Source organism: Streptomyces sp. NPDC059080 (genome assembly GCF_042739975.1).
GTDB lineage: Bacteria > Actinomycetota > Actinomycetes > Streptomycetales > Streptomycetaceae > Streptomyces > Streptomyces benahoarensis.
This window is the reverse complement of the sequence record NZ_JBHYGX010000046.1, coordinates 1-47,541: the sequence shown is the minus strand read 5'-3', so window position 1 is coordinate 47,541 and position 47,541 is coordinate 1. Positions and strand designations below refer to the sequence as shown.

Genomic DNA, 47,541 nt, shown 5'->3' with positions numbered 1-47,541 from the left:
CCACCCCCGCAACTACCTGGCCTTTCTCGGCCTCGCCGCAGCCCTGTGCTGCTACAAGCGATTCACCCGCCTCACCACATAGGACACGGTCTTAGGCTCAAGGACGAGCCCCCTGACAACTCCCCTGCGGGACCAAGCCAAGGCCAGCGAAGGCGGCCGCGAAGACATGACACGCCATCAAAATGAGCGTCAGGAGAGCGTCGAGTGCGCCGCGCTCCTCCACCACGGTGGGCACGGATCCGTGCCCACCGGCTCCGCAGCTCTTGGAAAAGCCCAGGCCAGAGCCTTTCGAGCGCGATGCGGTGAGCTACACGTCATCCGCCGGGGAAGAACAGGTCGAGCAACTCACCGGAACCGCGAACCCGCAGCTCACAGCCCCTTCCCGCCTTCTCCAGGATCGCCACGCACTCCACGTGGTGGGGCATCGAAAAAGTGTCGGCCTGGACGGCTGTACCCGAAACAGCAGGTCAGGCGTCGTTCTGCCACTCGGCCAGGGTGGCGTAGGGGGCTCGGAGCGTCAAATGAGCGTCACGGCAGCGAAGTGGCGACACTGGGGCGATCGCTGCGAAGTCTTACACCGCCGCCATAACGGCCGTGGTCGGTAACAGCCTGATGCACCCGTACGGAGGACCATTGCACGCCAGGCGCCTGTGGCGCCCCTAGGTTGGCCTTCCCGTCCACGGACCGTCGAGGAGCCGACGTGGTGAAGTACGCGTTGACGGAGCCGCAGGTCGACTTGCTCCGCGAGATCGCGGCAGCTTCCAGTGCAATGCCCATCCCACCTGCCCGGACCCAGACGTCCTGGGCCTTGGAACAACGGGACCTGATCAAGCGGACCTGGCGCGGGAGCGGACACGTCGCCGTAGTCACTGCGGACGGCCGCTACTACCTCAAGCACGGCAAGCATCCCCGACAGGTCCAGGCCGAGAAGGAACGGCTGAAGGGCGATGCCGCCCAGGCCGCACGGGCTCCAGCCGGCGGAGCCGAACTGATCTCTCGTCTGCAGTCGGCCTCGGGGAAAATCACGGTTCCCGATCCTGCCACGCAAACCCGGGGTCGATGGCGGGCGGCGTACTACGACGCGCTCCACCATGGGCACGTGCCCACAGGGCACAAGCTGCGGTGGAACGGCCGACAGCGCGGCGACTGTGTCTTCACGCTGATTGACGAGGAGGCTGAGAAGGCAGCCCAGCCTCCTCCCGTTCCGGCCATCGATGTGCCGGAGACCCTCGATCGCCCTCATCATCTCGTTCGTGCGACGCGCACGGCTCTCGGCCGATCCCAAAGGGTGGTCGACACCCGGGGCAAGCCGGAAGTCATCCCGCTGTACCTGTCGCGTCCACTCGCCGACCGGGCCCTGCGGATCATGCACGCACTGTTGACGGAAGCGGAAAGCCGCGGCTACACGGTCGAGGCCCAGAGCGACCTGAAACACGGTGAAGCCGTGCACACAGTCGCGATCGTGATCCGGTGCCGGGCCTTTCCCCTCGCTCTCACAGAGCGGACGACCAAGGTCCCGCACGAGCCGACTCCACAGGAGCTCCGTCAGCAGGAGCGCAATCCCTGGACGCGCCTGCCCAAATACGACGAAAAATTCAACGGCCGCCTCACTCTCGGCGCCCCCTCCGGGAGCTGGTACCAGCACTCGTACTCCTACAGCGACGGTGCCCGGTGGACATTGGAATCACGACTGGGACATCTACTGCGGGATCTCGAGCGCATTGCGGCGGAAGCCGACCGCCGGGAGCAGGAGAAGGAGCTGCGTGAAGCCGAACAGCGGCGCCGCTGGTACGCGGCCGTCGCGCGGGCTCGCGAGCAGCAGATCGAGCAGCACCGGGCGACAGTTCTTAACGGGCAGATCCGGGCCTGGCGGCAGGCCGACGAGATCCGCGCCTTCTGCCAGGCAGCCCGCGCCCGAGCCGGCGAGGCACCGGTTGCGGCGGACGAGGCGGGCTGGCTGGAATGGGCTGAGGCGTACGCGGTGCAACTCGACCCCCTACAGGAACCCTTGCGCACTCCTGTGGATCCGCCGACCGGGCGGGAGGTGCTGCGCGAGCTTGCGAAGGTCGATGCCTACGCCTACCCGTGGCCGTTCGACGCCGACGGCCGCTGGACACTTCCCGACGACCGGCCAACTGACCCGCGTACGTGACACGATCCTGTCCACCGGCAGACGACTTCGCCCTGTCCGTGGAGGACAGGGCGAAGGAACGTTCATGCGACGATGGTGAGCGGAATTTCCATGCGTTCCCAGGCTCCGAGGACGGCCTTGTGTGTGTCCGGCTGGAGGTGGGCGTAGCGCTGGGTGGTCTGGAAGCTCTCGTGGCCGAGGAGGTGTTGGACCTCGTAGAGCGAGACCCCCCTCTGGACCAGCCACGAAGCGCAGGTGTGGCGCATAGAGTGCGGCGGGTAGTGCGGGACGAGCTGCAACTCGCCGTCGTCACCGAAATGGTAGGCAGCCTCGACAGCAGGCCACCAGGTCTGCCGACGCCAGTTGCTATCGGCGAGGAGGCGCCCGGAGCGGCCCTTGGTGATGGTCGTGAAAGACCACTGCGTCGCGGTCGAGCCGGTGGATGTGGCGTTCGAGGGCCTCCAGGACGTGGGGCGGGAGCGGGACCTCCCGGCGGCTCTTGGAACTCTTGGGGTACTCCTTGATGCCACTCTTGGTATTGACCTCCACCACGAAAAGGCGGGAGCGGCGCGTGTCGATGCGGTGGCGGTGAAGGCCGGAGAGCTCTCCCCAGCGCAGTCCGGTGTAGAAGCCGAGCAGGCACATCGTTCGCCAGACAGGGGCGAGTCCGTCGAGGATGCTCTGCGCCTGGTCGGGCGTGAACCACTGCGGCGGTTCGATCGCGATGGGCGGCAGATCGATGCTGCGGCAGGGGCTGACCGCGATCACATCGTCGTCGACCGCTGCGCGCATGATGGACGACGTCAGGTTGTAGGCCCGCTTGATCGCGGAGGGGCCTGTGCCCTTCTCGACCAGGGAGCGGATCCAGCTCTGGACGTCCATGCGGGTGATGGCCCGCATTTGCCAGTCTGCCCAGTAGGGCATGACGTGGTTCTTGATGCTCGACGCGTCGCCTCGCAGGGTGTGGGGTTCGACGATGCGGGCGTTCCACCATCGGTCGTGCCACTCCTGGAACGCGATTTCGCCGGCCCGCGGGTCGCGCAGGCCTCCGCGGGCGAACTGGGTCTCCAGGTCGATGCCCCAGGCCCGCGCCTGGGCCTTGAGGGGGAAGGACTCGCTGAACCGGTCTCCGGCCCGGTTGCGGACGGTCGCCTGCCACTTGCCGGACTTCAATTTGCGCAGGTACGCGGTACTACTCCTTCGTTCGGGAACGGTGAGGGCGGGACTGGCGGCGAGAGATCACCGGCGGGTGCGAGGGGAAGGAACCAGCCTGCTGGCGATGAACTCCTCCAGCCCGGCAGCGGGGACACGGACGCGGGATCGTTCCGTTCCGGTGCGCAGGTCGACGACGGGGAGGTCTCCGGCGGCGATGAAGCGGTAGATGGTGCGACGGTCAACGTCCAGGGCAGCGGCGACAGCGGGAATGGACAGCAAATGGGCAGGCATGCGCGAGTCCTCGGAAACAGAGGCGGAAAGGCCAAGCAGGCGAATTGATTCAGCCGGGCTGTCGGTGGTCCACGGCGCAGGTCAACCAGCCCTGTCAGGGCAGTGGGACCAAATCGCTGAGGGGCCGGCCATGTGACACGGCCGCGTGAGGCGTGGACCACCGACGTTCGGGAAGTATGCGGCGGTGCTCGCGCGCTCGGATCATGAGTCGGAGCGCGGGACGGGAAGCTACCGCTCGGGAATGTCGGGAAGGCGCAGGATCTCTTCCAGGTGGTCCCAGTCGATCTCGACGTCTTCCAGCCGGAAGCGGTGCGGGTACCGCAGCGCAATCCAGCTCGCGCTCACACCGGCCCACTCGGCGACACCCCACGCCGGTACGCCCGCGTCGAGCCAGCGGTCCAGGCAGGAGTCACGCAGGCTGGAGACCTGCTCCCCCAAGCCTGCTTGAACCTCGTCCGGGCTCAACACCGCTTGGCGAGCCTGCCTCCACGCCCTCATGTACTCGGAGGACGCCAACGGCCCACCCTGCTCAGCCGGGAACAACAGATCCTCAGCTTCCAAGTCCGCCTCGTCGATCCAGCGCCTCAGCACACCCACGAGGTCCGGAGAGATAGGAACCCTCCGGCCCTCGCCGGCACGGACCAGCACCTCCCCGAGCTCCCCGTCCGGGAGCATCACGTCGTGCAACCGAATCAAGGCTGCTTCGCCCGGCGAAAGCGCGGTGCCCGCCATAGAGGCGAGGAAAGGGAAAACGGCCCCCGAGGATTCCTGCTGGATCCACTCCAGAAGGGCGCGGACATAGTCCGCAGAGAGCAAGGACGATTCGTCTATTGCATGCTTCGACAAGCTAAATGACTCCTCACATGAGACATCAGGGCGCGTCGGCGGCCCCTGATAATTCAATGGTCCGGAGAATCGGCGGTTTGGCTAACCGCCGATCGTCGGCTATGTTGCGCCCGCGACGCACCTCTCGCGGACCCGGTTGATGCACAGAGAGCAGGTTTTACTTTCCGAAGACCGCTCTAGGTTTACTTCCTTCGCCGAGTTAATCCAGTCCGTACAGGACTCAATGTGTCCGCCGTCGGCGAATCGGCACGAAACACCCAGAACTGGACATCGGCAGCCAAGAAACACGAGAACAGAGCAGGCGCCTTCTAAGCGCCTGATCTATCGCGCACAGGCGCCCGCAGGGCCGATCATCCGGTGAGAGAACTCAAGGCTATTCAGCAATGAGAACGAGGGAAACTCGCTGCGGATACCCAATGCCACACCATCTCGCGTGCTGATGCCGTTATCCAGCAGCCCGGACTGCGGGGCTTTTGTTTCGGCGGACGCTTCGCAGGATGCACGATGGTCCGGTTGTACGCGCCAAGTTGACCTCTCCATTGCCGGGCAGTCGGCTGAATACACCTGCGGTCTACAAATAGGGGAGCCGAAAACTTCCCGTTTACATGCAGAGCTAGAATCGAAACCGCTCTGCAGTGGACCTCGCAGGCCGCTTCCAACCACGCGCGGCGTGAGACAACGATCTGTCGCTCGGAGGTGCGAAGAGGCTGGTTACTGGCAGACCGGCTACAGAGGCGTCGACCTCATCGGGAGCTGCCCCAGAGCTGAGACCTTCCCTCTGGAGGCAACTGCCACCAACCGGCTTAATTGTCAGAGGGGTTAGCTACGATGGTTGCTGTTGTCGAGACCTCGGAAGGCAGGGTGCATCGATGCAGGGAGTCAGCTATCACGGCGGGACGGCCGCGAACCTATAGGGGCGCCTGGCCGGCGCTCTCCTATGGCGACGCCCGCTGGGCGGCGACGTCGTGACCCCGATCCGACGGTGGGTTGACACCTGCCCTGGCTCTGTGACGGCGCTCTCTCGAAGTTCCGGAGGGCCCCCTTGACTGCATCCGCTTCTACCTGCGACCACCGCATCTACCACGTTGTCGTCGTCGCTCTGACCTCCATGGTCACTGGGCTCGCCATCGGGATCGGCTCCGCCGCTCTCGGGCAGGCTCCGTTCACCGCTGCCGCGTCCGGTGCGGCTGCCCTGGCATTCACTTTTGGTGCAGGCATGAGCGTGGTTACGCACGTAAGCAGGCACCGGTAGCAAGACCCTCGCGCGGGGCGGCCCATCGCGGCCGCCCCAGGAGCGCTCGGCCTGAACGGTCCGGGTGCCATGGCGCTGCCGGGTCGACCTTGCCGTCTACCTGTCACCGCGAACTGCGGCCTGCAAAGCCGTAGCGCTGCCGTGTGACGCCATGCTCGCCATGAAGCGGGATTCGGAGCGCCACGCGACGTACCCCTGGGCCAATCGGCCAGGCCGTAAGTCCTTTGTCATAACCAATTCGCCCCACTCTGGTTGTCAGTTCCGCCCACTAGAATCGGGCCCGAGGGTCGAGCCTGGCTTCCTGAACGAGTCGACAAGAAGGCAGCAGGCAAAAGCACCCGCAAGCAGACAGAGACGGGGACGGGGAGCCGCATGCTGGATGGCCGGTGGACGACGGTCACCGAGTCCGGGTACGAGCACGAGCGCCGAGGTCTTGAGGCGATCCGCAAGCGCTTTCCGGACGAGGAGCCGTGGCGGGCCTGGTCGAACTTCTCGTTCACCGCGAACAGCGGGCACGTCCGCGAAGTGGACCTTCTGGTGGTCGCGCCAGCCGGAGTCTTTCTGGTTGAGCTGAAGGACTGGCACGGCTCGGTCCACGGCGGTGGCAACGACTGGGTGCAGACCACGCCCAACGGGACCACCCGTCGGCACGGCAATCCGCTGCATCTGTCGAACCAGAAGGCCAAGGAGCTGGCGGGCCTGGTCAACGGGGTCGCCGGCCGTCCAGGGGACCGGTCGCGGATCTGGGTCGGTGAAGCGGTCTGCTTCACCGACGACCGGCTGCAGGTACAGCTTCCGGCAGCCGACATGAACGGCGTCTTCACCGTCAAGAAGCTGGTGGAGATGCTGGCCGTGCCGCCCGGCGACGGTCGTCGCCGGGTCACGGCCGAGACGTCCCGCCGAATTGACGCGGCCCTGAAACAGCTTCGCATCACGCCGATCCGCCGCCAGCACGAGGTGGGCTCGTATCTGCTGGACGCGAAGGCGTTCGACTCCGGTCCAACCTGGGCCGACTACCTGGGCCGGCACTCCCAGCTACAGGACCTGGCGCGGGTGCGGGTCTTCCTCAGCGAGCGCGGGGCCTCCGACGAGGAGCGGCGCTCGGTGGAGCGGGCCGCCGCCCGTGAGGCCGCAATTCTCAGCCGGTTCAAACACCCGGGCGCCGTACAGCTGAAGACCTATCTACCTTCGGGTCATCCGGCTGGGCCGGCGATTCTCTTCGACTACCACCCGGAGACCCTGCGCCTGGACGACTATCTGGTGCAGCACGGAGAGCGCCTCGACCTGCAGGGCCGACTCGCACTGGTGCGGCAGGTGGCGGAGACGGTGCGTTCCGCCCACTCGCGGCGGATCCATCACCGGACGCTGTCCGCACACTCGGTGCATGTGATTCCGCGTGACCGCGGTCCACGTGGGCGGGAGCTCGGCGAGGAGCAGCGTTGGCTGCGGCCGTGGCCGCAGATCGCGGACTGGCAGATCGCCACCGGGCAGAGCGTGAGTCGTGGCCGGCCGCTGACTCTGGCTCCGACGAATGTGTCGGGCGTCCATGTCTCGGGCCAGGCCGATCCGTATCTGGCACCGGAGCTGAGGATCCCGAAGGCCGATCCGGTACGGCTCGATGTGTACGGCCTCGGTGTGCTCACGTATCTGCTGGTCACCGGGCAGGCACCGGGTGCGAGCCAGAGCGAGGTCATGGCGCGCCTGGAAGGCGGCGAGACTCTGCGTCCGAGCGCGCTGGTCGACGGACTGCATCCGGATGTCGACGATCTGGTGGAGGCTTCCACCGCATACGAGCCGGGACGGCGGCTGTCCACCGTCGACGACTTCCTGGAAATGCTGGAGTACGTCGAGCAGGCGTTCGTCGAGGAGATCGCGGACAGCTCGGATGCTGCGGCCAGCGCAGGTGGGGATGGGAACGGCGGGTCGGCTGCGAGCGACGGCGAGGAGCAGGCCAAACCGGAGAAGGATCCGCTGGAGGCAGTGGCCGGGGATGTGCTGGGCAGCCGCTGGGAGGTCGTTCGCCGACTCGGTACGGGCTCGACTTCGCGGGCGTTCTTGGTGCGGGACCTGGAGGGCGAGCCGCGGCGGAGCGGTGCCCTGCCGGTGGCAGTGCTGAAGGTCGCACTGAGTGAGGCCAAGCATACGGTCCTGGACCGCGAGGCAGACGTCCTGGGCCGTATCCACCGAGACTCCAGCATCATCGCGCTGTACGAGCGGGAGCCGCTCACGCTGGCCGGGCGGCGAGTTCTGGTCCTGGACTACGTCGGCGACAGCCGGGAGTTGAAGGACCAGGACGCGAGCGCCGACAAGGGGCCGCGCCGCCGTGAGGACACCGTGGCCCGCCAGCTGCGGGACAACGGCCGCCTGGGCATGGACCAGTTGGAGGCGTACGGGAAGTACCTGTTCGGCGCGGTAGAGCACCTGGAGGCCGAGGGCATCTGGCACCGGGACCTGAAGCCGGACAACATCGCGATCCGCATCCGCCCCAACGGCACCCGCCAGCTGGTGCTGATCGACTTCTCACTGGCCGGATATCCCGCAAAGGAAATCGAGGCGGGCACCGAGGGCTACCTCGACCCCTTCGTCGGGATCATCACACGCGGCTCGTACGACGGGCATGCCGAGCGGTACGCGCTGGCCGTGACGCTGCACGAGATGGCGGCGAACGAATTGCCCCGCTGGGGCGACGGTTCGGTCACCCCGCGACAGACGGATGCGAAGGAGTGGCCGTTTCCGCAGCTCGCAGCCGACGCCTTCGAACCGGCCGTTCGCGACGGACTGGTGGCGTTCTTCCGCAAGGCTCTGGCCCGGGACGTGAAGGACCGCTTCTCGGACCTCAAGCCGATGGAACGTGCCTGGCAGCGCATCTTCCTGGATGCACAGCGCACGACGGCGCCAAGCTCCGGGCACAGTGAGAAGCCGAGTCGCGGTGCGAAGGGCGGTGCCCACGCGGTCGCCCAGCCTGCGACGGAGCCTCGGATCGGGCGGGAGGACGACGACGTCTCCGCCGAGCAGGTCCGCGACCAGCAGGCAGAGCGCGCCGACCGGAAGACGCCACTGTCGGTGGCCGGTCTGACGGTCTCCGCACAGTCGCAGCTGTTCGCGATGGGGCTCAACAACGTCGGGGACGTCCTGGAGTACTCGGCCAAGAAGTTCCTCACCGCACCGGGCATGGGCTCGCGCACCCGCGAGGAGATCCAACGCCGGCAGAAGGAGTGGAACGTCCGGCTCGGCAAGGCCGCACCCTCACCGCTGAGCGCAGCAGCCCTCAAGGCTGCAAACCAGGAGCGCACCGCCCTGGAACGGGCAGCCGCCGACGCAATCGCCGCGGCCGGTGTGGACGTCACTGCCCCGCAGGTGCTGAGCGGCCTGAGCCTGGACGCGCTCGCCGCTCGTCTGGTGCCGAGGCCGTCCGGTGGCAACGCCCGTTCCAACGCCAAGGAGCGCGAAGCCGTACGCCTGCTCCTTCGCCTGCCCGACGACGAGGGGCGACTGCCCGACGGCCTCGCGTGGGTGCGCCAGCGGGACGTCGCCGAAGCCGTGGGCCTGACCGCAGGCCGTATCCCGCAGATCGTGAAGAAGGCACGCGAGCGCTGGTACGAGGATGCCGCCCTCGGGCTGCTGCGCGATGAGCTGGTGGAGCTGCTCGCCGAGCGCGGCCGGGTCGCTCCGGTGATCGAACTTGCCGATGCACTGATCGTCCGGCGCGGCACCCAGCACGTGGAGCGGCGCGACCGGCGTGCGCTCGCGCTCTCTCTGTTGCGGGCGTTGGTGGAGCGCGAGAGCCGGGCGCTGGTGGAGCGCGAAAGTGGGGACGACGAGTCCCCGCAGCTCTTCCGCTACTTCCACGCTCGGATGCCCAAGGGCGCCGACCCGGTGATCGGCCTGCTCGCCCTGGACGTCCGGGAGGGCGTGGACGGCCCGGACACCCCATCACTGCCCGCCCTGCAGGAGTACGCGCTGAACCTGGGCGCACGTGCCGACCGGCTCGCGGCGCTCGAGTCCCTGCCGACGGCGAGTACGGTCCTCACCGAACTGGACGCGGTGCGCCGGCCGCTGGGCAGCCTGGGCTGGGATGAGCGGCGCACCGCCGAGATCGCGGTCGCCGCCTCGACCCGAGCCGCGCTCACCCCGCGCCTGGAAATCTACCCGCGCGACCTGGACCTGGTACGCGCGCTGAGGATCACCCAGGCCGGTGTGGTCGCCGTGCAGCCCGGCGTCGAGGAAAACCGCCTTCCGGGCCTGACCGTGGACGCCCTGCACAAGCGGGTCGCGACCCGCTTCCCCGACCTGGGTACGGATCCACTGGTGCCGCGGAAGCTGCCCACGGGAAGCGCCCTGGTCCGCGCTCTCAAGGAGGCCGGCTTCGAGCTGAAGCTGGCCACCCGCTACGACAAGGTCCTGCGTCTCGTCCCTGACCGCCGGTCCGGGGACGCCACCGCCGGATTGACTTCGGCGAGTTGGGGCGCCTCAGCAGCACGTCGCTCCGCACCCACCCAGTACGACGCGGACGCGGCCGTCGCCGCCGCCGTCAAAGCCAACCAGCGGCTTACACACTCGGCGCGACAGGACGGCTTCCGGGTCCTCACCGTGCCACAGCGACGGGCCGAGGACGCGGTGCGCTGGCTGACCGGTGAGCCGTTCGGCGCTCGGCCGGTATCCCTGACTGGGCTGTTCGTGGACGAACTGCGCAGCGTGGTCGGCGAGGCTGCCCGTCCCACCTGGGAGACCGTCCTCAAGGCGGACGCCGCCGAACCGGGCAGTCGGCCCCATCAGCAGCTGCGCATCCGCACCGACAAGGCGTGGGGGCGGATCGAGCCGCGGCTGCGGGAGCGGCTGGCGGAGGCGCGCGGTCCGCTGCTGCTCACCGACACCGCGGTCCTGGCTCGGTACGACGCGCTGGACCTACTGGGGCGGCTCACGGAGGAGGCACGGCAGGGCGGCAACCCGCTGTGGCTTCTCGTCGCACAGTCCGATCCGGCACGGGCGCCGCGGTTGGCCGGGCAGAGTGTTCCGTACCAGGCGGGGTTCGACGAGTGGATCGTCGTGCCGGATGCCTGGGTCGCCCGCAAGCACCTCGCACTTGACGCCTGACCCTCGTCCCCTGATCTTCTTCCGCTCTCTCCCACTCTCCACAGGAGCCGTACGTGATCGACCGCAAGAGCCTCCTCGCCGACCTGCAGAAGCAGGTCAAGGCGGCAGAGACCGACCTCGAGCAGCAGGTCAAAGCTGTCCCCGAGGTCGGGACGCGGCTGCGCGGCGAGTACGACCAGGCCCGAAAGCTGGGCCGCACGGCGGCGACGTGGAACGCCTGGCTCGGTGAGCGGATCACGCAGGTCGCGGTGGCGTGGGTGCTCGGCACGGTGTTCGTCCGCTTCAGCGAGGACAACCGGCTGATCGCCGAGCCGTACATCACGGCGCCGGATGTGGCGGGGCGGGAGACCGCGCAGGCACGGTACGAGGAATATCTGGAGAAGGATTCCGACCCTACGTATCGAGGGTGGCTGGAGACGGCGTTCGCCGAGTTGGGGGCTGGGCAGGCGGGGCGACTGCTCTTCGATCAGGAGCACAACCCGCTGTACCAGATTCCACTTTCGCACGACGGCGCTGGCGGGGGTGCGGTCGGCGAGGACGATGAGTCCAGTGGAGGCGGCGGCCCGGTGCTCGTGCACGACTTCAGCGATCCGCTGAGCGAAGACGGCGCCAAGGGGTGGGATACCCGGTTCCTCGGCGATCTTTACCAGGACCTGAGCGAGGCGGCCCGCAAGACGTACGCGCTGCTGCAGACGCCGGAGTTCGTGGAGGAGTTCATCCTCGATCGGACTATGACCCCGGCAGTGCGGGAGTTCGGCTTCGAAGAACTGAAGATGATCGACCCGACATGCGGGTCGGGCCACTTCGTGCTCGGGGCGTTCCGGCGGCTGGTGCGGATGTGGACGTCGCAGCGACCCGAAGTCGGCCTGTACGAACGGGTGCGGGCGGCGTTGGAGTCTGTACATGGGGTAGACCTCAACCCGTTCGCGATCGCGGTTGCCCGCTTCCGGCTGCTGGTCGCGGCAATGGCTTCGAGCGACATGCGGACGTTCGCAGAGGCGCAGAAGTACGAGTGGCCGATCCAGCTCGCGGTGGGCGACTCGCTGCTGCTGACGGAGCACCGGCAGGAGGGGCTCTTCGGCGACGAGCAGCTGAGCCTTAGCGACAGTCTGGAATCGGCGGACGCCGAAGACCCGTACTACGCGCTGAGCACGGAGGACGTGTTCGAGTACCCGCAGATCCTGAACCGGGGCCGCTACCACGTGGTGGTAGGGAATCCTCCGTACATCACAGTCAAGGACAAAACACTCAACGAGCTGTATCGCAAGCTGTACGACGCGTGCGCGGGTACGTACGCGCTTTCTGTCCCATTCGCGCAGCGCTTTTTCGAGCTTGCGGTTCGGGGCGAAGAGAAGTCCGGGCTCGGCTACGGCGTGGTCGGCCAGATCACGGCGAACTCGTTCATGAAGAGGGAGTTCGGGACGAAGCTGATCGAGAGTTTCTTCCGGGATCAGGTCGAACTGACAGAGGTCATCGACACGTCGGGGGCATACATCCCGGGGCATGGGACGCCGACGGTCATCCTCGTCGGCCGCCCGCTGGATTACACGGGCGCTCGCCGGGCCACCATCCGCACGGTCCGGAGCGTTCAGGGGGAACCAGCCGCTCCGGAGAAGGCGGAGGATGGACTCGTCTGGCGGGCTATCACTCAACAGACCGACTCCCCGGACTCCGAGAGCGACTGGATCAGCGTTCGCGACACGCAACGTGACGACCTGTCAAAGCATCCATGGAGTCTCACAGGAGGTGCCGCACCAGACATCCTGAAGATCGTAGACAGTACGGGAAAGCGGCTTCGAACTGCGTCACAAGAACTCGGCCTGTCTATCGTTACTGGCGAGGACAACGCCTTTGGTTCGGTGAACACTGCTGCCGCCCACCAACGAGGTGCAAGGCCCACCGCTGTCGCCAACGGCGATGAGGTACGGGATTGGGGACTCACCGGCGCGACCTGGCTCACCAGCCCGTATGACCAGGACATGAAGCTCCTCGACGGCGCAGAGAGCGAGGACTTGCTGCGCTTCATGTGGCCACTGCGTCACGTACTGGAACTTCGCAAGCGCTTCAGTATCACGATGCTAGACAGGGGAATTCCTTGGATTTCATGGCGTGAGGTTTACGGCTCCCGCGTCAAGGCGCAAAAGTTGATCGTTTACGCAAAAGTTGCGACGCATAATCACTTCTACCTCCAGAACGGCCGGCTCCCCGTGAAGGACTCGGCGCAGGTGATCAAGCTCCGTGAGGACGCCACAGCGGAGGAGCATCTGGCGCTGCTTGGCTTGCTCAATAGCTCCACGGCCGGGTTCTGGCTCAAGATGGTGAGCCACGATAAGGGTAGCCAGTCAGGCACCGGCGGGTTCATGCATGACGAGTGGGAACGCTTTTACGAGTTCACCGGCACCAAGCTTCAGGAATTCCCTCTCCCTGCCGAATTCCCTACTGCCCTCGCCACCGAGCTCGACGCCCTCGCGCAGCAGCTCTCGGACACAACGCCCGTTGCCCTCTCGGCCAAGACCGCCCCCACCGCCGCCGCGCTCCGCAAAGCCCAGGACCGCTACAACGCCACCCGCGGCCGCATGATCGCACTGCAGGAGGAACTGGATTGGCAGGTGTACTCCCTCTACGACCTGCACCCCGAGAGCCTGCGTCTGCCCGACGTGACCGATGCCCCCGAACTCGCCCTCGGCGAGCGGGCCTTCGAGATCGTGCTCGCGCGCCGGGTGGCAGCTGGCGAGGTCAATGAGGTGTGGTTCAAGCGGCACGGCTCCACCCCCATCACCGAGATCCCCTCCCACTGGCCCGCCGAGTACCAGGCACTTGTGCAGAAACGCATCAACGTCATCGAGTCGAACCGGGCTATCGGCATGGTGGAGCGCTCTGAGTACAAGCGGCGCTGGGCCACCGAGGGCTGGAACTCGATGCGCCAAAAGGCTCTGAAGTCCTGGCTTCTCGACCGGATCGAGGACCGCACCCACTGGTTCGACGTCAACGGCAACCCCACCGTCACTACACTCGCCCGCCTCGCCGAAAGCCTGTCCGCCGACGAGGACTTCACCTCCGTCGCCGAGCTGTACGCGCCCCGCCAGGACCTCTCGAAGACCGTGCGCGAGCTGCTCGCCGAGGAGCACGTGCCCTTCATCCCCACCCTCCGCTATAAGCCGGCCGGGTTGAAGAAGCGCGCCGACTGGGAACACATCTGGGACCTCCAGCGCGAAGAGGACGCCGCAGTCGACGAGCCCGCCAAGCGTAAGGTCCGCGAGCGGACGCCCGTACCGCCGAAGTACACCTCCGCCGACTTCCTGAAGCCGAGCTACTGGCGTGCACGCGGCAAGCTCGACGTGCCCAAGGAGCGGTTCGTGTCATACGGAACGGTCAACGCGCAGTCGCCGGAGCTGTACGGGTGGGCCGGCTGGGATCACCTGGAGCAAGCTCTCGCGCTCGCCTCGTACATCCAGCAGGCTGGGCTCGGCGAGGACGAACTCGTGTCGTATCTGGCCGGGTTGCTGGAACTGCAGCCGTGGCTGGAGCAGTGGTACGGCGAGTACGACCCGGAGTTCGGGGCGTCGCCGGCCGCGGAGATCCTGGCGTTCCGGCAGTCGAAGCAGGGCGAGCTCGGGCTGACGGACGACGCGCTGCGGGCCTGGCGCCCGGCAGCCGCGACACGCGGACGCGGTGCGAAGAAGGCCGCAGCCCCGAAGAAGCGCGCCAGCGCGAAGGCCGCCAGCCAGACGTCCGACACGGACACCATCACCGACGCAACAACCGCTGCCGCCACCGGCACCGAGTCCGACTGAGCAGGGCGAGGAGAAGCAGACACACCATGGCGTTCATGAGCAAGAACAACTCTCGTCCCGAGGGCCGACCGCTGCTGCGGGAGTTGATCGACATCCCGGAGTCGGTGTCCACCTCCGACTTCGTACTGAAGCTGAACGAGGCGGTCACCCCTGAGGGGGCCGAGGCCGCCCTCAAGGATTACGTCGTCACCGACCGGCTGCTCGCCAACTTCGACGAGGCCCTCGACCTGATCAAGTCGGCACTGGACAGCCACTCGTCCAAGGCGGCCTATCTGCACGGTTCGTTCGGTTCCGGTAAGTCGCACTTCATGGCTGTGCTGTACGCGCTGCTGTCGCGGAACCAGGCCGCTCGGGCCCGCGCGGATCTCGACCCGGTACGGACCCGGCACTCCTGGCTGGACGCGGACGATCGCAAGTTCCTGCTGGTGCCGTACCACATGCTGGGCTCCAAGTCCCTGGAGCAGCGCGTGCTCGGCAAGTACGTGGAGCACGTACGCAAGCTGCACCCTCGCTGCCCGTTGCCGCAGGTCTATCTGACCGACGGGCTCTTCGAGGACTTCGCCGAGCAGCGCCGGCGGAACGGCGACGAGCGGGTGATCGAGCAGCTCGCCGACGCCGGGGGTGGCCAGGAGGACGAGTGGGGCGACTCCTTCGCCTGGACGACCGAGCTCCTCAATGAGGCGGTCGCCGCGCAGGAGGAGCACGACAACACCAAGAGTCTCGACCTGGAGAGCCCCTCCACGCCGCAGGAGTTGAGGGCCCGCCTTGTGCAGGACCTCACCCAGACTCTGTTCCCCTCCTTCGCGCGCAACGCCTCCGAGGACGCCGACGGGTTCGTCTCGCTGGACAAGGGGCTCGGCATCATCGCCGCGCACGCCAAGGAACTCAACTATGACGGCCTCGTCCTGTTCATGGACGAGTTGATCCTGTGGCTTGCCTCCCGTATCCACGACCAGAAGTTTGTCTCCCGCGAAGCCGACAAGATCACGAACTTTGTGGAGGGCGCCGACGAGCGGCGCGCCATCCCGGTGGTGTCGTTCATCGCCCGCCAGCGCGACCTGCGCGAGCTGGTCGGCGAGGAGATGTCGGGGGCCGCCGAGGCCGCCGTGCAGGACACCTTGAAGTTCAGTGGCGGGCGCTTCGACAAGGTGGTGCTCGAGGACCGGAACCTGCCGCAGATCGCGCAGGCCCGGCTGCTCAAGCCCACCACCGACGAGGCCGAGGCGAAGGTGGAGGCAGCGTTCACCGAGGCCAAGAAGCTCGGCCCGGATGTCTGGGACACCCTGCTCGGTCACGACAAGTCGACCACGGGCGCAGATGAGACCGCTTTTCGGCGGACGTATCCGTTCCCGCCGGCGTTCATGGACACCCTGGTGCACATCTCCGGCGCGTTGCAGCGCTCCCGCACCGGTCTGAAGCTGATGAGCCAGCTGCTGGTCGATCACCGCGACGACTGGCGGCTCGGGCAGCTCGTGCCGCTCGGTGACCTGTACCCGGCGATCGCGGGAGGCGGCGACAAGGCGTTCAGCGGGGAGACCAGTGTTCACTTCGAGGCTGCCGAGAAGCTGTACCGGGACAAGCTGCGCCCGTACCTGCTGAAGGCCAATCAGGTCACCGAGGACCAGGTCGAGGCGTATCGCCGTCATCCCGAAACCCTCAACGATCCCGAACTCACCGCCCGCTGCCGTGACTTCACCGGAGACAGTCGGCTGTTGCAGACGCTGCTGCTGTCCGCGCTGGCGCCGAGTGTCCCCGCTCTCGCCGACCTCACACTCGCGCGGCTGCATGCCCTCAACCACGGTTCCATCACCACCCGTATCGCGGGTACCGAGGTCGGCCGTCTTGAGCACAAGGCCAAGGAATGGGCGGTGAACTTCCCGGAGATAAAGGTCACCAGTACCGGGCCGGGCGCGGTGGTGCGCCTGGAGCTCACCGGTGTCGACCTCGACGCCGTCCTCGCCAACGCCCAGGTCCACAACAACCAGGGCAACCGCCGTACCAAAATGCGCGCCCTGCTCAAGGACGCGCTCGGCGTCAGCGACGGGCCCGGCGGCTTCGATGCTTACGACGTGCTCGGCCTGGTGTGGAAGGGGACCGAGCGGCAGGTCGAGGTAGTCTTCGGGAACGTCGCCGATCCTGACTCCCTGCCCGAGACCACTCTGCGTCCCAGTCAGGACGACGCCTGGCGCCTCGTCGTCGACTTCCCTTACGACGAGGGCGAGTTCGGCCCGATGGATGACTTGCAGCGGCTACGCGCCCTGCGGGAGAAGCCGGGCGGTGACTCGCGGACCCTTGCCTGGCTTCCTACTCATCTGACGGATGCCTCCCGCGCCGACTTCGAGCGTCTCGTCGTCATCGACAAGGCCCTCGCGGACGAAGCCCGCTTCGACGCCGAGTACGCGCGGAGCCTCAACGCGGACGACAAGGAGCGCGCCAAGGGCATGCTCCAGTCGCAACTCCTCGTCCTCACTGAGCGGGTCAACCTGTCCCTGCGGCAGGCGTACGGGCTCGCGCAGAAGCAGGAAGGGGTGGTCGACCTCAGCTTCGAGAACCATCTGGTCGCCCAGCAGGACGTACCCGATCTGCGGCCCCCGCTCGGCGCGCCGTTGGAGTCCGCCGCCCGCGACCTGGTCGGCAAGCTGCTTGCCCAGCAGTACCCCGCGCATCCCAATCTGGACCCCGAGGGCACAGGCAGGCCCGTGAAGCCTGCCGAGATCAAGACCGTCTTCGAGTACGTACGCAAGGCCGCCGAGGACCGTGACGGGCAAGTCGAGGTCGAGGCCAAGGACCGCAAGGTCATGGCGCGGATCGCGGGCGGGCTCGGGCTCGGCGCCATGCGGGAGGCGTACTACCGGCAGTCCACCGCCTGGCCCGACCACTTCAACGCCCAGGCCCGCCGGGACGGCGTCGCCGAGCCGACCCTGGTCAAGCTGTCCGACTGGAGTGAGCTGCCCGATCGGCGTGGACTGCCAGAGCCGCTGCAGCGGTTGGTTGCCGCCGCATATGCGGAGATGACCGACCGAGTGTGGGTGCGTGGCGGAGTGCCCATCGAACCCGCGCCCGCACCACACGAGCTGAAGCGGGACTACGCCCTGCGCGAGCAGCAGCTGCCCAGCGAGAGCGACTGGGACGAGGCACGCAAGCGCTTCGAGCCGATGCTCGGGAAGCGGGCGCCGCAGTTGCGGCGCGGGCGGATCGTCAACCAGTTCGCCGGGCAGATAAGGCAGGCTGCCGCCGCACTCGCGCAGGACACCGGACGGCTCGTCGGGGAGCTGGAGAAGCATCGCGACTTCCTGCGGCTCAGCGACGACTCGCCCCGGCTCGTTCTCGCCCGGCGTGCGCAGGAGTTGGTCAAGGCGGTGACTGAGGCCGGGATCGATGCGAAGTCCGTGGTGGACCGGCTCGCCCGCTTCGACCTCGGCGACTTCACCGCACATCGCTTCGGCATGTCGCTGATGAGTTCCGGGAAGGTCGCCAGCGCTCTGCAGAACACCGTCTGGGACCAGTTGAGCCTGGCCGATACCCTCGGGGTGGACGGTGCGGCGGTCCTAGAGCGGGTGCGGGACGCGGCCGCCGGCGATCCCGGTGACTACCCGGATCTGCCGGGAGTGTTGACCGCCGCCGGCCGGGAGGTGCTGTCCCTGCTGAGGTCCCGGCGGACCGCGGCCGAGCAGCCCCAGCCGCCCGTCGAACTGCCGCCCAGCTCCGAGAGCGTGGATCTGAACACCGGTTCAGCCCACCCGCAGGTACTGCCGGAGCCAGGGCCGGGGCCTCGTACTCCATCGCGATCCGCAGCCCGCTCCGGTGGCGGGCGTACCACCGCCGCCCGAGCCGCCGCCGAACTGCAGGCGGAGATCGCGGCGCTCGCGGCCGAGAACCCGAACGCCACCGTCGAGGTCGTCTGGAAGGTCGTCGACTGATGTCCGACACGGTCACCACAGCCCCTGCGGCCGTCGGCCCCGCCCGGCTGTCCGCAGGAACCGTCCGTCAGTACGTCGCCGCCCGCAGCCGGCTCGGCGACGGCACGGCCCGCGTACTGCTGTTGCGGGCCGCTCCCTCTTGGGACGCGCCCGCGGTGCAGCGAACTGCCGGCGGACTGCAGGCACGGGTGACCGTGGGTCCCTCGGTGCTCGCCGTACACGAGCAGATCCTGGGTCACCTTGACGCGCCGGAACCCGTCGATCCCAAGGTCCTGATTGTCCTCACCGATCGCGAGGACACCGACCTCGACCCCGGGCTGCTCGCCCGCGTTTACGGCGGCAGGATCCGGTCTGTCGACAACTGGGAAGTCGTACAGGAAGCGTTCGACGCGCGCGGCCTCGACGGGCGGCTGCGCGGCGAGAAGTGGGCGGCCGAAGCACTCCTCGACGCTGCGGCAACCCGGGGCTGGCCCTCGCTCGGTCGGGGCCTGCTCTCCCGCGACGAGGCCCTCACCCGGCTGGCCCGGCGGCGCCTGAGGATCGGCCGCCATGACACGAATCCGCTTGGCCGTCCGGCCGCACACGACGACGGGGACCGCATCGATCCGGTCGCACTGTTCCAGTGGACTCTCAACCCCGGCGGCCCGGATCTGCTGCGCGACCTGCGCGGCCCGGAAAGGGCCGGTCTGGCACGCTTCCTCTCGGAACCCGAACAGGGCGGGTCCGCCGGCCGGATCGTCACCGCCCTGGTGGACGCCGAACACGGGGCGGACGCAGCGGCGTACGCGGTGGTGTGCGCTGCGCTGTGGGGGCACGCGGAAGCCGACCACGACCTGTACCGGGCGCGCGGGCGGGCCGAGCGGTGGCTCGGCGAGGCACCACCTGCCCAGGGTGACGATCTCGACAGGCTTCTGACCTCCTTCGGTCAGAGCGGCGAGGCGTACGTCCGCAGCCTGGTCGACCGGGGAGAGCACCGGCTCGCCGACCCCGTCCTGACTCGGGCCGCCCAGCTCGTCACGCAATTCGGGGCACAGGCTGCCGCTTCGGCCAGCCCTCTGCTCGAATCCGGACTCGACACACGCTTCACCACCGCGGGCCACGCACTCTCCGACGGAGATGCAGAGAAGGTCACAGTCGCCATCACCGCACTGGTCGAGCATGCACTCGCCGCGGACGGCACCAACCGGGCCCGTATCGAGCGGGTACGGATGGCTGCACGGTTGCGGCGGTGGCTCACGGCCGAGCCCGGATCCGAGATCGCCTCGGTGGCCGACGGCACCGCCCGTCAGATCCGCGAACTCGGCTGGGTGGACCGAGCCTTGGAACACCTGGAGGCGGGCGGCGACGCAGACGCTGCACTCTCTGATGCGTACAGCCGGATCGGCACCCAGGTGCGCGAGCGGCGCAAGGAACTGGACCGAACCTTCTCCGAGCGGCTCGCGGTGTGGACCGCCGATGGCACCGATCCCCGCTCCATGCTCACCGTGGAGAGCTTGCTCAGTCGCGTGGTCACGCCTGTCGTCGAGAGTCCAGGCCGGCGGGTCCTGCTGCTCCTCATCGACGGCATGAGTGCAGCGATCGCCGCCGAGCTCGGCGAAGAACTGCGTGACCAGTGGGCCGAGTTCGACCCCCACACCGAAGCGACCGGCCTACCGGTCCGGCGCGCGGTGGCTGCCGCGCTGCCCACCCTGACCACCATCTCTCGCACCTCGCTGTTCGCGGGCACCCTGATGAAGGGCGACCAGAATGACGAGAAGCGGCTCTTCCCTCTCCATTCCTGCTGGAACGGGGCCCCGGCTGCCGTATTCCACAAGGACGACCTGCGCGGCCCCGACACCGGCTCGCCCTTCTCAACCGCTCTCTCCGAGGCGCTGTCCGACGAGCGCACCCACGTCGCGGTCGTCCTCAACACCGTGGACGACCGGCTCGGCAAGGAGCAGAAGCTCGGCGACGGCGCATGGGCGGCGAAGGAGATCGGCGGCCTGGAGCCGCTGCTGCGCGCCGCCCGTGCGAACGATATGACCGTGCTCATCACCTCGGACCACGGCCATGTCGTGGAGCGGCGCGGCAGCAAGCTCGATGCGGCCAGCGGCACCGTCGGCTCGGCACGCCATCGCACCCCTGGCGGACCTGTGGCACCCGCCGAGATCGAGCTGTCCGGGCCCCGAGTCGTCTGGCCGGAACCAGGAGCGCGAATCGTCGCCCTGCGCGACCACGACGCCCGGTACACCGCGCTAAAGGCGGGCTATCACGGCGGAGCGACACTCGCCGAGTTCACCATCCCGCTGCTCGCCCTGCTGCCGTTCGGCGCCGAGCCGCCCGCAGGTTGGCGCGAGCTGGGCGACCCTGCGCCCGTGTGGTGGGAGGAGGGCACCGAGGCCGCAGACGAAGTGGAGGCGGAAGCCGCTTCCACCCATGACACTGCCATAGTGCGCCCGCAGCGTAAGCAGTCCAAGAAGTCCGCCCTGCCTGTGCCCGAGGGTGTCATCGGCCTCTTCGGCGAAGAGGAGGTGGCGCCCCCGGCACCGCAGGCACCTACTGAGCCCTCGCAGCGGACGACTACCGATCCGGCGAAGGAGACGGCGACTGCACCCGCCCCGGCAGCGGACCCCGCCACCGCGCTGGTGGAGCGACTCATGTCCACCGAGCTGTACCAGGCGCAGCTGGGCCTGCTCGCCCGTCCGCCGCGCGACAAGACGCTCCTCCCGAAGGCGCTCACCGCACTCGTCGAGGCGGGCACCCTGTCGATGACCGCCCTCGCCGAGCGCGCCGGCCAGCCAGCCACCCGCGCCCCCGGCTTCGCCGCGACGCTCGCCCAGCTCCTCAATTACGATGGGGCCCAGATCCTGGAGATCCTCCCCGACAACCGCACCTTGCGCCTACACCGGGCCCAGCTGGTCGAGCAGTTCGGCCTGTGAACCGGCACCGCCGACCCAGCCACTCGTCGAACCGACGGGACCGTGTCATGCCGGATGGGAGACTGTTCGGGTGAACGGGTTTGGATCTTCAGCCTCCGGTGCCGCCGCCCCTGTGGGGGCCGTACGCCGACGCGCAGTGGTGGATGCGCTGCGGCGCGGCGCCGTCCCCGAGAGCGGACTCGACCTGCTCGCCACCGGACTCGGCCGGTTCGAGCAGGCCGTCGACGAGGAGCTGGACGCGGTCGCTGCCGGCGGCTCGGTGTTCAAGGCCGTACGCGGTGAGTACGGCTCCGGCAAGACCTTCTTCACTCGGTGGCTCGGCGAGCGCGCCAAGCGGCGCACCTTTGCCGTGGCCGAGGTGCAGGTGTCGGAGACCGAGACACCCCTGCACAAGCTCGAGACCGTCTACCGGCGTCTCACCGAACGCCTGAGCACCGCGAGCTTCCCGCCCAGCGCCCTGCGTCCGGTCGCCGATGCCTGGTTCTACGCGCTGGAAGAGGACGCCCTCGCGGACGGCTCGGGCGAGGAGAAGCTGCCGCAGGCGGTGGACCGGCTCCTCACCGCCCGTCTGGCCGAGGTGTCCCGGCATGCACCCGCTTTCGCCACCGCTCTGCGCGGATACAAGCAGTCCCTGGACGCCGGCGACGAGGCCACTGCCGCCGCGGTGATGGCTTGGCTCGGCGGCCAACCGCACGTCGCAGCAGCCGCCCGGCGCAGCGCAGGTGTACGCGGCGACCTCGACCACTTCGGCGCCTTCGGATTCTTGCAGGGCCTGCTCACCGTGCTCCGGGACGCCGGACACGCGGGACTCATCCTCGTACTGGACGAGGTGGAAACCCTGCAAAGGGTCCGCTCCGATGCCCGCGACAAGGCACTGAACGCCCTGCGTCAGCTCATCGACGAGGTCCACTCCGGCCGCTTCCCCGGCCTGTATCTCGTCATCACCGGCACCCCCGCTTTCTACGACGGTCAGCAGGGCGTGCAGCGGCTCGCCCCGCTAGCCCAGCGCCTCGCCACGGACTTCACCACCGACCCGCGCTTCGACAATCCGCGGGCCGTCCAGATCCGCTTGCCGGGATTCACCGAGGAATCGCTGGTTGGACTCGGCTCCACCATCCGTGACCTGTATGCCGAAGGCTCCCAGTCCCCCGATCGCATCAAGCAGCTCGCCGATGACGCGTACCTCACCGACCTGGCTCGAGCTGTAGGCGGGGCCCTTGGTGGGAAGGTCGGAGTCGCACCGCGGCTGTACCTGAAGAAGCTGGTCGGGGACGTACTCGACCGGATCGACCAGTTCGACGACTTCGACCCTCGCACGCACTACAAGCTGACCGTGGCAAGCGGTGACCTCAGCGCCACCGAGCGGAACTTCGCCGCGCCGGCACCGGCCGCCTCGGCGGACGATCTCGACCTGGACCTCTGACGGCCGACTCGCCGAAGCCCCGTCCCCCGGAGTCCCGAACTCTGACGACCATCGCAGGAGTCACCGACGTGCAGGAGCATTCCAGCGGTACCGACCCGGTGGACCGCCTCGACCCGGTGGTGCTGCACCACATCGTCAACACGCTTAGCTGGCCCGATCTGCGCCCCCTGCAGAAGGCTGCCGTAGGCCCGCTGATGGATGGCGAAGACGCGATCCTGCTCGCGCCGACCGCCGGCGGGAAAACCGAAGCCGCCACGTTCCCCCTGCTCTCCGCCATGCGGGAGAAGCGTTGGACCGGCACCTCCGTGCTCTACCTCGCCCCGCTCAAGGCGCTCCTGAACAACCTGGTGCACCGGGTCGACAGCTACGCCCAGTGGCTGGGACGCCGAGCCGCCCTCTGGCATGGCGACACCCCCGAGTCCGTACGCCGCCGCATCCGCACCGACTCCCCCGACTTCCTGCTCACCACGCCCGAGTCACTCGAAGCGATGCTGATCAGCGTCAAGACCGACCACGCCCACATGTTGGGAGGGGTACGGGCTGTCGTCGTCGACGAGGTGCACGCCTTCGCAGGGGACGACCGCGGCTGGCACCTGCTCGCCGTACTGGAACGCCTGGAGCGGCTGGCCGGCCATCGCATCCAACGCGTCGGCCTCTCAGCCACCGTCGGCAATCCCGACACGCTCCTCACCTGGCTCCAGGGCGCAAGCCCCGCCGACCGGCCCGGCCGAGTCGTCGCACCCGGCGTCACCCTGCCCGCAACCACCGACGCCGCGAGCGCCACCGAACTCCCACGCCCCGCAGGGGATGTGGAGCTCGACTACGTCGGCTCTCTCGCCAACGCAGCCAAGGTGATCTCCGCTCTGCACCAGGGCGAGAAGCGGCTCGTCTTCTGCGACTCCCGCAAACAGGTGGAGGAACTCGGCGCCGCACTCCGTGCCCGCGACGTCACCGTGTTCCTCTCTCATGCCTCGCTCTCCACCGACGAACGCGCCCGTTCCGAGCAGGCGTTCGCGGAAGCACGCGACTGCGTCATCGTCTCCACCTCCACCCTGGAGCTCGGCATCGACGTCGGCGACCTCGACCGCGTCATCCAGATCGACTCCCCCGGCAGCGTGGCCTCCTTCCTGCAGCGAATCGGCCGCACCGGACGCCGCGCCGGCACATCCCGCAACTGCCTGTTTCTCGCCACCCGCCCCGACATGCTGCTCCAAGCAGCCGGCCTGCTCTCCCTCTGGGCCCGCGGGTGGGTGGAACCCGTCGCCCCTCCACCCTCGCCCCGCCATCTCGTTGCACAACAACTCCTCGCTGTCACCCTGCAGGAACATCGCATCGGCGACCGACTGTGGCCCGAGCAATGGAACGGCCTCGCACCCTTCGACCGCTCCGCCTCTCCGCTCCTGTCACACCTGGTCTCCGAGGGCTTCCTCGACAGCGACGGCGGCATGCTGTTCATCGGCCCCGAGGCCGAAAAGCACTTCGGCCGACGTCACTTCATGGAGCTGACCGCCTCGTTCACCGCACCCCCTGAATTCACCGTGCTCGCCGGGCGTACCGAGATCGGCACCACGGACCCGTCTGTCCTCACAGAGGAGCGCCAGGGTCCACGGCGGCTGCTCCTGGCCGGCCGCAGCTGGCAGGTCACCTTCATCGACTGGGCACGGCGCCGCGCCTTCGTCGAACCGGTCGAGGACGGTGGCGTCGCCAAATGGCAGGGCAGCGAGGCACGCGGTCTCTCGTACGCACTGACCCGTGCCATGCGCGATGTTCTGCTCGGCACCGACCCCGACGTCAAGCTCACCCGCCGCGCCACAGCGACCCTCGCCGAACTCCGCATGGACCGCGCACCCCACGAAGTACACCCGGCGGGCACCCTGTTGGTCCGAGACGCAGACGCCGCCCGCTGGTGGACCTGGACCGGCTACCGCGCCAATGCCACCCTCGCATCTTCCCTCGGCAACCTCGCAGACCCGGTGCAGCGCCCCACCGACACCCACATCCGGCTCCGCCAGGACCTCTCCCTCGCAGACTGGAAAGCCGCACGAGCCGAACTCCCCGACTCCCTCACGCTGCCCACGGTCGACCCTCGCGCCGTACGCGGCCTGAAGTTCTCGGTGGCCCTGCCTCCCCGTATCGCCACCGCCACCCTCGCCGAACGCCTCGCCGACTTCGACGGCGCCCTCGCCGCAGCCCAGGAGCCCGTACGGGTCGAGTGGGGCGGTTGATGGCTGAGTAAGTGGCTACATTGCTCCACTTCTTAGCCTCTACTGCCCTCGACCAAGGCATCCCGGTGCACGAGGTATCCCGCTGCCTCGGTCGATAATCAATCAGGCCACGATCGATGTGCCCGGGCACCTCGTCCCGACTTCTTGGAGCGGTGCCGGTCGGTCATCCAGGCCGCTCTGCGGCCGTGTCGTCTATGTGTGGCGAGGCCGGCGCTCCGGCAGACGGACGCTAAGCCCCACTATCGGAGAGGTCTGACAATGCAGCCCTGGCGGTATTGGGTTTGCGCCAGCTTTCGTTTCCCACCGTGTTCGTTTCCGGTCACACCTTCGTGCCGCCTTGGCCATTACACCAGGCCAGGAATGGGTTCCAGCATGATGGGAGCCGGTGACTTTTAGGCCGAAAATGGCTCTTGCCCTCAACCGGTGTCAGTGGGTGGGTTCATCATCATCTGCCATGACGCAGGAACCATCACAGGCCGAGAGGCGACCGTCCACGGTGGGGGCGAGTGCAGGGGGCCCGACGGCAAAGCTCGTCGGTGATCTGACCACGACTGCCTTGCGAGCGGCCCGCGCCTTTGCCACCCGGCACGAGAAGCCTGCCGCATGGCGTGAGGTGTCACGGATGCACGGCGTGTTCCTGAGCCTGCTCCCTCCTGCGGCAGCTCCCCCGACGCCCTCAGATTTGATTGCCGCCTTGCGACACCCCATGCGGGCATGGGTCCCGCTGCGGTGGGATCTCGTTCCGAGCGAGCTCGGCTCGTTCAGCGTCTTGAGCCACGATGACCTGTTGACCGGCGAGGCCATCGAGTACGGATCCGATTACAGCGAGGCCCTCTTCGAGAACCACGAAGCAGGGGTCGACTGGGTGCCACGGTGGGCTCAGCAGACCTTTGAGAAGGTCGAACGCTCCGTCTACCTGGTTCTCTCGTCCGCGGGACAGAACGAGTACGTCGCCACACGGCAGATGCTGATCGAAGTACCCGCGGGCACCGTTGAGCAGGTCAGCGACGAACTGCACGAGCGCGGAGCCCTGCACACCGAGGCGTACGAACCGCTGCCGCCTGATCGCCAGTTCGTCTCCGGACAGAATGCCTGGTACGTGCCCTGCCCTGTCTGTCGGTGGCCGATGCACGTGCGTGGCTCCCTGCTGGCGTGCCGGTATCCGCAGCATGTCGGGCAGTTCACCATCACGCAGGAACACGACGCTGGCGGGGCGCCGCGTGTGCGCGGCACCTTGCCGGCCCTCGCGGTCCACGCAGCCGAGACAGTGTGTCTGCACGAAGCCGTCTGGCGCTACATCACCGTCCCCGGCATCACCGAGGTGTCACTGATGGGCTGGCTGGCCGAGCAGGCCGGCATCGATGGCGACGCAATCACGAAGTGGCCGCACAAGGACCGGTGGGACATCAGCGTCCGGGCTGGCAACAGCGTCTTCGAGGTGGACCTCAAGGACACCAGGTCCCCATCCCAGATCGTCGCCAGGCCGCCACGAGCCCGGCACGTGGTCGTGCCCGACTACCGGTCCTGGCAGGTCGCGCAGCTGCGCCGGTCCCTGCCGACCGGGCGCTATGAGGTCCGGACCGTCCGCGCCTTCAAGGCCCTTGTCGACAAGGCCCTCAAGGGGGCACAGTGAACAGTCGTCCTCTGGCCGCGATGAGCGTGCAGCGCTTGAGCACTTTGGCCGCGCTCGCCTTGGCCGCCCGGCTGTTTCCCGACCGCAGCGACGACTCCTTCCGGCACGCGACCGCGATCCGGGACGCGCACTTCCTTGTCTCCGGGCACACACACTTGTGGAGGGGCTATCCGGATCTGTCGTCTGAGGACACGCGGCGAGTCACTCGGCTCCTGCTGCACCGCACCGGGCGGCTGGCGATCCTGAGCGCGTTTCGCCGCGCCGTCGAGGAGCTGTTCAACTCGACCGGGATTCCGGAGGGGTTCGCTCTCCTTGATGACGAGCTCTACCTGGTGACTGAGCCGGTCCACCAGCAGCTTGCCGCGCTGGTGGACGAGGTCCTGGAGATCCTGGATGACCGTGCCGCCGCGCTCGACGCGGGGCGCAGCCGCCCACTGGCCCTTCAGGGGCACTTCCGTATCGGCACGCAGATCCCCGATCCGAGCCGGCCAGGCAACGGGGTCATCCAGGCCCACTACGTCCTCGATGTGCCCCACGTCGACACGCCATTGCCGGACTTCGGCAAGCCCCGCGAGTGCCCAGTGCTGTCCGTGCCGATCGAGGCCCTTCGGTCGATTGCCGACTCGCTGGATCGGGCCTTCGGCCAAAGCCACCGGCGTCAGAGTCTGGACCGGCTCTTCCAATACATCCGTCACGCCGACGGCTCCTTGCTCACCGAAATGAACCTCGTACTCAACGCCGGGCTCATCAGGGTGCTCAGCGCGTGCACCGGCTCCGGCAAGAGTGTTCTGGCGAAGTTGCTGGCCGAGTGGGGCGTCCTGAACGGCTATGTGACCGGGATCGTGGTACCGCGCAATGACAGCGTGCTCGCCTTCACCCACGCCCTGCGTGCGGAGCTCAAAGAGCTCGGTCGCACTGACGCGGTGGTTGTGCCGCTGATCTCGCCGAACAGCATGCAGGCAGAGGCGGAGAAGGCCGCCCGCAGTCACCTGGAGGAGGGCCGGCTCGATGAGGCGGATCAGGCGTTTTCCGAGTTCTCCTACGGCTGCGGCATGCAGGCGAGGTCGACAAACACCCAGGACGTCGACCTGTGGCAGCCCGGGCGCGAGCGCTGCTCGGACTTCGAGGGTATCGACGCGGACACCGGCGAGGTCCGTTGCCACCGCTGTCCCTGGTACGCCCACTGCGGCAAACACCGCCACCAGCTGGCACTCGACAGCGCGAACATCATCGTCACCAACCACATCAACCTCATGTCCGGCCGCCTCCATGTCCCGGTGCTGGCCGAGGGGCAGCAGCGCAACCACATGAGCGTCGAAGAGGCGCTGCTGCGCCTCACCCATCTCCTGCTCATCGACGAGGCAGACGCCTTCCAGGCCACCGGATTCGCCAAGAGCGCCCACCACGTCACCCTCGCGCGCTACGGCAGCCGGCAGCCCAGTGCCCTGCAAGAGCTTCACGACCAGTTCAGCGTCCGGGCCGGCGCATTGATGTACGAGCTCGAGCGCTACATCCACCCCAAGATCACCCAGGCGCGATTCTTGTCGGAGAGCTACGTGAGCAACGCAGCCAACGGACGCATCGCCCAACGCGGCCCCAACGAACGCAACCGCCAGCAACTCGCGCGCCGCCGATTGATCATCCCGCGCCGTTGGGATGCCTGGTGCACCGCGCGTCTGTGGCGCACTCCGGAGGATTCCTCACCCACTCACGAACAGATCGATACTTTCCGCAAGCTGTTCAACCCGAGCGAGGAAGCCCAGCTCACCGAGGCGACCGTCCCGGCCATCCCCGGCCTCGATGACAGCAGCCAGGACCACCTGACCCGGCTGCGCAGCGAACTGCTCGACACCACAGCCTTGCGCGAGGGCGCCGATCCCGTCTTCGACGGCGCGCACGCACGGATCTCCGCTGCCACAGCCTCGCTGCTGGACCCGGCACTTGACGATGACGACCGTGAACTCCTGGTCGACCTGCTGGTGCGACGGGCCTACCTGGAGCAGATCCGAGCCCAAATCGAATACGTGACCCGCTTCGGCACTTCCCTGAAGGCATCCGGTATCACCGCGGCCAACCAGCTGGCCGAGATGCTCGACGACAACAAGCAATGGCACGCCGCACCGTACGGCCCGCTGGGCGCACCCGTCTTCGGCTTCACCGCCATCCACGACATCGAGGACAAGCATCGCACCGAACTCGCCCTGACCTCCTTTGCCGGCGATCCTCACGCCTACACCGCCCAGCTCGGCGACACCACCGCGCTGGCACTGTGCGGGCAACGCCGCATTGTGCTGGGACTCTCGGCGACTGCGCACATGCCCGGCGGCACCATGCACCACCTCATCACTCCACCGACCTGGTACGTGCCCGATGACATCACCGGCTCCCTGGTACTGAAGTCGCTGCCCCTGGTGGACGAGCGCAACAATCCCATCCGGATCTCCGGTACATCAGACATCCACCGGGACCAGGCCCACCAGCAGATGGGCCGCGCCCTGTGGTCCCACATCGTGCAGCATCTGAAGAAGCTGGGCAGCCGGGCGAGCACCGCGCACCGGGCACGCATCCTCGTCGCCTGCACCTCCTACGTCGGCGCCGGGCAGCTCGCCGAAGGCATGATTTCCGCCGGCGCGGACCCGGACAGCATTGCCGTCGCCGCCCGCGTCGAGAGCGAGAGCGCCGTACCGGCGCACTTCCGGCGACGCCCCGCCTGGCATGAGATCCCCTCGGATGCTCTGGAACTCTTCCCCCACCACAACAGTGCCAAGATCCTCATCGCACCGCTCGCCATTGCCGAACGCGGACTGAACATGGTCGACCACAACGGGCGCTCCCTGGTCGGCGAAGTCATCCTCGCCGTCCGCCCGATCCCGCTGATGGACGAACCCGCCCAGCTCCTCGCGCTCATCTCCAGCCGCGCCTACAGCGCCCTGAACCGCTCGCAAGATCCCGCCGAAATGCTGCGCGAACTCTCCCGCACCTCCAGCGCAGTCCACGAAGAGCTCTTCCGCAGCCACCATTTCTTCCAGTCCCTGCCCAACCAGGTGCGCCTGTCGATCGTCGCCGAAATGCTCATCGGCATCATCCAGCTCGGCGGCCGCGTACGGCGAGGCGGCGACCAAGGCGTCCTCTACCTCGCCGACCACGCCTTCCACAACACCGCAAGCGGCAGCGACCTGCCGCGACTCATCCGAGAACTGCGCCACGGCTGGGCCAAGACCGGGCAGCTCGAACTCCTGCAGAACATCTACGGAAACACCCTCACCGCGATCTTCAACTTCGCCGACGAAAGGACCAACCGCTGATGGCCGCCGGCCCCACCCGCCTCTACACCGCCGACTTCCCCCTCAGCCCTGAACTGATGGGACAGGTGTGGTTCTACCCCCTCACCCCCGAGTTCGAGGACTTGTGGGAAGTCTGCGAACGCCAGTGGGACCCCGACGAAGGCTTCCGCACCCCGCACGGTGCCCTGCGCGTGGCCCTGGGCACCGCAACCGGACGCATGATCGTCTTCACGATCTCGCGGCGACGCAGCACCGGGCCCGACGAGGCACAGAGCCTGATCGTCGCCGACGGCCCTCTAGATGCCAAGCTCACCAAGCGCTGCTTCGACACGTGGCAGAAGTTGCACTTCCCCAACCTCAAGCACCAACTCCTCAGCGAGCACATCGATTTCCGCAACACGGCCTGCCGCCCCCTCACCGACGTCCTGCAGCGCGACGACGGCGGCTACATCACCGGGCCCTGGTGGTGGAAGGACGCCGCAGGGTGGGCCGCCATCCAGCAACTGGCAGCCCGCGCCATGACCGACCAGCAGCACCCCGACCAGCCAGCCACGCCCTTCCGAGTGGCGCTCTCCCACGACGCCAAACGACTCGTAGCCTGGGACTACCCCTACTACCGCACCATCTATCAGGGCCGAGCCAACGAACGCACCGGCTGGGCAATGGCCTACGTCTCGGTCACCGGAGAGACCCAACGCGGCCTGCCCAACCCCATCTTGCGCTTCGACTGCCACGTCACCCGCGTCGCCGACCACTGGCGCAACGTCAAAACCGTCATGCTCAAGCACCCCCAGTTCGATACCCTGCTGCGCGTCCCGGTCCGCCATCTCCCCCGCACCGGCCCCGACGGCGAAAAGATCACCGACAAGGACGGGCGCTTCACCTGGAAGACAACTTTCCGCGGACACACCGCGGCCATCGTCCAGGCGTGCGGCCTCAAACCCGTCACGTTGCCCGTCAACGCCGACGGCGCTCTCGACCGTGTCCGGGCGGTCTTCCGCAACAAGGGCAAGCACCTGGTCGGCAAGGGCGTCGGCGCCTACTTCACCCTGCGCATGACCACCCACATCGCCGAGACCCTCGGCGTCCAACCGATCATCTACGACGCCTCCCGCCACACCATCCCGGGCAAGAGCATCACCAGCGGCCCCATCCCCCGCGGCAAGCTGCCACAGGCCGTGGAGGCAGCCGGATGGAAGTCAGTGCGCCTGGTGGCGGTGTACTCCGCCGACAGCACGCCGCAACGGATCCTGCGTCAACTCCGTTCGGACTACGGGATTGCAACACCTGCTGCACTGGCCGACCGGGCAACGGCTTTCGATGGGCAGATCGTCGACGTCGCCCCCACCATCACACTGGAATTCCGGAAGATCCCCGAGCTGACCATGCACGGCCGCCATGACCGCGCAGCACTCATCCGCAGCCACAGCGCCCTCCAGGTCAGCGACCCCGACCAACTCATCGCCGTCATCTGCGAGACCACCTGGGACGGCAAGCCCGTCCCCCACGACGGCAAGCCAGCCACCCGCAAGGCACTCGGAGCCACCAGGATCGTCAGCCAGTTCCTCGTCAAGACCGACGCCCCGCCGCGCGAAGAGGACACCGACTTTCCCACCAGCGCGGCCCTGCGCCACATCTTCCAGGACGCCGGCGTCATCGACGACCGTCTCTCTCGTGCCATCTGCGCCACGCCCGAGGTGTCCATGGACGCGCCGCTGACAGAGCCCGTAACCGTGGTCGGCATCCACATGCGCCGACACGTCTACAAGCGAGTACGAGGCCAGGGCTACCGCAGCCCCAAACTCGTCGCCTGCCTCGTCGCGATGCACTTCACGCCCGACGCTCAAACCCCGCCGTACACCGAGATGCACCAAAACGGGCGATGGCTGCGCATCGCGGAGGGGCGTGCCCTCTTCCACTCCTCCGAGATCGGCAGCGAACGCTGGGGACGCAACGGCGACGGTGCTCGGGCCGTCCGAGACCACATCGAGACCGCCCTCGACAACCTCGTCCTGCCCGAGGGCAGCAACCGTGTCGTCCTCGTCCTGGACAAGGAAGGCAGCCGCAGCATCTACCCGGCCCTCGACGACAATCCCTTCCGCACCGCGCCGCACCCCGGACGCGGTCTCGCTCACGACGGCATCGACGTCGCCACCGTACGCATCGCCTTCGGACACCATGCAGCGCGGCCGGCAACCGTCTACCGCGACGGTGTCGACAACCTCACCACCATGAACCCCACCTACCGGCGCACTCTCATCTTCGAGAAGCATCACCCCCACGAGACCGTGTGGATGCTCACGCAACAATCACGCCAGCAAGCCGGAAACTCGCCCATGCTGCGCGAGGGCAACAAACGAACCCGCGACGACTTCAGCACCCTCACCTACAACCCCATGAACAAGGACCTCCACGCCACCAGCCGCATCGAGCTCACCGTCCCCACGCCAGGCAGCTGGCGCCCCGGCGACCTCGTCGCGTTCGTCGCCCGGCAATGCGACCAGGCCGTCGCGTGGGATCACCGCACGCTACGTCCGGCCCCACTCCATCTCGCCTACAAGACCGACCAGGACCATCCCGACTTCCGCAGCCACGATCCTGGTGACGGCGAGGCCCAAGATGACGAAGATGACCTTTCATAGCCATGCATGGACAGGGCCAACCGAGCTCACTCCCGCTGGACAATGCAGTGGTGCACCACCAGCAGTCGGAAACTTGTTTGACGTTCCGCACTCGTAGATTACCGACACCGCTTAGCGTCAGGAGCCCCTCAACGCCCGGCCACACTCATGTAGTCAATAGTGCGCCTGGCCAGCACAACCAAACACCTGACGATCCATCAGAACGATCTTAAGATGAGCGTCACGAGCGCCATCTCAGCGTCAAGATATCGCCCGTAACGCCCACACCGCCCATAATGCGCACGAACAAAACCGCAGTTCAGGAGCCCTTAGCTGCCGGTTCAGAGATCGCGACGCACTCCACATGATGGGTCTGCCGCGGACTGTCACGGAACCGCCTGGACACCCTCTACAGCCTGGTATCTCATAGCGGGACCGTAAACTCGTCAGGCGAGGTCAGCTGTATCAGATCTGATCGACCCAGCCTATTCACGGCAGCACGAAGGTCACGCTATGCCTCGCCCGTGTCACTGCGACGTAGAACTTCGCCTGCTCATTGAGGACGTTGAAGTCGCGGGTCTTGTAGTAGGTGATCATGGGCTTCGTCGGGAAGATGAGCACCCGGTCGTAGGTGCTGCCCTTCGAGGCGCCCATGTTTATCGCCTCAAGATCGCCCGTCTTGGTACGCCGGTCCCACCGCAATACGACCGGCGAGTACTGCGCTACGTACCCCAGCACATCCGACCCTCGGATGTCGAAGATACCGTCATGCCCTGTCAGTTCCACGTTCTTCGAGATGGTTCGGGGCAGCTTCGGGTAAAGGTCGTCCGCGAAGTCGCAGATTGCCTGGTTGCAACGGTAACTCTCCACGCGGCTGTCGATGACGCAGACGTCCGTGCGCTCGTTGAACCAGTCGACGATGGCGCTTCCCCGGTACCGCCTGTTCCTCGCGGCGGTATTGGTCGCGAACGTCGCCTGTCGGGGGTCACCCACCATCGTGAGACCGACAGGCGACTTCATCAGAGCGTCCAGTAGATCGAGGTCGTACCCTGCCATATCTTGGATTTCGTCGACGTAGATGTGGTCGTACATCCCCGTAAGGCGGTCCACGACCCTGCCACCGCTTCGCTCGTTGGCCTCGTGCGCCAAGGCCGCGACCTCATTGCGGTACACGGCGCCAGCGGTATCGAGGTAGTACTGCTTCGGCTTGTCCTTGCGGGTGAACCGGGCCCGCTGCCCCAGGAAGTTAAGGCCACCCATCAGGCCGGTCTCGCCCAGAACGCAACTCTGGTAGGGGCGAGCACACTGGTTCATCAGGAAGGTGAACCAGCCCATGACCGTGACGTGACTCGGCAGGATGCCGGTGCCTTCGCTCAGCCTGTTCACGATCTGGCTGAGGTTCTCATTGGTGTAGGTCGTCACAAGGACCCGCTTCGTCGGGTCACCGAGGACCCGGTCGATAATGTGCTGGGTCTTGTGCGAGCCGGCCGCCGCGATGATGGCCTGGTTGTTAAGAGACCGCATCGATGGCCTCCGTGATGTACGACGGCATCGTGATGGTCTGGCCGCTCTCGAAGATGGCCAGCGCGCAGTGAGTCTTGTGCTTGCTCATGTAGTCGAGCAGGGCGGTGTCAGTCCTGTGGCTCTGTCCGAGGACGGCGTTCAGATCAGTGAGTCCGTTCACCTTGAACAGCTGCGGCTCTAGGGTCTTGTACGTCGCGTCCTCGCCGACGTGGACACTGATGTTGGGTTGAGCGGTATACCGGCTGTACCGCTGCTGCACATCCCGGACGTCGTTCCCGTCGTTGTCCGTAACAACAGCGACGATGTTCTGCGGCAGCAGCATCGCGATATCAAGGAACCGCTTGAAGGAGAGCCCGCGGACGTTGATGACGTCGATGCCACTCTCAGCTGGAAGCTTGCCGCCATGCGTGTCCATGTGGGCTCGCTGAATGACCAGTTCATCCGACGGGCCCTCGACGAGGATCGACCGCTTCGCTAGCACTAGACGGAGGGTGTCGTATCCCGAAAGCTTCCGGAAGTACTCCTGCGTGCCGGCCGGAAGGCGATCAAGGCGGACGCCTGCGAAGGAGGACAGCAGGACGAGCTTCTCCAGTCCGAGCTTGTTCAGCACGAAGGAGCTGTGCGTGGTGATGAAGACCTGACGGTCCTTGCACTTGTCGCTGATCTTGCGGATCAGCTTGCCCAGGTTCGGGAACGAGAGGTGGTTCTCCGGCTCTTCGACGAGCACAATATGCGCGTCATCGACCTTCTTATTGAGGGCCAACAGGATTTTGAGTGTGCCCTGCTCGCCCTTGCCGACGAACTGGTAGGGAAGATCGTCCAGATGCGGCACGATGCCACTTTCCCAGCTCGACTTCTGCGAGACGTCGATGTTCAGCGTCAGCTCGCGGTCACTGACGTCGTTCGGGGCGCCTCGCAGGTCCCCATTGATCCTTGCGATCGAAGCATCTTCTGCGAAGGTCTCCCGAAGACTCCGGTACGCCCGCGCCAGTTTCACGCGCTCGTCTGCGTCCAGATAGTCATTCAAGATGTGTCGCATGTAGTAGTCGACACCACTTTGCAGGTGGATGGTGGCAGCATCGATCAAGGAAGCGGTAGCCGGGATGCTGCGGAACCTGACCCCGTTCCCGTCAAATGAAAGCCATTCAACCTTGTAGTACTCAGTGGGGATAAGTCGAACCTTGTCAGGCCGCTTGATGAACTCCTTGTACTCCGCCTCGTAGTCCGAGTTCAAAGCGACTCGGATACGGACGCCAGGTTCATCTACCTTCAGGAGGTTGTTAGTCCCCTTGAGGCCAGCCGTCTCGGAGGACGCTTCCAGGAAGAGGTCGATGATGATTTCAGGAGGCGCAACCGGGCGCCCGACCTCCAACGCTGCGATCCACTCAGCAACGGCATCCTGGTGGAACAGATACGGTGACAGGTCCTGGTAAAGCGGGCGTCCGCGCAGCTTACCAGTCAGACCGAGCTCGATAGCATCCAGAACCGTCGACTTACCCGCGTCGTTATCCCCCACCAAGATGTTCATCTTGGGGTCGAAATCGAGAGTAAAGTCCCGGAATATTCGGTAGTTGCGAATGACAATCTTGGAAAGCATATACCCCCCTGGTACGAAACTTCCATCGCGCGAAGGCAAGTGCCGAATTAGGTCAGTGGCACCAAGCTCCCCAACGGGCCCCACTACACCCTCTCGAACAAGTGGCACGGGAGCATGGCAGGGCGTCACGTTAGATCCAGAAAGAAGGCGACTTAATCGAACAAGCTCTCTATTTATGGGTCGCCACTCCGGTGGGGATCTTCTCCGTCGCCATTTGGCTGATGGGTGACCGCAGTAGCCGTACCTGACAAAATTGACGCACCGGTAACAATAAGCGCCTGCAAATATCGGTAGAGGCGCTTCGTTGTGTGCCGGGCTACCGATTCCGAGGGGCAGGCCAGTTGTGGTCGGCTCCCACGGGCTGAGCGCGAGGGAGCAACGCGCACGCACCATGGCGGGACCGCGAGCTTGACGCATTCGCCAGGACTGCGCCTCAATTCCCAGCGGGCGGCAACCCTCCCGCGAGGACATTGCCCGGTGGAAGGCGCAGCTCGACGAGGGCGAGACCTATGCCTTGGGATCCAGCAAGAGCCAGCTCCACCGATGGAACTGCCACGCCACGGGCACAGCCACTGCTACCTGGCATGGCCCGGTCTTGCCTCCCTGTTCACCGCACAGGAGCTACGAGCGAAGAAGATTCGGAGGAAGCGCTGCGAGATGTGCGGACCTGACCCGCTGTAGGCGTCCTGCCCCCTGTGTCTCTCAGTGCGCCGTGTTTCCGCAGGGCATCCCCGATTGTCAGACCCTCCCCGTAGCTTTGTGAGTCCTACTCGTGGCGGCTGCGGGGAGCAGCAATGGACGACGACCTTCAGATCGACAGCGACGAAGACCTCTTCCGTAACCCCGTCTACTACGAACCGGCCGGCCGGAACCTCGACCTGGACCGTCCCGACCTGGGTATCCCGCAAGGCCAAGACCTGCTGAACGTGCTCCTGCGCATGCGCGGACGTGTCCCCGTCGAGAAGCGCGGGCTCATCTGCCCCGACTGCCGATGTCTCCGCGGCCGGCGCGTTCCCATGTACCTCGTCCAGCGTGACGGCGTATGGCTTGCCTCCCACTACCGGAAACCCGGGGAGAAGCCCATCAGCCACGAGTCCGACGAGCACCTCGCCCGCAAGGAACGCGTGGCGAAGGACTCCGAAGATCACGGCTTCCGCGCCGACATCGAGTCGCAGACCGCCGATGGGCACGCGCGCCTCGATGTACGCATCAATGGCGCCAACGGCATCGTCCTGGGCTACGAGCCTCAGCTGAGCGCCCAGACAGCCCGCGGAATGCGTGCACGGGAGGGGTTCCGGCGCCGCGGCGGTATTCAGTCGGTCTGGGACTTCGCCGACCCCGACCACGCAGGTATCGGCACCGTCCCTTACGTCCGCACGCCCAACCTGCCGGCCTCCGTCATTCGTGTGCAGAAGAACCCCATCGCGATCCAGGACGGCAACTTCGTCCTGGAGGAGGGCCAGTGCAGCCAAAACGGCGCGCTCACCCGGTGCCCGGAGAAGCCCTACGACCCGGAGAACCCCACCGACGCCGGGTACTGCGGGGGGTGGCACCGCGTCCTCATGCCCGCCCATCAGTCGAGCACCTTCACAGGGGAAGGCGGCCTGACCCTCACCCAGTTCATCGTGGAAGCTGCGGCCGGTGAGCGGATCCCGTTCCAGCGGGGCGGCCACCACGGTTGGCTCCCCGCACAGCAGTGGCAGCAGTACCTCGAGGCGAACGGGCCCGCCCTGGACGACAAAGAGCGCCAGCCATCCGTACGACAGGGGGACCGGCGCGACAGGTGCACCGAGGACCGTCCGGCTTCAGAGGTGCGGGCTGAACCGAAGCAGAGACGTGGCAGCCGCGCGATCGTCCTTGAGTCCCGACCGCGGGAAACCGAGGCTGCCAGGGTTCCGGTCGACGCGTCGGGTCAAGCGATCCCACTCTGCCGCTTCGGCTGCGGCCAGCCCGCAAGCCTTCCAGGGCCCGAAGGGCTGCCAGAGCACTTCTCGTGCCGCAGGAAGCATGAGGCGTGATTATCGGCCATCGCTGACCGCCCCTCGCCGCGTCACCTGGTGCCAGAGCCCCCTGCCCGGTTCGGGTGGGGGTGTCGTCTCGGCGCTCCATCAACGCTCGCCACCTCGACATGGTCTGACCTGCCCGACAAGCCACCTGACGCCCCATCAGAACGAGCGTCAAATGAGCGTCCTGAGCGTCATTTCAGCGTCAAGATATCGCCCGTAACGCCCACACCGCACATAATGCGCACGCACAAAACCGCAGGTCAGGAGCTCTTCGCGACCGGTTCAAGGATGGCAACGCACTCCACATGGTGCGTCATCGGAAAGACGTCGGCTTCCGACGGCGGGTTCGAACTTGAGCCTGCTCAGGCAGAGTCAGACTCACGCCTTGCGCTCATCCGCTCGGAGCCAGGCTTCTGCCCTGCCCTCGCAGGCAGTCACTCAACGTGCCCTTGGCAGCGCCTCCGGTGGTATGACGTCCCGTGCCGCCAGGCCCGCCACAACGTCACTTCCTGGGGAGAATCTGGGGAGTATCGACGGTCCCGGGGAGCACGTGGGGAGAATCGACCGCGTAACACAGCACGATCCCGAAAGACGCCGAAAGACTTATCCGCGCAGGTCAGGGGTGGGTAAAGCCGCATCGATGCAGGTCAGCGCCATCAGGTAGACAACTTCATGACATACGTGCCGAGATCGTCGGCTTCGACGATCCCAGGGAGCGAGCCGCCCTCGCGTATGGGCGTGATATAGCGGGCCGCTACGACCTTTTCTAGCATTTTCCCAGGCCACTCATCTTCTCAACCTTATAATCCACGGACGACTTCTCCGGGGCGTAGAGGTAGGAATCACCGGTCAACAGCGCTGGGGAGAATCTGGGGAGTTTCGGCCGGCGAGCTGGTTTCCCCGCTCCCCGAGCAGACCGTCGATGGTGCCGCGCCCCTTCCTGCCAGCTTCCGGCATAAAGTGAGCATAGTAACCGAGGGTGATCGTCGGCGAGGAGTGCCCGAGCCACCGCGCAAGGGTCACAACGGGCTCTCCGGATTCCAGAATGATCGAGGCGTAGGTGTGCCGAAGCACGTGGAAACCGTTCTTCGGGGCCGCCGCCCACTGCCAGGGTTTCGCTCCCTCGGCACGTGGCGGGATGACGCCGGCCTTGGCCAAGGCGGGCTTCCAGGTGTAGGTGTTCCATGTGTTCACCGCGACAGCGTTACCGAAGCGCGTGGTGAGCAGCAGGGAGAACTTCTTCCTCTCCCCCTCTGGCTTCCCCCAGGGCAGCTCCACCTCTACCGGCGGGAACGCTTCGATGTGACGCTTCAGTTCCTCGGCTACCGAGGGGGCAGATCCACCGTGCGGATCTTCTTCCCCTTCGGCAGGGCGAAGTACAGCCTTCCGCCAATCGCCTGCACTTGGCGCCGAACGTGAAGCATGCCGCGTTCATAGTCGATGTCCTCCGGACTCAGCCCGAACACCTCGCCCTGGCGGAGTCCACATCCCAGGCCGACTACGACGGCGATCCCGTTCCGCTCGTTGATGGCATCGCGGACTCGCAGTGCCGTGCCCGTCGACCACGCGTCGCGCCGCTCCCGTGGGGACTTGGGCCACCGCACAGATTTCGCGTGCATAGGATTGCGCGCGAGGCGCTTGTCGTCGACGGCCGCTTCCAGGATGGAGGACAGCTCGGACAGGATGCCGCGCTGGTAGTCGACTGACGAGACTGTCGACTCCAACTTGGTGATGAACGCCCGCAGATCCGATGCGGCGATGTTCCTGAGCGGGAGCTGGCCCAAGTGCGGGACGATATGAAGACGCTTTCTACGCTCCTGACTGTCCTGGGTTTTCGGAGCACCTCCTCGCCCTGGCGCCCAGTGCGTCGCGATGTAGTCGGCCAGCGTGATGGACCGTCGCGCGGGTCTACGAACTCGCCTCGCTCCTCGTCCGTAGCTGCCCGGCGCAGCCACGCCTTGGCGTCCTCCAGCACATCAAAGGATCGGTCTCGCACCCCAGGTATGCCGGCGACCTTGTACCGCTTGCCCTTACCGTCGACCACGAGGGCCCATGCGGAAGCTCGGCGGCCCCTGCCGTCGATGCCGCCAGACATAAAGTGTGTGCGGCGATATGCCGAGGTACGCGGCGGCATCCCTTACGTTGAGAAAGCAGGCGCGTACAGCGCTGGCAGAGTCAGGCACAGCCGAGGGGGAGAGCAGCGATCGTGTAGGCATAGAGCGCTTCCTGTGAGGGACGAAAGAGAACGGGCCCTTTTGGGAAGCCCGCGTCCACTACGACTCCACCGCCAAGCACAGTCGGATGCGAACACCTGAATGGTCCCGACGATCACCGGTTTGGCTACCGGCGGTCGTCGGCTATGTTGCGCGCGGCGTCGCAAGGAACGGCGCCCTCCACGCCGGGCCTGTCAGGGCGCCAGGCGATACGAGCACTCGGCCGGTGCCATCCCTTCTGCAACGAGCACCAACAGGCCGTCCTCCGTGAGACGACCAAGATTCCGGGCGACGACTCGCTCGGACACTCAAGCCGAACGCTAACTTCTACTATGAAAAGACATTCCCGTACTCGGGTATAGGTTCATCATCGGCAAACAATGGAGGTGGTCCCTCTAGTCAGGCGACCTTGGTCATCAGCAAGTATGGCGACGTGATAACGATGTACCCTATTTAGGGGATGATGGAGGGTGTCGCATGGGTCTAGGGATCCGCGTTAAGAATCTGAGGAGAGACGAGATTCTTTCCTTCACAGACTCTCCCGATGATTCTTTCAGGGAAATGTGTAATAGTGCTCCCTGGGAAAGTTTGCGCCGTGGGGTGGCGCAGTACGGGGAAACGCTATTCAATAGCCTTCAACTGCGCCGCCTTGTTGAAGAACTTGAATCACTACCGAAGGGGGAAGCCACCCCGGTAGTTCATGAAGTGATTGATGCCGCAAGACCCGCAATCCGTCACAGCGGGTACCTGCATTTTATCGGTGACTGAAGCTGAAATCCGATTCATGCCGCTTGCGTGAACCTTCGCACGAACGGCGTGACCTGTTCTGCTTTACGATCCCGACGCGCCCGCTTGCCATGTCGTCGAGGGCACTGGATATATCCAGCACCAAGAGGGGGGTATCGAGGTGCACGCACTGGATACCGAAGCCTCGTCGTGGCAAGTCGACACACCGCTAGCCTCGCCGTTTCGGTTGGGCTGAGGCGGCGTCGCTGATCGTCAACTGTTGGGTGGCCGACGTGATTTCGGTGCTTGGGCAGGTCGGAGTCCCGGTGCGGTGGTCGGGTTCTCTAGTGCCGAGCAGTTCATACCACGCCTGAAGGCCCCATCGCCTCGCTGAGTAACAACCTTCTCTACGAGTTCAAGGCGGCTCGCTCCGCTCCCGCGCGCGGCCCAGCCCTCGCCCCGGGCCTGCCGCTCCTGTCTCCGCCCCGCTCCAGCCCGGCCGACACCCGTGCCGCTCAGTTTGACGATCGACCGCCTCGCCTCAGAGATGACGCCTCCGGCAGGGGCGCTCAGACTCCGGGATGGACGGGGCACCGTTCGCGAGTATCAGCCGGAGCGTGGCGGGAGCCAGGGTGAGTGGTGGGTTGAGGGGGGTGCGATACGAAGCCCCGGGCTACGAGCCCCCAAACCATCCGCTCCCTCGCACGGGTTTCCAAAGCGGCACTGCGAACAGAGGCCAGACATATCCATTTCACGAAGATTTCCCCAATCCGCCCACCATCGCGGTAACAAGAGATCCCTAACGTAACCAGGGGCGGCATTTAGCCGATCACTTCTGTACTGGCTTAGCTCTGTCCAAAGCCCTGTGCAGTGCGCTCGCAACGGACAGCCACTCGGTTATTTCGTTCTGGTTGAAGTTTGGATCCGACGGACGATGCGCGCGAGGATTTCGGGCCGCGCGGTATAGCGCCATGCCGAGGTACATGTAACCTTCCTGCTCACTCACATCGGACTTGGTTACACCTTCATTGATCGCAATGATTCGCCGACTACCGAGCGCGGTGCTCACCAGCGAAGCGCCGTCGTCATCCAAGCCACTGAGTTGGCGTATCCGAGCGCCCACGCTCTTGCATGCCTCTTCGACTGCCTCATCACCGTGACCACTGGCCAGCCGCGCTAGGGCACTGGCCCGGATCGCAGGATGCAAATGCTGTAGCTGAGCCTCAATTTCGGACCCTCCACCTGAATTCATCCTTGCCAGTTCAGGATAGCTGATCGCCTGAAGGATGAACGCTTGAATGCTCCGCACGAGTTCTTCACACGTTCGCTTTACGGGCCCAGATGCGTAGACCCAGGAGGTCTCTCGCTGGCTCTTGGAGAGAGTCACGGAGACGTACATGTCGGAATCGTCGCCATCACGCTCGGCACGACTGATGCCTACCTCAGTGACATCTCTATGATCGTCACCCAAGCCAATCTTGGCATCAATCAATGAGGTGTAGCTCCCGTACAAATCCCGCTTGCCTTTGACGGTGATGTCGGTCTCCGCGTCAGGCCATTGGTCGGTCACCCTCTCCACTTCTTTGATGATCTCTTCAATCAGTACCCAATTCTGGTGGTGCCCATGGGGCACCAATGCGTTAGCGGAGAAGTCTCTCCTTGCCACCCGCGTGACCTCCATTCGGTGTGAGTTAGATGTGACCACCCAACCCCTGAAGCATAGTCAGGAACCGCTCCTGGGGAGCGGCTGATCAGCAGGACCGATCACCGTACGCAGCAGGGCGGGCGCTTGAGAGGATGTACCGCAGCGGGGTACATCAACCAGACCGCGACGGTGTTGCGCTGCCTGTATGCCTCCCGGTCGAAGGTCGGTGGCCGGCCGCCCTGGCTGCCCCGTCGCAGCCGGTGTCCGCGCTGGTCAGCGGGGACGGGGATCACTGCCCGGATGCCGCGCTTGCGCAGGTGCTCGCGGATCGCGCGGGAAGAGTACGCCTTGTCCGCCAGGACCACGTCCGGTCTGGTGCGTGGCCGTCCTCGGCGGCGGGGAACCCGCAGGCGGGCCATGACATCGGTGAAGGCAGGTGCGTCGCCGGCCTGGCCTGCGGTCAGGACGAACGCCAGAGGCCGGCAGCGGTCGTCGGCAGCAAGGTGGATCTTTGTGGTCAGTCCGCCCCGGGACCGGCCGATGGCATGGTCGTCCGGTTCGCCGGCCGGGGCCCCTTTTTGCGGGCCCCGGCCGCGTGCTGGTGAGCCCGCACGATCGTGGAGTCCACCGAGACCGCCCAGTCGAGGTCTTCCTCCGCGTCGGCCTGGGCCATCAGCGCGGTGAATACCCGCTCCCAGGTCCCGTCGACGGCCCACATCCGCAGCCGGTTGTAGACCCCCCGCCAGTTGCCGTACTTCTCCGGCAGATGGACCCACTGGGTACCGGTCTGGAACTTGTGGGCGATCGCATCGATCACCTCACGATGGTCCCGCCAGCGGCCACCCCGCTTCGGCATCCGGTCCGGGAGTAAGGGCTCAATCCGCGCCCACTGCGCATCAGTCAACGGCACACCCGGACCAACGACCCACTGATCCAAACGAAACTGCCTAGGAGAACCGCGCACTTGAGCGGTAGCCGCTGGACAGATGCTCGACTGCGCCGAGGAAGTCGCGGAAGGCCCGGTCGGTGCGGGTGGTGTCGCCGGTGGCGTCGAGGTCCATGAGGAGACCACGGATGACAGCGAGAACGAGCGTCGCGAGATCCGGCCGACCGATGCTGCGTAGGCCGTCCTCAAGCGGCCCGAGCCAGTCGGTCGTCGCGGTGCGCCGGAAGTTGGGCCACAACTGCTGCTCCGCGCTCTCGCGCAGCTGACCGAACATCCGCAGGTACGGCTGCCCGTCCGGGCCGGTGATGGAGGTCCAGGCGCGGTTCAGGGTGGCCGTGTACGGCTCGTCGGGTCGCACCCGCAGGAGGTCGCCGAATGTGTCGAGCTGACGTTGCCGCGCGTGCCCGAGGACGGCCCGCAGCAGCACGTCGCGGGTGCCGAAGTGATAAATCAGCATGCGGGCTGAGGTGCCGGTGGCGGTGGCCAGCGGCTCGAGCCGGTCGGGGAGGCCGTGCGCGAGGGCGTGATCAGCGCAGGCATCGAGCAGCCTCTCCTTGATGTGCGGTTGCGGTCGTCTACCCACCGCCCTACTTTTTCACGTAACGGCTACTACGTCTATCGTCGGCAGGGGGGCAGTCAGGGCAGACGTGGAGGTAGCGATGAGGGTCGTGTTCGTGCATGGGGCGTGCGTGCGGGACGGGTCGTGGTGGTGGCACCGCACCGCCGAGCTGCTGCAGGAGCGAGGGGTGCCGAGCGTGGCCCCGGCGCTGCCGAGCTGTGGCGAGGCGGGCCTGCCCGGCGGCGTCGGCGGTCCGGGGCTGCCCGAGGATGTTGCCGCGGTGCGGCAGGTGCTGCAGGACAGCGACGAGCCGACCATCGTGGTCGCCCACAGCTACGGCGGCATCATCACCGCGGAAGCCGCCGCGGGAATCGGGTCAGTACGCCACCTGCTGCTGGTCTCCAGCTACCTGCCCGAGGTCGGGCAGAGTCTGTCGGAGTTCGGGGACGGCAGCCCCGCCCCGTTTCTCGACGTCGACCCCGACGCCGGCACATTCGGGGTCCGCCCCGAGCTGCTCGTGGATACATTCCTGCAGGACTGCGACCCCGAGGTCCAGGCGCAGGCGGCGGACCACCTCGCCCGGCAGAGCGTGCAGGTGACCGGGCAGCCGGTCGGGGCGGCCGCATGGCAGCAGTTGCCCTCGACGTACCTCATCTGCGCCCAGGACCGGGGCACCCCGCCGCGGCTGCAGCGCGAGTTCGCCCGCCGGGCCGGCAGCGTCGTCGAACTCGACGCCGGCCACCACCCGTTCCTGTCCCAGCCCGCCGCGGTCCGGGACCTGCTGCTGAGCCTGTGACGGCAGCCGCGGACGAGCCGGGCCGGCGATCCGAAGGCCGGAGACCGTCGTGAGTGCCGAGGAAGAACTGCTGTCGAGGGCCTACCTGGCCTACAACGGGCAGGACGTCGACGGCCTGCTACTCAACCGTATCCGCCCGATTTTCGGCGAGTGCTACGGAGACCCCGAGAGGCCCGCGAGTTCGCGAAAACTGAAGGGTTCTCGGCGGGAACCCGAGGGTCTGTCGCCGTGCCTCGCGACGTCGGATCCGTGGGTTCGTGGTGAAGTCGCGGGGCCAGCGCGACGGCGGCGGGTGGACATAGCCAGGTTGGTCCCCGCAGTCACGACTGGTCGGGGTGGCTGAGACGCACCGTCTCTCCGCCGAATGGTAGGTGCGTGACTCGGCTGGTGAGGAGTCAGGTGTCCTCGACCTTCCGGAATGTGTCTTCGTAGTGGCCCACGTTCGCAGGGAGCCTCGGGGGCACCATGCCATCGGTATAGCCGTCGACCCGGTAAGTGGCGAAGTAAGAGGTGGCGGTGGCCGTCGACGCAGAATTCACCGTGACCAAGATGTTCGTAGACATGCGGCGTGACAGCCGGTCCTTGGGTCGCGAACCGAAGTAGCTGCGGAGCTCCTCACGGCCCTCCACTCTGCGGTCGCCGTGAGGCCACTCCCCCACCCCGTCAGAGGTGAAGAGGTCCGCGACACTGCTCGGATCTCCCAGGTCAAGGCGGCGCACGAACTCGACGATCAGACGCTCGCAGGCTCGCTCGGCGAAGAGACGTTCCATCGGGTCAAGGGCTTCAGTCGACATCATCAATTGCTACCAGCCCCCTATGGGGCATCGCGATGGCTTTTTTGCCTGCCGATTCCCCCAGTCCGTGAACACGACGCCATCTTCGACGTGTCACGAAAGTCAGAGCCGCTCTCGACGGGTCGCTCCAGGAGTCGGCGGGCAGAGTCCGCGTAGCGCATCGCGGTCTTCTCGTCGAGCCCGAAGACCTCGGCGAGGTGGAGCGGATCAGGGCCATGGACGAGGGCTTCTTCGAGCTGCCGGTCGACGCGGAACTGTTCCAGGGAGGCGGCCTGGCCCCGAAGCGGTGCAGTGAGGGAGACCTGGCTGATGGAGCCTGTTCCCAGGGCGGTGATCTTGTTGATCAGCAGGTGCGGGTTGGCGGTGTCGGGCCAGCGGCGGCGCCGGAAGTCCAGCCACTCGCGGGCGACTTGCAGCGTCAGCTCATCCAGGGGACGGACTCGGCCGTCGACCGTCAGCTTCCGGTTGCCGATGTCGAGGTCGTCGAGTTGAAGGCGGCGGATCGCGCCGGACCGGGCCGCGTGGACCGCGGCGAGGGCGAGGACCAGGCGGTCCGCCGGTTGGGTGACCGCGGCGACCGAGTTCTCGATGTGCTCGGGCTCCAGGGGCTGGATGATGCCGTGCTCGCGCTGGCCGACGCGGATGCGGCTGGTCGGGTTCTTGAAGATGGTGCCGTTCTTCTTCGCGCGGCTGAACAACGACCGCAGCACGATGAGCGTGTGCTGCCGCTGGCCGCCGTGGAGAGCGTCGAGTTGGGCGAGAACGTCGTCGCGGGTCACTTCGCGCAGATGGTCGTAGCGGCTTGACCAGTCGATCAGCACCGGCCGGATGCGGTTGAGGTAGTTCCAGACGGTGGCCTCGTCGCGGGGCTGGGACCGGGGGCCGCCGTCGTGCAGGAGCCGGGCCCAGTGCTCGACATCGTGGCGGATGCCGGGGGCGATGCCGTCGAGCTTGCGCTCTAGCCACGTCTCGAACGACGGCGTCCGGTCGTCGAGGAACACGCCAATCCGGTCGAGGACCTCGATGGTCAGCTAAATGTTCAGCCGACGGGGCCGCAGGGCCGGGTGGAGTTCGGAATAGCGCACGACGTCCTCGCCGACATGCCGGGACATCAAGGTGATCAGGGCCTTGTCCACGCCGAGACGGGTCTTGCGAGGCCAGCCGCGGGCCTCGCCGAGGCGGTGGGCGCTATGACGGGCCCAAGCCAGCCACGGGTTGTCCGGGCCCTCGTACTGGTCAGGGTTGACGCGGGTGAGGTCGCGACAGGCCGGGAACAGGGCGGGCTGGAGCCAGCCACCGGGCGGTGATGCCGGAGGCGGGGCGGGAGTGCGGGGTCGTCCGCGGTGCTCGTATTGGGGCTGCCGCGGCCGCGGGACTCGTTCCCACAACGGCGCCATATGAGCGAAGAACAGCTGGTGATAGCGCAGTTTGGGCAGCAGCGACTCCGCCTTGGCGCCGGTGGTCGCCGCGTCCGTACGCGCTTGGTGCCAGCACAGGCGGCAGTACCCCTTCCGCAGCGGGCCGTGTTGGCCGCAGCCGACGCACGGCGCGTGCGGGCCGCGCTCCCCGCCCTGGTCAAAGCCGTCGAGCGCCAGCTCAAGGACGCCCAGACCTGTCTCGCAACCGGGCGGGAGACCCCGGCCGGAGCCCCGTTCACCACTCCGGCGGGCGAGACCCTCCTCCGCCGCGCCGGGGTCTCCTCCCGCGTCTACGCCGACGACCCCGCCACCGGCCGGCGCCGGGACCTGACCGTGGAAGAGGAACGCGCCTTCTGGGCCTGGGCCATCGTCGAAGTCCTTCGCCACACCGGCATGCGCATCGAGGAAGCACTCGAACTCACCCACCACAGCTTCGTCGCCTACCAGCTGCCCACCACCGGCGAGATCGTGCCCATGCTCCAGGTCGCCCCGTCCAAGCTCGACCAGGAGCGGCTGCTGCTGGTCTCCCCAGAACTCGGCGAGGTGCTCACCGCGATCAACCATCGCGTCCGGCGCGGGCAGCAGGCCATGCCCCTGGTCTCCGCCTACGACAGTCTGGAACGACTCTGGAGTGCACTGAGGTTCCCCCGAGATGCGGAGGGAGCTGACAGAGGGTCAGATGGGACTCATGAGAGGACCTACGACCATGGCTGCCCCAAGGAAATACTCG

At 66.6% G+C, this 47,541-nt stretch carries 25 protein-coding genes and 3 pseudogenes; 14 read left to right on the top strand and 14 right to left on the bottom strand.

The features are described from left to right. Positions 1 to 700 precede the first annotated feature (700 nt). A complete protein-coding gene (locus ACFWWQ_RS25955; protein ID WP_384600710.1) occupies positions 701 to 2,152 on the top strand; it encodes a hypothetical protein in 1,452 nt (483 codons plus the stop codon). Positions 2,153 to 2,214: 62 nt separating this feature from the next. On the opposite strand, the gene ACFWWQ_RS25950 is transcribed toward ACFWWQ_RS25955, so the two are convergent. The 4 genes from ACFWWQ_RS25950 to ACFWWQ_RS25935 form a co-directional block, all read right to left on the bottom strand. Further along, a complete protein-coding gene (locus tag ACFWWQ_RS25950) occupies positions 2,215 to 2,430 on the bottom strand; it encodes a tyrosine-type recombinase/integrase (RefSeq protein ID WP_384600707.1) in 216 nt (71 codons plus the stop codon). A 67-nt stretch (positions 2,431 to 2,497) separates the two neighbouring features. Continuing rightward, complete coding sequence (locus tag ACFWWQ_RS25945) at positions 2,498 to 3,304, bottom strand: tyrosine-type recombinase/integrase (RefSeq protein ID WP_384600704.1); 807 nt, start codon at positions 3,302 to 3,304, stop codon at positions 2,498 to 2,500. A gap of 66 nt (positions 3,305 to 3,370) precedes the next feature. Next, positions 3,371 to 3,577: a helix-turn-helix domain-containing protein gene (locus tag ACFWWQ_RS25940; RefSeq protein ID WP_384600701.1), complete on the bottom strand. Its 207-nt coding sequence runs from the start codon at positions 3,575 to 3,577 to the stop codon at positions 3,371 to 3,373. Positions 3,578 to 3,805: 228 nt separating this feature from the next. Next, positions 3,806 to 4,423, bottom strand: a complete 618-nt coding sequence (locus ACFWWQ_RS25935) for a tyrosine-type recombinase/integrase (RefSeq protein ID WP_384600698.1) — start codon at positions 4,421 to 4,423, stop codon at positions 3,806 to 3,808. A gap of 1,624 nt (positions 4,424 to 6,047) precedes the next feature. Between ACFWWQ_RS25935 and pglW the strand changes: the two genes are divergently transcribed. The 9 genes from pglW to ACFWWQ_RS25890 all read left to right on the top strand — a co-directional run bounded on the left by pglW (position 6,048) and on the right by ACFWWQ_RS25890 (position 32,608). Next, entirely contained in the window at positions 6,048 to 10,769 is a 4,722-nt protein-coding gene (gene pglW / locus ACFWWQ_RS25930) for a BREX system serine/threonine kinase PglW (RefSeq protein WP_384600695.1), read from the top strand. A 53-nt stretch (positions 10,770 to 10,822) separates the two neighbouring features. Then, entirely contained in the window at positions 10,823 to 14,563 is a 3,741-nt protein-coding gene (pglX, locus tag ACFWWQ_RS25925) for a BREX-2 system adenine-specific DNA-methyltransferase PglX (protein ID WP_384600692.1), read from the top strand. 26 nt (positions 14,564 to 14,589) lie between these two features. Further along, a complete protein-coding gene (locus tag ACFWWQ_RS25920; protein ID WP_384600689.1) occupies positions 14,590 to 18,483 on the top strand; it encodes a phage resistance protein in 3,894 nt (1,297 codons plus the stop codon). After that, complete coding sequence (gene pglZ / locus ACFWWQ_RS25915) at positions 18,483 to 21,401, top strand: BREX-2 system phosphatase PglZ (RefSeq protein ID WP_384600686.1); 2,919 nt, start codon at positions 18,483 to 18,485, stop codon at positions 21,399 to 21,401. The genes ACFWWQ_RS25920 and pglZ overlap by 1 nt, the downstream gene beginning before the upstream one ends. A 70-nt stretch (positions 21,402 to 21,471) precedes the next feature. Further along, the gene (gene brxD, locus ACFWWQ_RS25910) at positions 21,472 to 22,824 is read left to right on the top strand and encodes a BREX system ATP-binding protein BrxD (protein WP_384600683.1); all 1,353 of its coding nucleotides are present in this window, start codon (positions 21,472 to 21,474) and stop codon (positions 22,822 to 22,824) included. A 68-nt stretch (positions 22,825 to 22,892) separates the two neighbouring features. After that, entirely contained in the window at positions 22,893 to 25,049 is a 2,157-nt protein-coding gene (locus ACFWWQ_RS25905; protein ID WP_384600680.1) for a DEAD/DEAH box helicase, read from the top strand. A gap of 496 nt (positions 25,050 to 25,545) precedes the next feature. Continuing rightward, entirely contained in the window at positions 25,546 to 26,682 is a 1,137-nt protein-coding gene (locus tag ACFWWQ_RS25900) for a hypothetical protein (protein ID WP_384600713.1), read from the top strand. A gap of 20 nt (positions 26,683 to 26,702) precedes the next feature. After that, positions 26,703 to 29,987 (top strand): hypothetical protein, encoded by a 3,285-nt coding sequence (locus ACFWWQ_RS25895; RefSeq protein WP_384600677.1) that lies wholly within the window; start codon positions 26,703 to 26,705, stop codon positions 29,985 to 29,987. Further along, positions 29,987 to 32,608: an RNaseH domain-containing protein gene (locus ACFWWQ_RS25890; RefSeq protein ID WP_384600674.1), complete on the top strand. Its 2,622-nt coding sequence runs from the start codon at positions 29,987 to 29,989 to the stop codon at positions 32,606 to 32,608. Before ACFWWQ_RS25895 ends, ACFWWQ_RS25890 begins: the two co-directional genes overlap by 1 nt. Before the next feature lie 468 nt (positions 32,609 to 33,076). Here ACFWWQ_RS25890 and ACFWWQ_RS25885 read toward each other — a convergent pair whose 3' ends face one another. Together ACFWWQ_RS25885 and ACFWWQ_RS25880 are read right to left on the bottom strand one after the other, a co-directional pair. After that, on the bottom strand, positions 33,077 to 34,111 hold the full coding sequence (locus ACFWWQ_RS25885; protein ID WP_384600671.1) for a UvrD-helicase domain-containing protein: 1,035 nt from the start codon (positions 34,109 to 34,111) through the stop codon (positions 33,077 to 33,079). After that, positions 34,098 to 35,708 carry an ATP-dependent endonuclease gene (locus ACFWWQ_RS25880; RefSeq protein ID WP_384600667.1) on the bottom strand — a complete coding sequence of 537 codons (1,611 nt, stop codon included), beginning with the start codon at positions 35,706 to 35,708 and terminating at the stop codon, positions 34,098 to 34,100. Before ACFWWQ_RS25880 ends, ACFWWQ_RS25885 begins: the two co-directional genes overlap by 14 nt. A gap of 794 nt (positions 35,709 to 36,502) precedes the next feature. Between ACFWWQ_RS25880 and ACFWWQ_RS25875 the strand changes: the two genes are divergently transcribed. Next, positions 36,503 to 37,726: a hypothetical protein gene (locus ACFWWQ_RS25875; protein ID WP_384600664.1), complete on the top strand. Its 1,224-nt coding sequence runs from the start codon at positions 36,503 to 36,505 to the stop codon at positions 37,724 to 37,726. A gap of 837 nt (positions 37,727 to 38,563) precedes the next feature. Here ACFWWQ_RS25875 and ACFWWQ_RS25870 read toward each other — a convergent pair. From ACFWWQ_RS25870 to ACFWWQ_RS25860, 3 genes are all read right to left on the bottom strand, one after another. Next, positions 38,564 to 38,992: a tyrosine-type recombinase/integrase gene (locus ACFWWQ_RS25870; RefSeq protein WP_384600661.1), complete on the bottom strand. Its 429-nt coding sequence runs from the start codon at positions 38,990 to 38,992 to the stop codon at positions 38,564 to 38,566. A gap of 44 nt (positions 38,993 to 39,036) precedes the next feature. Continuing rightward, positions 39,037 to 39,498 carry a tyrosine-type recombinase/integrase gene (locus ACFWWQ_RS25865; RefSeq protein ID WP_384600659.1) on the bottom strand — a complete coding sequence of 154 codons (462 nt, stop codon included), beginning with the start codon at positions 39,496 to 39,498 and terminating at the stop codon, positions 39,037 to 39,039. Between the two features lie 246 nt (positions 39,499 to 39,744). Beyond that, positions 39,745 to 39,930: a helix-turn-helix transcriptional regulator gene (locus ACFWWQ_RS25860; RefSeq protein WP_384600656.1), complete on the bottom strand. Its 186-nt coding sequence runs from the start codon at positions 39,928 to 39,930 to the stop codon at positions 39,745 to 39,747. A 474-nt stretch (positions 39,931 to 40,404) separates the two neighbouring features. Here ACFWWQ_RS25860 and ACFWWQ_RS25855 point away from each other — a divergent pair, with 474 nt between their 5' ends. Beyond that, complete coding sequence (locus ACFWWQ_RS25855) at positions 40,405 to 40,695, top strand: hypothetical protein (protein ID WP_384600653.1); 291 nt, start codon at positions 40,405 to 40,407, stop codon at positions 40,693 to 40,695. Between the two features lie 787 nt (positions 40,696 to 41,482). On the opposite strand, the gene ACFWWQ_RS25850 is transcribed toward ACFWWQ_RS25855, so the two are convergent. The 3 genes and pseudogenes from ACFWWQ_RS25850 to ACFWWQ_RS25840 all read right to left on the bottom strand — a co-directional run bounded on the left by ACFWWQ_RS25850 (position 41,483) and on the right by ACFWWQ_RS25840 (position 43,827). Continuing rightward, positions 41,483 to 42,334, bottom strand: a complete 852-nt coding sequence (locus ACFWWQ_RS25850; RefSeq protein WP_384600650.1) for a TIGR02391 family protein — start codon at positions 42,332 to 42,334, stop codon at positions 41,483 to 41,485. A 149-nt stretch (positions 42,335 to 42,483) separates the two neighbouring features. After that, positions 42,484 to 43,154, bottom strand: a pseudogene (locus tag ACFWWQ_RS25845) (IS5 family transposase); the annotation flags it as partial. A gap of 91 nt (positions 43,155 to 43,245) precedes the next feature. Continuing rightward, positions 43,246 to 43,827, bottom strand: a complete 582-nt coding sequence (locus tag ACFWWQ_RS25840) for a TetR/AcrR family transcriptional regulator (protein ID WP_384600648.1) — start codon at positions 43,825 to 43,827, stop codon at positions 43,246 to 43,248. A 76-nt stretch (positions 43,828 to 43,903) separates the two neighbouring features. Between ACFWWQ_RS25840 and ACFWWQ_RS25835 the strand changes: the two genes are divergently transcribed. Then, on the top strand, positions 43,904 to 44,599 hold the full coding sequence (locus ACFWWQ_RS25835) for an alpha/beta hydrolase (RefSeq protein WP_384600645.1): 696 nt from the start codon (positions 43,904 to 43,906) through the stop codon (positions 44,597 to 44,599). A gap of 320 nt (positions 44,600 to 44,919) precedes the next feature. On the opposite strand, the pseudogene ACFWWQ_RS25830 reads toward ACFWWQ_RS25835, so the two are convergent. Then, positions 44,920 to 45,393, bottom strand: a pseudogene (locus ACFWWQ_RS25830) (nuclear transport factor 2 family protein). A 20-nt stretch (positions 45,394 to 45,413) separates the two neighbouring features. Further along, the gene (locus ACFWWQ_RS25825) at positions 45,414 to 46,394 is read right to left on the bottom strand and encodes a hypothetical protein (protein WP_384600642.1); all 981 of its coding nucleotides are present in this window, start codon (positions 46,392 to 46,394) and stop codon (positions 45,414 to 45,416) included. A gap of 549 nt (positions 46,395 to 46,943) precedes the next feature. Between ACFWWQ_RS25825 and ACFWWQ_RS25820 the strand changes: the two are divergent. Continuing rightward, positions 46,944 to 47,541, top strand: a pseudogene (locus ACFWWQ_RS25820) (hypothetical protein); the annotation flags it as partial.

What these genes read in the sequence shown, in the direction of transcription:
- ACFWWQ_RS25890 (WP_384600674.1), top strand. Translation starts at nt 29,987, where the DNA reads ATGGCCGCCGGCCCCACCCGCCTCTACACCGCCGACTTCCCCCTCAGC.
- pglZ (WP_384600686.1), top strand. Translation starts at nt 18,483, where the DNA reads ATGTCCGACACGGTCACCACAGCCCCTGCGGCCGTCGGCCCCGCCCGG.
- ACFWWQ_RS25875 (WP_384600664.1), top strand. Translation starts at nt 36,503, where the DNA reads ATGGACGACGACCTTCAGATCGACAGCGACGAAGACCTCTTCCGTAAC.
- ACFWWQ_RS25835 (WP_384600645.1), top strand. Translation starts at nt 43,904, where the DNA reads ATGAGGGTCGTGTTCGTGCATGGGGCGTGCGTGCGGGACGGGTCGTGG.
- ACFWWQ_RS25860 (WP_384600656.1), bottom strand. Translation starts at nt 39,930, where the DNA reads ATGCCTACACGATCGCTGCTCTCCCCCTCGGCTGTGCCTGACTCTGCC.
- ACFWWQ_RS25855 (WP_384600653.1), top strand. Translation starts at nt 40,405, where the DNA reads ATGGGTCTAGGGATCCGCGTTAAGAATCTGAGGAGAGACGAGATTCTT.
- ACFWWQ_RS25850 (WP_384600650.1), bottom strand. Translation starts at nt 42,334, where the DNA reads ATGGAGGTCACGCGGGTGGCAAGGAGAGACTTCTCCGCTAACGCATTG.
- ACFWWQ_RS25940 (WP_384600701.1), bottom strand. Translation starts at nt 3,577, where the DNA reads ATGCCTGCCCATTTGCTGTCCATTCCCGCTGTCGCCGCTGCCCTGGAC.
- ACFWWQ_RS25880 (WP_384600667.1), bottom strand. Translation starts at nt 35,708, where the DNA reads ATGCTTTCCAAGATTGTCATTCGCAACTACCGAATATTCCGGGACTTT.
- ACFWWQ_RS25895 (WP_384600677.1), top strand. Translation starts at nt 26,703, where the DNA reads ATGAGCGTGCAGCGCTTGAGCACTTTGGCCGCGCTCGCCTTGGCCGCC.
- ACFWWQ_RS25920 (WP_384600689.1), top strand. Translation starts at nt 14,590, where the DNA reads ATGGCGTTCATGAGCAAGAACAACTCTCGTCCCGAGGGCCGACCGCTG.
- pglW (WP_384600695.1), top strand. Translation starts at nt 6,048, where the DNA reads ATGCTGGATGGCCGGTGGACGACGGTCACCGAGTCCGGGTACGAGCAC.
- ACFWWQ_RS25885 (WP_384600671.1), bottom strand. Translation starts at nt 34,111, where the DNA reads ATGCGGTCTCTTAACAACCAGGCCATCATCGCGGCGGCCGGCTCGCAC.